The sequence below is a fragment of the Roseibium algae genome, assembly GCF_037783265.1.
GTDB classification, from domain to species: Bacteria; Pseudomonadota; Alphaproteobacteria; order Rhizobiales; family Stappiaceae; genus Roseibium; species Roseibium algae.
Genome location: NZ_JBAKIA010000015.1, coordinates 1 through 57405, shown reverse-complemented (window position 1 = coordinate 57405; position 57405 = coordinate 1). Strand labels below are relative to the sequence as shown.

Annotated in this window: 51 protein-coding genes and 3 pseudogenes (1 of these 54 only partly in view); 28 read left to right on the top strand and 26 right to left on the bottom strand. The window is 54.2% G+C overall.

The window, feature by feature from the left end; translation table 11 throughout:
• Together V6575_RS18485 and V6575_RS18480 are read right to left on the bottom strand one after the other, a co-directional pair.
• On the bottom strand, positions 1-356 hold the 5' portion of the coding sequence (locus V6575_RS18485) for a sensor domain-containing diguanylate cyclase (protein ID WP_340276436.1). The gene continues 1111 nt to the left of window position 1, outside the view; the window shows 356 of its 1467 coding nt (coding positions 1-356); its start codon is at positions 354-356; its stop codon lies off the left edge, out of view.
• 243 nt (positions 357-599) lie between these two features.
• Positions 600-1802 carry an aminotransferase class V-fold PLP-dependent enzyme gene (locus tag V6575_RS18480; RefSeq protein WP_340276435.1) on the bottom strand — a complete coding sequence of 401 codons (1203 nt, stop codon included), beginning with the start codon at positions 1800-1802 and terminating at the stop codon, positions 600-602.
• Between the two features lie 64 nt (positions 1803-1866).
• On the opposite strand from V6575_RS18480, the gene V6575_RS18475 reads away from it, so the two are divergent.
• A complete protein-coding gene (locus tag V6575_RS18475) occupies positions 1867-2460 on the top strand; it encodes a gamma-glutamylcyclotransferase family protein (protein WP_340276433.1) in 594 nt (197 codons plus the stop codon).
• A gap of 42 nt (positions 2461-2502) precedes the next feature.
• Here the strand turns inward: V6575_RS18475 and V6575_RS18470 are convergent, their stop codons facing one another.
• Positions 2503-3225, bottom strand: a complete 723-nt coding sequence (locus V6575_RS18470) for a VIT1/CCC1 transporter family protein (protein WP_340276431.1) — start codon at positions 3223-3225, stop codon at positions 2503-2505.
• Between the two features lie 195 nt (positions 3226-3420).
• On the opposite strand from V6575_RS18470, the gene V6575_RS18465 reads away from it, so the two are divergent.
• The 5 genes from V6575_RS18465 to gltX all read left to right on the top strand — a co-directional run bounded on the left by V6575_RS18465 (position 3421) and on the right by gltX (position 10066).
• The gene (locus V6575_RS18465) at positions 3421-4797 is read left to right on the top strand and encodes a class II 3-deoxy-7-phosphoheptulonate synthase (RefSeq protein WP_340276430.1); all 1377 of its coding nucleotides are present in this window, start codon (positions 3421-3423) and stop codon (positions 4795-4797) included.
• Positions 4798-4959: 162 nt separating this feature from the next.
• Entirely contained in the window at positions 4960-5511 is a 552-nt protein-coding gene (locus tag V6575_RS18460) for a response regulator (protein ID WP_340276429.1), read from the top strand.
• A 48-nt stretch (positions 5512-5559) separates the two neighbouring features.
• A complete protein-coding gene (locus V6575_RS18455; RefSeq protein ID WP_340276427.1) occupies positions 5560-7254 on the top strand; it encodes an NAD+ synthase in 1695 nt (564 codons plus the stop codon).
• Positions 7255-7359: 105 nt separating this feature from the next.
• A complete protein-coding gene (locus V6575_RS18450; RefSeq protein WP_340276426.1) occupies positions 7360-8616 on the top strand; it encodes an MFS transporter in 1257 nt (418 codons plus the stop codon).
• 85 nt (positions 8617-8701) lie between these two features.
• Positions 8702-10066 carry a glutamate--tRNA ligase gene (gene gltX / locus V6575_RS18445; protein ID WP_340276425.1) on the top strand — a complete coding sequence of 455 codons (1365 nt, stop codon included), beginning with the start codon at positions 8702-8704 and terminating at the stop codon, positions 10064-10066.
• Here gltX and V6575_RS18440 read toward each other — a convergent pair.
• Both V6575_RS18440 and V6575_RS18435 read right to left on the bottom strand, forming a co-directional pair.
• Positions 10026-11411, bottom strand: a complete 1386-nt coding sequence (locus V6575_RS18440; RefSeq protein WP_340276424.1) for a DUF2865 domain-containing protein — start codon at positions 11409-11411, stop codon at positions 10026-10028. The two genes, gltX and V6575_RS18440, sit on opposite strands and share 41 nt — an antisense overlap.
• A gap of 127 nt (positions 11412-11538) precedes the next feature.
• The gene (locus V6575_RS18435) at positions 11539-12156 is read right to left on the bottom strand and encodes a MarR family winged helix-turn-helix transcriptional regulator (RefSeq protein ID WP_340276423.1); all 618 of its coding nucleotides are present in this window, start codon (positions 12154-12156) and stop codon (positions 11539-11541) included.
• A 371-nt stretch (positions 12157-12527) separates the two neighbouring features.
• Between V6575_RS18435 and V6575_RS18430 the strand changes: the two are divergent.
• Positions 12528-13475: pseudogene (locus V6575_RS18430) on the top strand (MBL fold metallo-hydrolase); the annotation flags it as partial.
• Between the two features lie 302 nt (positions 13476-13777).
• Entirely contained in the window at positions 13778-14296 is a 519-nt protein-coding gene (locus tag V6575_RS18425) for a CreA family protein (protein WP_340276422.1), read from the top strand.
• A gap of 24 nt (positions 14297-14320) precedes the next feature.
• Here V6575_RS18425 and V6575_RS18420 read toward each other — a convergent pair whose 3' ends face one another.
• From V6575_RS18420 to V6575_RS18410, 3 genes are all read right to left on the bottom strand, one after another.
• Positions 14321-14677 (bottom strand): ArsR/SmtB family transcription factor, encoded by a 357-nt coding sequence (locus V6575_RS18420; RefSeq protein ID WP_340276420.1) that lies wholly within the window; start codon positions 14675-14677, stop codon positions 14321-14323.
• Between the two features lie 63 nt (positions 14678-14740).
• Entirely contained in the window at positions 14741-14929 is a 189-nt protein-coding gene (locus tag V6575_RS18415) for a sugar transporter (RefSeq protein ID WP_340276418.1), read from the bottom strand.
• A 124-nt stretch (positions 14930-15053) separates the two neighbouring features.
• On the bottom strand, positions 15054-16718 hold the full coding sequence (locus tag V6575_RS18410; protein ID WP_340276416.1) for a L,D-transpeptidase family protein: 1665 nt from the start codon (positions 16716-16718) through the stop codon (positions 15054-15056).
• Between the two features lie 345 nt (positions 16719-17063).
• On the opposite strand from V6575_RS18410, the gene cysS reads away from it, so the two are divergent.
• From cysS to rarD, 5 genes are all read left to right on the top strand, one after another.
• The gene (gene cysS, locus V6575_RS18405) at positions 17064-18503 is read left to right on the top strand and encodes a cysteine--tRNA ligase (RefSeq protein ID WP_340276415.1); all 1440 of its coding nucleotides are present in this window, start codon (positions 17064-17066) and stop codon (positions 18501-18503) included.
• 66 nt (positions 18504-18569) lie between these two features.
• Positions 18570-19049 (top strand): GFA family protein, encoded by a 480-nt coding sequence (locus V6575_RS18400; protein WP_340276414.1) that lies wholly within the window; start codon positions 18570-18572, stop codon positions 19047-19049.
• Positions 19046-20005, top strand: a complete 960-nt coding sequence (pip, locus tag V6575_RS18395; RefSeq protein ID WP_340276413.1) for a prolyl aminopeptidase — start codon at positions 19046-19048, stop codon at positions 20003-20005. The genes V6575_RS18400 and pip overlap by 4 nt, the downstream gene beginning before the upstream one ends.
• Positions 20006-20068: 63 nt before the next feature.
• On the top strand, positions 20069-21664 hold the full coding sequence (gene cimA, locus V6575_RS18390; RefSeq protein ID WP_340276411.1) for a citramalate synthase: 1596 nt from the start codon (positions 20069-20071) through the stop codon (positions 21662-21664).
• Positions 21665-21690: 26 nt separating this feature from the next.
• On the top strand, positions 21691-22674 hold the full coding sequence (gene rarD, locus V6575_RS18385; protein WP_340276410.1) for an EamA family transporter RarD: 984 nt from the start codon (positions 21691-21693) through the stop codon (positions 22672-22674).
• Between the two features lie 56 nt (positions 22675-22730).
• Here rarD and V6575_RS18380 read toward each other — a convergent pair whose 3' ends face one another.
• Positions 22731-23339, bottom strand: a complete 609-nt coding sequence (locus V6575_RS18380; protein WP_340276408.1) for an LOG family protein — start codon at positions 23337-23339, stop codon at positions 22731-22733.
• Between the two features lie 242 nt (positions 23340-23581).
• Between V6575_RS18380 and V6575_RS18375 the strand changes: the two genes are divergently transcribed.
• The 4 genes from V6575_RS18375 (at position 23582) to V6575_RS18360 (ending at position 29083) form a co-directional block, all read left to right on the top strand.
• Positions 23582-25159 carry a LysM peptidoglycan-binding domain-containing protein gene (locus V6575_RS18375; RefSeq protein WP_340276406.1) on the top strand — a complete coding sequence of 526 codons (1578 nt, stop codon included), beginning with the start codon at positions 23582-23584 and terminating at the stop codon, positions 25157-25159.
• Positions 25160-25387: 228 nt separating this feature from the next.
• Positions 25388-25894: an ArsR/SmtB family transcription factor gene (locus V6575_RS18370; protein WP_340276404.1), complete on the top strand. Its 507-nt coding sequence runs from the start codon at positions 25388-25390 to the stop codon at positions 25892-25894.
• 74 nt (positions 25895-25968) lie between these two features.
• Positions 25969-27834, top strand: a complete 1866-nt coding sequence (locus V6575_RS18365; RefSeq protein ID WP_422785605.1) for an ABCB family ABC transporter ATP-binding protein/permease — start codon at positions 25969-25971, stop codon at positions 27832-27834.
• Between the two features lie 319 nt (positions 27835-28153).
• Positions 28154-29083 (top strand): LysR family transcriptional regulator, encoded by a 930-nt coding sequence (locus tag V6575_RS18360; protein WP_340276402.1) that lies wholly within the window; start codon positions 28154-28156, stop codon positions 29081-29083.
• A gap of 122 nt (positions 29084-29205) precedes the next feature.
• Here V6575_RS18360 and V6575_RS18355 read toward each other — a convergent pair whose 3' ends face one another.
• Positions 29206-30084 carry an MFS transporter gene (locus V6575_RS18355; protein ID WP_340276400.1) on the bottom strand — a complete coding sequence of 293 codons (879 nt, stop codon included), beginning with the start codon at positions 30082-30084 and terminating at the stop codon, positions 29206-29208.
• Between the two features lie 239 nt (positions 30085-30323).
• Between V6575_RS18355 and V6575_RS18350 the strand changes: the two genes are divergently transcribed.
• Positions 30324-31028 (top strand): phosphatidylserine decarboxylase, encoded by a 705-nt coding sequence (locus V6575_RS18350; RefSeq protein WP_340276398.1) that lies wholly within the window; start codon positions 30324-30326, stop codon positions 31026-31028.
• Positions 31029-31164: 136 nt separating this feature from the next.
• Positions 31165-31977 (top strand): CDP-alcohol phosphatidyltransferase family protein, encoded by an 813-nt coding sequence (locus V6575_RS18345; protein WP_340276538.1) that lies wholly within the window; start codon positions 31165-31167, stop codon positions 31975-31977.
• Positions 31978-32038: 61 nt separating this feature from the next.
• Here V6575_RS18345 and V6575_RS18340 read toward each other — a convergent pair whose 3' ends face one another.
• Positions 32039-33016: a bifunctional helix-turn-helix transcriptional regulator/GNAT family N-acetyltransferase gene (locus tag V6575_RS18340; protein WP_340276397.1), complete on the bottom strand. Its 978-nt coding sequence runs from the start codon at positions 33014-33016 to the stop codon at positions 32039-32041.
• A 277-nt stretch (positions 33017-33293) separates the two neighbouring features.
• Between V6575_RS18340 and V6575_RS18335 the strand changes: the two genes are divergently transcribed.
• Positions 33294-34175 carry a DMT family transporter gene (locus tag V6575_RS18335; RefSeq protein ID WP_340276396.1) on the top strand — a complete coding sequence of 294 codons (882 nt, stop codon included), beginning with the start codon at positions 33294-33296 and terminating at the stop codon, positions 34173-34175.
• Between the two features lie 88 nt (positions 34176-34263).
• Here V6575_RS18335 and V6575_RS18330 read toward each other — a convergent pair whose 3' ends face one another.
• The 4 genes from V6575_RS18330 to V6575_RS18315 all read right to left on the bottom strand — a co-directional run bounded on the left by V6575_RS18330 (position 34264) and on the right by V6575_RS18315 (position 40097).
• Complete coding sequence (locus V6575_RS18330) at positions 34264-37827, bottom strand: efflux RND transporter permease subunit (protein WP_340276395.1); 3564 nt, start codon at positions 37825-37827, stop codon at positions 34264-34266.
• Positions 37824-38927 (bottom strand): efflux RND transporter periplasmic adaptor subunit, encoded by a 1104-nt coding sequence (locus tag V6575_RS18325; RefSeq protein ID WP_340276394.1) that lies wholly within the window; start codon positions 38925-38927, stop codon positions 37824-37826. Before V6575_RS18325 ends, V6575_RS18330 begins: the two co-directional genes overlap by 4 nt.
• Before the next feature lie 25 nt (positions 38928-38952).
• Positions 38953-39510: a PadR family transcriptional regulator gene (locus tag V6575_RS18320; protein ID WP_340276392.1), complete on the bottom strand. Its 558-nt coding sequence runs from the start codon at positions 39508-39510 to the stop codon at positions 38953-38955.
• A 461-nt stretch (positions 39511-39971) separates the two neighbouring features.
• Positions 39972-40097, bottom strand: coding sequence for a hypothetical protein (locus V6575_RS18315; protein ID WP_340276390.1), 126 nt, complete (start codon positions 40095-40097; stop codon positions 39972-39974).
• Positions 40098-40305: 208 nt separating this feature from the next.
• Between V6575_RS18315 and puuE the strand changes: the two are divergent.
• From puuE to V6575_RS18300, 3 genes and pseudogenes are all read left to right on the top strand, one after another.
• A pseudogene (gene puuE, locus V6575_RS18310) lies at positions 40306-41205 on the top strand (allantoinase PuuE); the annotation flags it as partial.
• A 90-nt stretch (positions 41206-41295) separates the two neighbouring features.
• On the top strand, positions 41296-42192 hold the full coding sequence (locus V6575_RS18305; protein ID WP_340276389.1) for a helix-turn-helix domain-containing protein: 897 nt from the start codon (positions 41296-41298) through the stop codon (positions 42190-42192).
• Between the two features lie 131 nt (positions 42193-42323).
• On the top strand, positions 42324-42620 hold the full coding sequence (locus V6575_RS18300) for a hypothetical protein (RefSeq protein WP_340276387.1): 297 nt from the start codon (positions 42324-42326) through the stop codon (positions 42618-42620).
• Positions 42621-42717: 97 nt separating this feature from the next.
• On the opposite strand, the gene pobA is transcribed toward V6575_RS18300, so the two are convergent.
• The 9 genes from pobA to pcaD all read right to left on the bottom strand — a co-directional run bounded on the left by pobA (position 42718) and on the right by pcaD (position 50955).
• Positions 42718-43890, bottom strand: coding sequence for a 4-hydroxybenzoate 3-monooxygenase (gene pobA / locus V6575_RS18295; RefSeq protein ID WP_340276386.1), 1173 nt, complete (start codon positions 43888-43890; stop codon positions 42718-42720).
• A 154-nt stretch (positions 43891-44044) separates the two neighbouring features.
• Positions 44045-45385, bottom strand: a complete 1341-nt coding sequence (gene pcaB / locus V6575_RS18290) for a 3-carboxy-cis,cis-muconate cycloisomerase (protein WP_340276385.1) — start codon at positions 45383-45385, stop codon at positions 44045-44047.
• A 3-nt stretch (positions 45386-45388) separates the two neighbouring features.
• Positions 45389-46594, bottom strand: coding sequence for a 3-oxoadipyl-CoA thiolase (pcaF, locus tag V6575_RS18285; protein WP_340276383.1), 1206 nt, complete (start codon positions 46592-46594; stop codon positions 45389-45391).
• Between the two features lie 8 nt (positions 46595-46602).
• The gene (locus tag V6575_RS18280; RefSeq protein WP_340276382.1) at positions 46603-47379 is read right to left on the bottom strand and encodes a CoA-transferase subunit beta; all 777 of its coding nucleotides are present in this window, start codon (positions 47377-47379) and stop codon (positions 46603-46605) included.
• Positions 47380-47390: 11 nt separating this feature from the next.
• A complete protein-coding gene (locus V6575_RS18275) occupies positions 47391-48248 on the bottom strand; it encodes a CoA transferase subunit A (RefSeq protein WP_340276381.1) in 858 nt (285 codons plus the stop codon).
• 76 nt (positions 48249-48324) lie between these two features.
• The gene (pcaG, locus tag V6575_RS18270; protein ID WP_340276380.1) at positions 48325-48951 is read right to left on the bottom strand and encodes a protocatechuate 3,4-dioxygenase subunit alpha; all 627 of its coding nucleotides are present in this window, start codon (positions 48949-48951) and stop codon (positions 48325-48327) included.
• Positions 48952-48954: 3 nt separating this feature from the next.
• A complete protein-coding gene (pcaH, locus tag V6575_RS18265; protein WP_340276378.1) occupies positions 48955-49713 on the bottom strand; it encodes a protocatechuate 3,4-dioxygenase subunit beta in 759 nt (252 codons plus the stop codon).
• Between the two features lie 65 nt (positions 49714-49778).
• The gene (gene pcaC, locus V6575_RS18260) at positions 49779-50168 is read right to left on the bottom strand and encodes a 4-carboxymuconolactone decarboxylase (protein ID WP_340276377.1); all 390 of its coding nucleotides are present in this window, start codon (positions 50166-50168) and stop codon (positions 49779-49781) included.
• Complete coding sequence (gene pcaD, locus V6575_RS18255) at positions 50161-50955, bottom strand: 3-oxoadipate enol-lactonase (RefSeq protein WP_340276375.1); 795 nt, start codon at positions 50953-50955, stop codon at positions 50161-50163. Before pcaD ends, pcaC begins: the two co-directional genes overlap by 8 nt.
• A 106-nt stretch (positions 50956-51061) precedes the next feature.
• Here pcaD and pcaQ point away from each other — a divergent pair, with 106 nt between their 5' ends.
• From pcaQ to V6575_RS18230, 5 genes are all read left to right on the top strand, one after another.
• Positions 51062-51988: a pca operon transcription factor PcaQ gene (gene pcaQ, locus V6575_RS18250; protein WP_340276374.1), complete on the top strand. Its 927-nt coding sequence runs from the start codon at positions 51062-51064 to the stop codon at positions 51986-51988.
• Positions 51989-52185: 197 nt separating this feature from the next.
• On the top strand, positions 52186-53214 hold the full coding sequence (locus V6575_RS18245; protein ID WP_340276372.1) for a TRAP transporter substrate-binding protein: 1029 nt from the start codon (positions 52186-52188) through the stop codon (positions 53212-53214).
• A gap of 85 nt (positions 53215-53299) precedes the next feature.
• Positions 53300-53797, top strand: coding sequence for a TRAP transporter small permease (locus tag V6575_RS18240; protein WP_340276370.1), 498 nt, complete (start codon positions 53300-53302; stop codon positions 53795-53797).
• Positions 53790-55178 carry a TRAP transporter large permease gene (locus V6575_RS18235; RefSeq protein ID WP_340276368.1) on the top strand — a complete coding sequence of 463 codons (1389 nt, stop codon included), beginning with the start codon at positions 53790-53792 and terminating at the stop codon, positions 55176-55178. The genes V6575_RS18240 and V6575_RS18235 overlap by 8 nt, the downstream gene beginning before the upstream one ends.
• Before the next feature lie 192 nt (positions 55179-55370).
• Positions 55371-56531 carry an MFS transporter gene (locus V6575_RS18230; protein ID WP_340276367.1) on the top strand — a complete coding sequence of 387 codons (1161 nt, stop codon included), beginning with the start codon at positions 55371-55373 and terminating at the stop codon, positions 56529-56531.
• 29 nt (positions 56532-56560) lie between these two features.
• Here V6575_RS18230 and V6575_RS18225 read toward each other — a convergent pair whose 3' ends face one another.
• Positions 56561-56683, bottom strand: coding sequence for a hypothetical protein (locus V6575_RS18225; protein ID WP_340276366.1), 123 nt, complete (start codon positions 56681-56683; stop codon positions 56561-56563).
• Between the two features lie 21 nt (positions 56684-56704).
• Positions 56705-57405: pseudogene (locus V6575_RS18220) on the bottom strand (IS3 family transposase); the annotation flags it as partial.

The following is a 57405-nucleotide window of genomic DNA, read 5'->3' as shown; positions in this document are numbered from 1 at the left end:
TCCTTCGCTGTGGCCAAAATAGTGTCGTTTGGAGAGACGATATAAGCCCTGTCGATGCCAAAGTCGTGCCAATGGGGCCCGAAAAACTCTTTGCGGATGAAGTCCTGATCGACATTATGTGTAATGTTGGAAACCGCTTTGTCCCAACGCGCAAGGCTGAGTTGATCGCGTGCGATCAGTAGTTTCCGATCTCGAATAGCATTTTTGAAAATCTGTGTTTCGTTTTTAGCGGCTTGTTGATCTGCAAAGCTAGAGGCGACATATCCGACAAACAGCAATGAGGAGCAAGAAAGTATGATCAATAGAGCTGCCAGCCAGTAAACGCGCACGGCAATACGCCCTCTGGATTGACTCACTAAATCGTTCTCATGGGACAAGGTTTATATGACCTGCTGTTTTTAAGGCTTGCCCCTGGAGCACTTTGTATCTTGCCCAAATGCCGAATGACCAAAAGGCCAAGAAATTCGAGTAAGGCCGCAAGGCTGCTAATGCACGGGCTCAGGTTCAAGGTTCTGAGTTATAATCAGTGTTAAAATAACTGATAATCGTTAAAGCCAAGTGGTGAATTTGTAAAAATCATTCTCCAGTTAGCCGTTCGGTCATGGCGTTACATTATTCCGGACGCAAGCCAGGAATAATTCGATTTCGTCTTCTGTATTGAAAGCATGAACCGAGGCTCTGACAACAGAGGATAGCCCGCGAGCTGGAAGATCAATCTGCGCGGAAGTCGCCTTGGAAAAGGATACGTTGATCTGGGCCTCTGCAAGACGCGCCTTGGTCACCTGCGGATCCTCGCCATCCTTGATGAATGTTACGATCCCTCCCTTCCTTGCGCCTTTGTCGTGAACGGAAAAGCCGGGTAGGGATGCAAGACCGTCTCGCAACTGGTGGCCGAGGCCAATGATCCTGTCTGAGATCTTGTCCATGCCGAAGCCGATGGCGTAATTTGCGGCGATACTCAGACCAATTTGCCCGGCGAAATACCGCTCCCAATTCTCGAAGCGTTTTGCATTCGGTTTCAAGACATAACTGTCTGGCCCAGTCCATGTGGTGGCTTCAAGGTCAACGAAGGGCGGCTCCAGCTGGTCGAGCACTTCATCACTGACATAAAGGAACCCGGTGCCCCGTGGGCCGCGCAGGTATTTCCGGCCAGTGCCCGACAGCATGTGACAGCCGATGGCCTTGACGTCGAGCGGGATATGTCCTGCAGACTGGCAGGCATCGAGCAAATAGAGCAGCTTGTGCCGGGCAGCGATGGCGCCAACCTCCTCGGCTGGATTGATCAAGCCGCCGAATGTCGGGATATGGGTCAGCGCGATCAGCCGGGTTTTAGGCGTAATCGCAGCTTCCAGAGCTTTCAGGTCTATCTGTCCGGTTTCATCATCCTCAATAAGGTCGATTTCAATTCCGGCGCGCTTCTTCATCTGCAGCAGAGCAACGAAGTTCGAGACATATTCAGACCGTCCTGTGAGCACTCGGTCACCTTCGCGGAAATCAATGGCATAAAAAGCCATGTCCCAGGCGCGTGTCGCGTTCTCGATAAAGGCAATTTCCGAGCTATCGGCATTCAGCAGTGAAGCGATATTGCTATAAAATGCAAGGTGTTCAGCAAGGTGAGCGTCATGAGCTTCGTAGCCGCCAATTTCAGCTTCAAGATCCAGATGTTGCATGACTGCAGACAGCACGGGCGCGGGCGCTAGTCCTGTTCCAGCATTGTTGAAATGGATGCGATTGGCGCAGCCCGGCGTGTCAGCTCGCATTTGGGCAATGTCATCTTTTTTCAGCGGAGATACGATTGACATAGACATCATTCCTTATCGTGCGGCAGCGCTTTACGTCCGGCAGTTCATGATTTAAGTGAAACCTATGACAATTACCTATTTTGGCTACGGCTCTCTCGTCAATATCGAAACTTTGAGCAAGGACACAAGCGTGTCGCCGGGCACCCTGACTGGATGGGTTCGCGAATGGCGGATTCAAGGGGGCAACTCTTTCGGCCGCAGCGTTTGCGCGCTTGGCGTCGTACCGGATAAAGACACCTCCATTCGCGGCGTCGCTGCACGCGAACCTAAGGAAGGCTTGGCAAAGCTTGACCTGAGAGAGGACAATTATTACCGGGTCGCGGACATCGGTGCAGATTTTCACTGCGATGAGCTGGGTCAGCCTGGAGCGGATGATATGTTCCTTTATCGCTCCAAACCAGAGAATTATGGATGGGGCAGTGATGAACATCCGATCTTGCAAAGCTATTTGGATTGCGTACTGGCAGGGTTCCATGCGTTTTGGGGCGAGGATGGCATCACGCATTTCATTGAGACAACAAGAGGTTGGCATGTGCCGATTCTTGCCGAGCGAGATGCCCCGATTTATCCCAGATCCATTCAGCTGACGGCAGAGCTAAAGGATATGATAGATAGCCATCTGCTGGATCAAAAAGTGCGATACATTTCTCTGAAATAATGGCTCCTGGCTCCTGGCTCCTGGCTCAAGACGACAGGGTCATTAGGCCAGCAGGTCATGTAGTAGATATCCAACCAGCCATGCGATGCCGGCAGCTGACATGCCAATGGCGATGGTCTCTGCGCCTGAGGAAAACCAGCTTTGCGTCGACCAGCGAGCCTTGATCGAGCCGATTAGGAAGAAGGCGCAAGCGGTCAAGGCTGTTGTGATGGTGCCAGATGCGTTCATGCCAAAGACAAACGGCAACAGGGGCAGGCTGCCGCAGATGACAAAGGCTGCGAAGGTGGCTCCCGCTGCTTTTAACGGAGATCTGCGGATGGCGGCGAGGCCATATTCTTCCTGCATCATCGTTTCAATCCAGGTTTGACGATGTGACGTGATGATGGTCACCAGAGTTTCCAGCTCCTCACCGCCATATCCCTTTGCCATGTAGATTTGCCGGATCTCTTCCCGTTCGCCGTCTGGTTCCAGCCGGATGTGTTTTTCCTCAACGCCTCTCAGCCGGCGATAGTCCTCTTCCTCGGTTTTTGTTCCAGAGAAATTCGCTGCTGCCATGGAAAATCCATCTGCTAGTAGATTGGCAAGTCCCAGGATGAGGACGATCTGCGTTGACAGATTTGCACCGAGCGAGCCTGCCACGATGGCAAATGTGGTGACTGCACCATCGATTCCGCCATAGACCCAGTCCCGCAAATAGCTGATGTGCGGCCCTTCGCTCAGGCGTTTTTGAATGTCTTTCGGCGTGTGGCTGTGTTCAAGGGGCATCGCTGGGCACCTCCGCTGCTGTTGGCAAGCAATTACTGGTATTTTTAACCTGACAGCCGGTGGTCTTGAAGGAAAGAGCCGTGTATAAGGCCGCACGTTTGCACCGGTTGTGGAGGATCGTGCGAACGATTGTGATCCGGGTATGGTGAGAAACGAAGTTTTGGGAAGCCCGGTCCCGTTTCAGGAGTGGAAGTAATGGCGGAGAAGTGGACACCGGACAGCTGGAGATCAAAGCCGATCCTGCAGGTTCCGGAATATCCCGATGAAAAGGCACTGGCCGACGTTGAGCAGCGTCTGTCGACCTATCCGCCGCTGGTTTTTGCAGGCGAGGCACGTGATTTGAAGAGCCAGCTTGCTGATGTCGCGGCTGGAAAAGGGTTCCTCCTTCAAGGTGGTGATTGTGCGGAGAGCTTTGCTGAGCATCATCCCGATCACATCCGCGACTTTTTCCGCGTTTTCCTGCAGATGGCTGTCGTACTCACCTATGCGGCCAGCCAGCCAGTTGTAAAGGTCGGACGCATCGCGGGACAGTTCGCAAAGCCGCGCTCTTCCAATATTGAAAAAAAGGGCGATGTGGAGCTGCCAAGTTATCGCGGTGACATCATCAACGACATCGCGTTTACTTCGGAAAGCCGTATTCCGGACCCAAACCGCCTGAGCATGGCCTACCGTCAGTCGGCGGCAACGCTGAACCTTTTGCGCGCCTTCGCGCAGGGCGGGTTTGCCAATCTCGATCAGGTCCATCAGTGGATGGTTGGTTTCATTGCCGACAGCCCTCAAGGTCATCGCTACAAGGAGCTTGCAGACCGGATCACCGAGTCTCTGGCGTTCATGCGTGCATGTGGCATTGACGGCAAATCAGTGCCTCAGCTGCGCTCGACTGATTTTTTCACCAGTCATGAAGCACTTCTGCTTGGCTATGAAGAAGCGCTCACACGCGTCGACAGCACTTCGGGCGACTGGTACGCGACCTCCGGCCACATGCTGTGGATTGGGGATCGGACCCGCCAGCCAGATCATGCTCATGCCGAGTTTTTCCGTGGCATCAAAAACCCGATTGGTTTGAAGTGCGGTCCAAGCATGACACCGGAAGGGTTGCTCGAATTGATCGAGAGCCTGAACCCGGAAAATGAGCCTGGACGCCTGACGCTGATTTGTCGTTTTGGAGCTGACAAGGTCTTTGATCATCTGCCGCAGCTCGTGCGCGCCGTTGAGCGTGAAGGCAAGTCGGTGATCTGGTCTTGCGATCCAATGCATGGCAACACAGTGTCTGCCGGTGGCTACAAGACACGTCCGTTCGACCGGATTTTGAAGGAGGTTGAATCCTTCTTCGCGGTTCATCGGGCCGAAGGCACCCATGCAGGTGGCATTCATGTGGAAATGACAGGTCGTGATGTGACCGAATGCACAGGTGGCGCTCATGCGCTGACTGCCGATCAGCTTGGTGATCGTTATCATACGCATTGTGATCCGCGTTTGAATGCGAACCAGGCGCTGGAGTTGGCATTCTTAGTTGCTGAGAACCTGAAAACGGAACGTGATGAACGCGACAAGGTTGCTTTAAAAGCCTGATCGTTAAGCTGCAGTTTAGAGTATATGATTAGTATATTTGACGGGGTGGTTGCGGCCATCCCGTTTTTTATTTGGATATCTCTACGATAGGCTGGCTTGGTAAATGCACGTTAAGCTTGTGTGTTTAAGGTTGGCGCATATTTAACGCGCGAGAGTGTAAAAATGGACCGGCGTTGGGATCTGTCTCAGGCTTCTTTTCTTGTGATTGATGACAATATTCACATGCGCAGTATTTTGCGCTCGATTGTCAGCGGCTTCGGCGTGCGTCAGATTTTTGAGGCAAATGACGGGGCCGACGGGCTGGAAATCGTGCTGGACCGAGCTCCGAATTTTATTCTCCTTGATTGGGTCATGGCACCGGTCAGTGGGGCAGATTTCATCAAGATTCTTCGGGCTGAGAAAAATGAAGTGATTAACACAATACCTGTGATCGTGGTTAGCGCGCACTCGCGTAAGAATACAATTGTTGAAGCGGTTAAACTTGGCGCGCACGGGTTTATCGCCAAACCTGTATCGCCCATGGTTCTGTATGATCGCATTGCCGATGTTCTTCACAAACAGTCTCTTCATGGTCCCAGCAAGGGAATATTCCATCGCCCTTTGAAGAAGCCCAGACAGGTGCTTGACGTTGCGAACCAATCCGGCACGAAAACCGGATCTCGGTTAGAACAAAGTGCCGAAGATTGGAACTCGTTGTCGATGACGCTGCTTTAGCTGCCAACTGCGATTGCCACGGAAGAAACGCCGGGTTAAATCAACTTTATGACCAGTTCGATCAAGCCCCCCCCCATTGAAGGCCGTTTGCGCCTTGCCGTTGCACAGCTCAATCCGAGTGTCGGAGATATCTCGGGCAATGCAACTCTGATCCGCAATGCTCGCGCAGAAGCTGCCGCAGCAGGTGTGGACCTTGTCCTGTATTCAGAGCTTGTGATCGCGGGGTATCAGACGGAGGATCTGGTCCTGAAACGTGCGTTTGTTCGCCGCTGTATCGAGGCCATTGATCAATTGGCTCTGGAAACGGCAGACGGTGGACCGGCGATGCTTGTGGGCACACCGTGGCTGGATGAGGACGAAAAACTCTATAACGCGGTTGTGTTGCTGGATGGCGGGGAGGTTCAGGCCGTTCGCTACAAGACTGATCTTCCCAATTATGGTGTGTTTGACGAAAAGCGTGTTTTTGACGCCGGACCCTTGCCAGGTCCCATGGATTTTCGCGGCATGCGGATCGGCGTACCGATTTGCGAGGACATCTGGAACGATGAGGTCTGTGAGTGCCTTGCGGAGACTGGAGCGGAAATCCTGCTGGTTCCGAACGGATCGCCTTATTGGGCGCATCGTTCCGAAAACCGGCTTCAGATCGTTGTTGCAAGGGTGGTGGAAAGTGGTTTGCCGCTCGTATACGGCAACCAGCTTGGCGGTCAGGACGAGCTGGTTTTTGATGGCGGGTCATTCGCGCTGCAGGCTGACAGGTCTCTGGCCTTCCAGATGCCGCAATTTGAAGCCGGGCTTGGTATCTCAGACTGGGTTAAGCAGGACGATGAAACCTGGGTCTGCGAAAATGGGCAAGTGAGCCCGCTACCGGGTCTGGATGAAGCCAACTGGCGCGCCTGTGTTCTCGGGCTTCGCGATTATGTTCTGAAGAATGGCTTTCCAGGTGTTGTGCTGGGTCTGTCTGGCGGCATTGATTCAGCCATTTGTGCAGCAATGGCAGTCGATGCGTTGGGCCCCGACAAGGTCCATGCGATCATGCTGCCGTATCGTTACACCTCCAGGGAAAGCATCAAGGACGCAGATGACTGCGCTCGTTTGCTTGGAATTCGCCACGATACGGTTCCCATTGCCGAGCCTGTTGAGGGGTTCGGGCGAGTGCTGGCCACCATGTTCTCCGGCTGCGAGCAGGACACGACGGAGGAAAACCTTCAATCACGCGCCCGCGGCGTTATTCTGATGGCGATCTCGAACAAGTTCGGTTCCATGGTTGTGACCACGGGCAACAAGTCCGAGATGGCGGTCGGCTATGCGACGCTTTATGGCGACATGAACGGCGGCTTTAATCCGATCAAGGACATCTACAAGACGCAGGTTTTCCATCTGTCGCGCTGGCGCAACGAGAATTTCCCCAAGGGCCTTCTCGGTCCTGAAGGACATGCGATTCCAGACAACATCATCACCAAGGTCCCAACGGCTGAGCTGCGCGAAGATCAGACCGATCAGGACAACCTGCCGCCTTATGACGTCCTTGATGATATCCTGTCCTGCCTTGTCGAACACGAGATGGCAATCAGTGATATTGAGAAGCGGGGCCATGACAAGGCGTTGATTCAAAAGATTGAACATCTGCTTTACATCGCTGAATACAAACGACGTCAGGCACCTCCTGGAGTGAAATTGACGGAACAGAATTTTGGCAAGGACCGACGTTACCCGATTACCAACCGGTTCCGCGATAGGTCTTGAACCTACAATTCTGTTCGAATTTCCAGGCAAGCTCGCTTGTCGTTTAAGTAAGAAACTCTTTGGGCATTCGTTGAGCCAGCTCATCGCGATCTGACTTAAGCCCTTATGCCTGATAACAATTTGTCGATTGGACGCTTCTACTTGTCGTATCTAACGTTTCTGAGCGTCAACAAACGCTGGCTTGTCGGTGGCCTTTTGCTGACGATGTTCTCTGGTTTTGGTCAAACGTTTTTCATTTCACTGTCGTCAGCAGATCTGAGGGAGGAGTTCGATCTCAGTCACGGCGATTTTGGTTTGATCTACATGTTGGCGACGCTTGGTTCTGCCCTGGTTCTGCCTTGGGTCGGGCGCAGCGTTGATTCTTTTCCAATTCAGCGCGTCGCTGCTGCTGTGATGATCGTGCTGGCAACTTTTTGCATTGCGATGGCAAATGTCAGTTCAATCTGGATGTTGGTATTCGTTATCTTCGGCTTGCGCCTTAGCGGCCAGGGCATGATGACACACACATCACAAACCGCCATGGGACGATGGTTTTCGGCGCAGCGCGGGCGGGCCGTCTCCGTTGCCAACCTCGGCTTGCCAGCAGCGGAAAGTATATTTCCCGTCCTGTTCGTCATGATTGCCGGACTTGTCGGATGGCGCCTCAGCTGGGCAATTGCAGCAGGTGTATTGCTGATCTTCGTACTTCCAACGATTTCATGGCTTTTGAGGCAGAATCGGCAACCGCAAAATCCTGACCTGGGAGGCCGAAACGCGGAAGGTCGGCAATGGACGCGCGGTGAAGTGCTTCGTGATCCGGTGTTTTGGGCCATATCGTGCGGAACGCTTGCGCCGCCCTTTATTCTGACGGCCATCCTGTTCAATCAGGTTTATCTGGTTACCCTGCGCGGCTGGACCCTTGAGCTCTTTGCCGGAGCCTTCGTGGTCATGGCAATGACGTCCGTCATATCCTCCCTGACCTGCGGTGCCCTTGTGGATCGGTTTTCCGCACGCCAGCTGCTGCCATTCCTGCTGCTGCCCTTGGCGTTGGCCTGTCTTGTTTTGGCGCAAATACATGCGTTCCCGGCAGTGTTTGCCTTCATGGCGCTGCTCGGGATCAGCAATGGTTTGAATTCCACCATGTCGGGAGCTCTGTGGGCTGAAATCTATGGCGTCCGCCATATTGGCGCGATTCGCTCAATCGCAGTGGCAATGATGGTATTTGCATCTGCCGCCGGGCCAGGCCTGATTGGCGTGTTAATCGATTATCGTGTGCCTTATGACAGCCAATTGGTCGGGATGAGCGTGTATTGCCTCTTGGCGACTGCCGTTCTTGCCTATGCAACGTGGGCTGTGAAAAATAGAGTGTTATTTGTAACTTGACAATTATAGAGAGTATTTTCGTGCCAGGCGGCCAAAACGCCGATCTGGGCTTGCAGCAAAGCGTGAGGGCAGGTACCTGAAGTCCATGACTGTTATTGTTCGTTTCGCGCCGTCTCCGACTGGCCATATTCACATCGGCAACAGCCGGACTGCGCTCTTCAACTGGCTTTTCGCACAGAAAGCTGGCGGACGCTTTATTCTCCGTTTTGATGATACGGACAAGGAGCGCTCTAAGGCTGAATTTGCAGATGCCATCGAGACAGACCTTGCATGGTTCGGTATCGAGCCGGATCAGGTCGAGCGTCAGTCCGACAGGGTTGCCTCCTATGATGCTGCCGCTGCAAAATTGAAAGCCGATGGGCTTCTTTATCCTTGTTATGAGACATCCGAAGAGCTTGATCGCCGCAGATCCCGCGCTCGTGCGCTTGGGCGCGCGCCTGTCTATGATCGGGGTGGGTTAAAGCTCACCGATGAGGAACGCGCCAGTCTTGAAGCTGAAGGACGCAAGCCGCATTGGCGGTTCCTGTTGCCAAATCATGACGGCGATCCATTCCAGACGCGCCGCACGGAAGTGACCTGGACGGATCTGTGCCGTGGGGAACAAACCGTTGATCTGGCGTCTCTGTCTGATCCGGTTCTGATCCGTGAAGATGGAAGCTATCTGTATACTTTGCCGTCCATTGTCGATGACATCGACATGGCTGTAAGCCATGTGATCCGCGGTGAGGATCATGTAGCCAACACCGGTGTTCAATACGCTATTTTCAAAGCGCTTGGCGCGGATATGCCGACATTTGGTCACCATAATCTTTTGACGACAAGTGACGGCGAGGGGCTGTCCAAGCGCAAGGGCGCCTTGTCAGTTGGTTCTTTACGGGAATCAGGGCTGGAGCCAATGGCGGTGGCCTCTCTTGCTGTGCTGACAGGAACCAGCCAGTCGGTTGAAGCTGTATCCGACCTGAGCCTTTTGGCAGACAAGTTTGATCTGTCGACAGTCTCCAGATCAGCGGCCAAGTTCGATCCGGCAGATTTGGACAATTTGAATGCCAAGCTGGTTCATGCCATGCCTTTTGACGTGGTATACGAACGGCTTCAAAAGTTGGGAATTGTAGCCGGAGAAGACTTCTGGCTTATCATTCGCGAGAATTGCCAAAAAGTAATTGATGCGCAGCATTATTGGCAGATCGTTCATGGGGTGATTAAAACAAAGATCGCAGATGAAGATCTTGAATTCGTCACGCAGGCGCGCAAATTTTTGCCAGAGGGCGATGTGACGGCTGAGACCTGGGGCAGCTGGACATCAGCGCTTAAGGCTGAAACCGGCCGTAAGGGTAGGGGACTCTTCATGCCGCTGCGCCGTGTGTTGACTGGCCTTGACCACGGACCTGACATGAAAGCGTTTCTGCCGCTTATTGGGAGACAAAATATTCTGGACCGACTACCCGAATAGGTCCATCCGGCGGTTGCCTTGTGCCGTCCTGTCGCCCCAACTCCGGGAAGACAGGATCTGGCTGCTCAATCGCCGGTTTGATGTTCGACCTGAGCAATGGCAAGTTCCCAGGAACGTCCGTCGAGGCGAGCGAAACGGCAAGACCCACGTCTGAGGTTTTGCTTGTCTCGACTGCTGAATTAAAGCCACCTTCCATGTCCATGCGTGTTGCCGGGTCGGCGCCAATTGGCACTTGATCAGACGAAAGCGGAGCGCGTCTCCAGGCGCTTTGCTGGTCGTCAGTGTTCGTAAAAGGTGAGGGCATATCAAGTCGCAAAGACACGTGAACGCGGCCGTCTTCCGTCACAATGCTGTCGCCGCTGCGTACCATCGGCATCAGGGAAGACTTTCGCTGCGTCTGCCGGGCGCCTCTACAGCTACAGTTCTCGACATACTCGGTACGGTAACGATAGGCGTTTTCCGTCTCGACATAAGGTATGCCTGCCAGCGAAATCATCTCGTCCTGTAGACCACCCGGATTGCGGTAAACATAAAGCTCAGTGGGCGCAGCAGGACAAATCTCACCACATCGTGCGGCATCATCAGCAAACTGTTTCTTGTCAGTGGAAAAACTGACGGGAAAGAAATAGCCATCACAAGTCCGTACACAGAGCGTCCTGAATGTTCCGCCGCTTGGAAGCCGGACCCGGTAGTGCTTTTTTTCTCCTGACAGGCTAACGCGGGATTTGAGTTGCTTCATGTCACCTGATTTTGCGTGAGCCACAACAAGATCTTTGTGGGGCCTTCGCACCACAAGCCCATTTGGCAGAGTATGATAGTTACCGTTTTTCTTTTGGGCTGACTTGGGTGCAGTTTTGTCAAAAATCTTGGACAGGATGTTGGATGTTCTGGGTGCAGTTTGAGATGCTCTGGCATCCTGAGCCGGGCGATCACAATTTTGCGCGAACATTTGGGCTTTTATAGACCGCTTGCGCCCATCATTCCTGCTTGCCTTGGGTTGTGTTTTGGCAATCTTGCGGTCAATGGCGCGAAGGTTGGCCTCCATCTTGGAAATTTTGCCCAAGAGACCTTTGCATTTGGCGGTGTTGGGAGCGCTGTCACAGCGAAAATACCTTGCGTCGCGTTTCGCCCCGGAAATCGCCTTGCCTTGTTGCTGGCGGGCTGTTTTCCATTTTTGATTGTCGGGACTGACTGTGCCCTTTGATGACCCCAATCGGGCCAATTCAGAACGTAGATCCGAACAGGTTGCAGCATCTGCTGTTCCGGCAAGATACAAACTTGCTAGCAACGCAAAAGCGGCCTGTTGCGCGGTCAAAAGCCACCGGACCGGCATCTGAATTCTCATAGTCTACCCTGTCCCACAGGCGAACATCGCCCTTACCCTTGGTCATATTGGCAAGTTATGCAAGCTTAGCAAGCAAAGCGCTGACTTGGAGTTAATGCCAGCGACATTAGAGCACGTTAGAATTGCTTCATGCCTTGAAACTTGACGCAGAGGCCACAAGCTGTTCGAGGATGTTTTCCAGCAGTGCATGTTGTTCGGCGGGCAGAGAATTCATCAGGTGGCTGGAAAAGGCCAGAGCCTGGGGCACAAGTGCGTCATAGGCGGCTTGGCCTGCCGGTGTCAGCTCAAGGAAAATTTCGCGCATATCCTCAGAATTGGGCGTGCGAATAAGGAAACCGAGCTTTTCCAGGGCTGAGACGGCTCTGCTCACTTTCGTCTTGTGCATGGTGCTGCGTTCACCGACCGTCTTTGCTGTTACACGGCCAAACTGACCAATGATCGCGATGACACGCCAATCCGGGCGGCTCATGCCGTATTGCTCGGAGTAGATCCGTGCGAAAGATCGGCTTACGATTTCCGAAACGCGGTTGAGGCGGTACGGGAGGAATGCCTCCAGCGCCAACACATCTTGGGTTTGCTCATCGCCTACTTGCTGACTAATGGCCCGCTGTTCTTCTGTTTGCGTAGTGAGTAAGGCGGGAGACTTGCTTGAACCGCTTGTTCCTGAAAGGGCTGAATCTGAGCCGGACGCCATTTCCCTTTCAGGCGTTGCGTTGTCTGGTCCTGCATCATCGTCTTCGCGCATGGTCTCGGTTCTTTGTTCTGCCTAGATGCAACAAAGTAAGGTTATCTTGCCGCTTCCATTGCCCAAAATATCATAGGCTGGACTTACGAGTACATCTTTGGCGTGATCATTGCCTTATTGGCAGAAATATCTTGTATTTTATTTGTCTGCGCCATCAATCTGTTGAAAAGAATGATTTACTTGCATGCATTACCTATAAAAATTTGCGAATCGACTGCCCGACCTGAGACCGTATTGAGAATAAATGGGCGAGGAAGTGATTTTAGTCACTTTCTCCACGAGAATTCCAGAGGCTGGAAGAAACTGGCCCGGACCATTAGCTCAATGACGGAAGAGAATTTCCGCAGAGCCGGGTAAGGATAAGTTGAGCCATGAGCAATAAATTTGCATCCGTTGGCGATACCGAAGACAAAAAGGTGAGCTTCACCGAGATTGGCGCAGGCTGCTATGCCTTCACTGCTGAAGGCGACCCGAACACCGGTGTGGTTATCGGTGAGCGGAGCGTTCTCGTCGTTGATGCTCAGGCGACGCCGGTCATGGCCGAGAAAGTGATCGAGAAAATTCGGTCCGTCACTGACAAGCCAATCAAGCACCTCGTCTTGACCCACTATCACGCTGTTCGTGTTCTGGGGGCCAGTGCTTATGGTGCTAGCGAAATCATTGCCTCGGATCTGACCCGTCGCCTGATCGAGGAACGCGGCGAGGCGGACTGGAAATCTCAATACGCCCGTTTCCCGCGTTTGTTTCAGGATGCCGAAAGCATACCGGGGCTGACCTGGCCGACCATGAGCTTTGCATCGTCCATGTCCGTCAATCTGGGACAACGTGATGTACGGATCATGCATCTGGGACGTGGACACACCATGGGCGATGTTGTCGTATGGGTGCCCGATGCTGGAGTGATGTATGCGGGTGATCTCGTTGAAAACCGCTCAGCATGTTACTGTGGTGATGCTCATTTGGGGGATTGGCCACGCGCCTTGAACCGGATTGGGGCTTTTCGGCCCAAGGCCTTGATGCCGGGTCGTGGCGATGCCTTGCTCGGTGAGCAGAGTGTCGCCGAAGCGATTGAGCAGACCGGCCAGTTTCTTGACCTACTGCGTGAGACGGCTGCTGATTGCGTTGCTGAGGGCATGGGCATCAAGGAGACTTTCCAGACTGTGAAAGAGGTCATGGATCCGTTGTTCTCTGATTTCTCTATTCATGAGCACTGTCTGCCGTTCAACGTTGCCCGGGCCTATGACGAGGCGCATGGCCTTGAAATCCCGCAAATCTGGACTAGTGAGCGTGATCGCGACCTCTGGGATGCATTACGCGGCCTTGCGGTGTCTCCGGAAAAAGAGCCTGAGGTGGAGGCGTTAGTTGAGATCTCAGACGATGTGCAAGCCGATGACTTGGCTGACGACTTGCCGCTGGGTCCCGTAAGCGACATGGAATTGAGCGAAGACAAAATTGTCCTAAGTGACGATGAAAATCCAGACGATCTCGATGATGCTGGACAGGCCAGCGAAACAAAGGCTGTTCGTGAGTCGGAAACGGCCTGATTTGGCATGAGCGTCTGGACATCACCATGATCAGGTCCCACATGATGAGGACTTGATCAACAAACGGTGGTGTCCAAATGCGCTTTTCAGTTCTTGCTCTTTATGCCTTGATGTTGGCGCTGGCTCTTGCGCCTGTTGGGGCATCAGCGGCAGATGAGCCGGATTTGATTTTCAAGAAATCAACCGTTTGGAAATTGCTGTCCCCGGACCATAAATTGGCGACCTATGCCATTGACGATCCGGTTGTCGATGGAGTTGCCTGTCACTTCACTGTACCGGAAAAGGGCGGGATTTCGGGCTGGATCGGTGTTGCTGAAGAAGTTTCTGATATATCGCTTGCTTGCCGTCAGGTGGGGCCTGTGACGATCAAGGAAAAAATCGAGCAAGGCGAGGAAATGTTCCGCCAGCGCCGTTCGTTCATGTTCAAGAAGATGCGGATCGTGAGAGGTTGCGATGCCAAGCGTAACGTCCTTGTCTATCTTGTTTATTCAGACAAATTGGTTGAAGGCAGCCCGAAGAATTCGACATCAACAGTTCCGTTGATGCCTTGGGGTGATCAACTCCCGCCGCGTTGTGGCGATTTTCTGGAGGACTGATCTGCCGACCAAAGCCCAAATGGTTCAGTCGGGAATGGCTGAGCTGTTGCATGGAGCAGGAACATCAGCTGCAACCTTATCGGATGTCTGGGCGCAGAAGTGTTTGTAGAGAACGCCCATGATCTCCTGAGCAGCAGTGCTGACCATACGGTAATAGATGGTCGTGCCTTCACGGCGTGTCTCAACGAGACCTTGTGATCTGAGCAACGACAGTTGCTGGGAAACCGTTGGCATGCGTATGCCGGTTTTCTCGGCCAGCTCTCCGACGCTGCATTCGCGGTCGAACATCTGGCACAAGAGGAATAGTCTTGGAGCAGAGGACAGCATCTTCAAGAAATTCGCTGCGTCTTCTGCCTTGTGTTCAAGAGCTTGATGATCCATTCAAAAAATATGACAAGAAAAATAACCAGCTGCAAGCTATTCCGGGACAGATTTACAGATTGATTACATCCGGCCCATGGCTGGGATCATGACGTGACCAGAGGCGCACCCAACGCCGGATATCAGGCACATGCTCTTCTGCTGGTTGGCGGAGGAGAACGGCGAGGCCGCATCAACCATGCCAATCAGACCGGCGAATGGAGCACCAACGACGGCGGCGATAAAAGCGACTGCAAACAAACGATTTAACATGACCTGCTCCTGATGTTCCCAAGGGATGATGCAGGAACCATAGAGGCGCAGCCTTGAACCGCTTCTGAGCGGTCCGTTCAGGTCGCGTTCAGGGTCTTTAATGGATCGAAGGCAGTTGATTTATCTATAGATTTTCAGTCATCGCCTGCGCCAGTGCCTTCAAAAGGACCTTGTCGCGGTCATAAATATCGCTTCGGAAGTTGGTTGAGCCGTCCTTGTTCATCCACGCTGTGAGATAAGTCAGGTGGACGGGGATCGGCGTGGCCAGTTTGACCACCTTGCGCGCGCCCGCATCGCGAAGCGCTTCCAGTTTGGCCCGGTCATAGCCCTGATCCGTCAGTAGGACATCGCCCAGGGCAAATGGATCTGCAACCCGGATACAGCCATGGCTAAAATCACGCTGCGCTTGCGTGAAGAGAGTCTTGGAGGGCGTATCGTGAATGTAGATGTTGAATGAGTTGGGGAACATGAACTTGATTCGCCCCAAGGCATTCTTGGGCCCCGGATCCTGCCTCAGCTTGAAGGGGAACTTGCCGCCCGAGTAGGAGTTCCAGGCAACTTGCGTCGGTGTCACTTCCTGTTCTCCGCTGAAGACGCGAATGCCTTTGCCGGAAAGGGCGTTGGGGTTCTTGCGCAGCTTAGGAAGATATTCTTTCGTGGCGATAGAGTAGGGCACGTTCCAATACGGATTGATCTCGATGTAGGTCATCTCGTCTGAAAAGACCGGCGTTGCGTGGTATGGCTTGCCGACAACGACCTTTGCTGTGTGCCAGGTCTTGCCATTGCGCACCACTTTCAGGTTCTGATCTGCCAGATTGACGAAGACATAAGTGTCGCCCAGGAAATCCGGCATCCAGCGACGACGCTCCATGTTGAGCTCCATCTGGATCAGCCTCTGTTGGATCGGCACATTAATCGCTTCAAGGGTGTGCTGGCCGATTACCCCGTCAACGCCGAGCCCATGGTTCTCCTGAAATGTCTTCACCGCCTCAACAAGTGTGCCGTCATAAAGATCGCCGCTATGGTCTGTGGCCAGCATGTAGTCCTCTTCAGCCAAGCGTTGGCGCAGCAGGGCTATACGCGTATCTTCCATGCCGGGTTTGAGGACTTCACCGTCCGGGATCACCGTGAACTCACCCAAAGCTGCCTTGTCCCGGTATTGTGCGAGGCGCAGCTTCAGCCGGGCGTAATTCTCGGTGTTTGGGGAAAGGGTTTCAAGGAATACGCTGAAATCTGATGCAGCTGCAACCTGTTCCAAAAGCATTCCAGGATCCGGAACATGAGGAAAGATGTTCAGAGCCTTGTTGACGTCGTTCGGCTGGACCCGGCCAGACGACAAGTGTGTGGCATAGCGGACGAACTGATCTGCCAGGTCCAGCTCAAGAGAGACCCAGTCTTCTTCGGTTTGCGCGGCTTCTGCGCGTTCGGCGAATTGCAGCGGCGCGTAATTCTCAGGGTTCAGTGCGTGGGCATTTGAATCCGCAAAGGCTGCAAGGGTAAGACGACCGTGCTCTGATAGACCATTTTCGTCAAGCCAGACAGGCGTGTACCCGTGTTCCCTGTAGAAATTGATGATACGTTCATCTGTTTGGCGCTTGGTCAGGTCTGCTTCTATTGCCCGCGCAATGGGCGTTGCCGCTTCTGCTGACAGTGTCGTTGATGGCTGTGCCTGAGCTGCCGATGCATCTGTGCTTTGTGCTGAAGCAATTCCGATCGCGGCAAGGCTTGCAAAAGCGAAGGCGCAAACAAGCTGGTTCAATTTGCGCGTCGGCGAGAAAGTCCAGATCATAATAATGTCCCCCCAATTGGACATTTTCGACGAATTCAAAAGGTTTGCCTATCAGGCCGAATCTTGTGCCGTAAGGGTACCTAATGCGCTCCGGCTGTCCAGAGAGTATGGGGTGTTAGTGTGATAAATCAGCTCCTGATGGCCGCGTTTGTATGATTGTAATCAAGGCAGGCTTGACCCCTTGGTCTAAAGCCGTCAGAAAGACATCATGATGACGGCCAAGTTGAACATCATTTCGAACACCATTATTTGCAGCTAGCGAAACCGCTGGCTGTGGCCGTTCCCTCTATGCAAAACGCACTTTGAGACGGATCGCCCGGCCTACCGGTCAGGAGATTTTTTGTCATGAGCGCCCCAAAGACAAGTGAAACCGTTGAGCAGAACGGCACTTTCAAAGGCTTGAAGCTCACCAACACGTTGACACGTCAGAAGGAGGACTTTGTTCCGATTTCCGATGAGAACGTGCGCTTGTATGTCTGCGGGCCGACGGTTTACGACTTCGCCCATATCGGCAATGCCCGTCCGGTTATCGTCTTTGACGTTCTATATCGTCTTCTACAGCATCTTTATGGCGCTGATTACGTCACCTATGTGCGGAACATCACGGATGTTGATGACAAGATCAACGCACGGGCCCTGCGCGATTATCCTGATTTGCCGTTGAACGACGCCATTGCCAAGGTGACGACAAAGACGGCCAATCAGTTCCATGCCGATGTGGAGACACTTGGCTGCATGGAACCGACCCACGAACCGCGCGCGACTCAGCACATTGATGGCATGGTTTCGATGATTCAAACTCTCATCGAAAAGGGCCATGCCTATGTGGCCGCGACGGAAACAGGCGGTGAAGTTCTCTTTGATACAGCTTCCATGCCAGCCTATGGAGGACTGGCCAAGCGCAATCTTGATGAGCAGCGTGCCGGTGCTCGCGTCGCGGTCGAGGACCATAAGAAAAGCCCCGGTGACTTTGTGCTTTGGAAGCTGTCTTCGCAGGACGAACCGGGCTGGGACAGTCCATGGGGCCGTGGGCGTCCAGGTTGGCATATTGAATGTTCGGTGATGAGTGAGCATCATCTTGGCAAGGTGTTTGATATTCACGGCGGAGGGCTGGACTTGATCTTTCCGCACCATGAAAACGAGATTGCCCAATCCTGCTGTGCACACGGTACGGACAAGATGGCCAACGTCTGGCTTCACAATGGCTTCGTCCAGGTCGAAGGGCGGAAGATGTCCAAGTCCGAGGGTAATTTCGTCACCATCCATGATTTGCTGGCAACTGTGAATTTCGGCGGACGCAAATGGCCGGGTGAAGTTCTGCGTTTGGCCATGCTGATGACCCACTATCGTGAACCGATTGATTTCTCAGTCAAGCGGCTGGAAGAGGCCGAGCGATTGCTGGCAAAATGGCCTGATGTCACGCCGAGCGATGCGGAGCCATCATCTGAAGTTCTGGATGCTCTCAAGGATGATCTGAACACGGCTGCTGCCATTCAGGCTTTGCATGCGCTTGCAGGCGAGGCGGCTCGTGACCCTGCCAAGATTCCAGTCTATTCAGCGACGGCTGCTTTGCTTGGCGTTGCTCCTGCCGTTGTCGATACAGGTGACCGTGATTTGGCGTCGATCCAGTCCCGCATCGATGAACGTCTTGCGTTTTTTGAGGCTAAAAATTGGGCCGAAGCTGACCGCATTCGTGATGAACTTGTATCTGAAGGAATTCAGCTAATGGATTCAAAAGACTCAGAGACTGGTAAGCGGGTCACCAGTTGGGAAGTGAGGCGATGAGGGCGCGCGGCCTATCTGGCGCTAGCCTCATCTACGTTCAAACTGTGTTCGTGATTGGAATCTTCAATGACAGATAATGAGCCAGACGCCCAGACTAAACACACTGGGGGGTGCCAATGTGGAGCAGTGCGCTACCGGATATCAAGCTTCGGCCGATCATCAATCTGCCATTGCCGGATGTGTCAGAAGGCGCTTGGTGGGCCGTTTGCAGCTTTGGTGGCTGTTTATGAACTGGAATACACCCGCGGTGAGCCGGCCTATTATCAAAGCTCCAATAAAGTCCGGCGGGGCTTCTGCAACCAGTGTGGCTCGCCGCTGACCTTTGAATTTGAAGGCGTAAATCCGGACGTGACCGTGACAACGCTGGATGACCCTGGCTTGGCCCCGCCGGTTGTTCAGCTTGGGTTAGAAAGCATGTTGCCCTGGTGTGAAGGGCTGGCGGATATGCCAAAGGAAGGTGCTGGGGCAGTCGAAACAGGCATTCAAAGCTACCAACATCCAGATCACGACACGGCTATTTGGCCTCAAAAGGACATGTCCGAATGACCTTACTGCGTGGCTTTTATCCCGAGATCGAACCCTATGCATCCGGTATGCTGGATGTGGGGGAGGGGCATTCCATTTATTGGGAGCGTTCGGGAACGCCAGGTAAGAAGCCTGCTGTGTTTTTGCATGGCGGGCCGGGCGGCGGATTTAGCGATGTGCACCGTCGCTTGTTCCACCCGGATCATTATGACGTGCTCTTGTTCGACCAGCGTGGCTGCGGCCGCTCTTTGCCCCACGCTGGGCTTGAAGCGAACACCACCTGGCATCTGGTGGCTGATATTGAACGCTTGCGCGAAATGGCTAGCGTTGACAAATGGCTGGTCTTTGGCGGCTCATGGGGATCCACCTTGGCGCTGGCTTATGCCGAAACCCATCCTGAGCAGGTTAGCGAACTTGTGCTGCGCGGCGTTTATACCCTGACCAAGTCAGAACTCGACTGGTACTATCAGTTCGGGGTCTCCGAGATGTTCCCGGAGAAATGGGAGCGTTTTCAAGCGCCGATCCCGGAAGCCGAAAGACATGACATGATGGGGGCTTACAGGAAGCTTTTGACTCATGCTAACAAGTCTGTCCGTGTGGATGCTGCACGTAGTTGGAGCCTCTGGGAAGGGGAAACCATCACCCTATTGCCGAGCGCAGAAAACACCCAGCACTTCGGCGAAGATGAATTTGCACATGCCTTTGCCCGGATCGAAAACCACTTTTTTGTTCACGCCGGTTGGCTGGAAGAGGGGCAGCTGCTGCGAGATGCGCATAAGCTTGCCGACATTCCAGGCACGATCATTCATGGCCGTTACGATATGCCATGCCCGTTGCGCATCGCCTATGAGCTGCACAAGGCTTGGCCAATGGCGGCGTATCATGTGATCGAAGGCGCCGGTCATGTGTTCAGTGAGCCTGGTATATTGGACCAGCTCATCCGGGCCACCGATCAATATGCTGGCATCAGCGGCTGATCTATTTCTTTGAACAGACCACGACTTAAGAAAGCCTTCGGGCGGTAATCAGGCAAAAGACCTATGACCAAGGAACGTCTCTATCTCTTCGATACCACCCTGCGAGATGGCGCACAGACGAGCGGTATTGATTTCTCGGTCAATGAAAAGATCGTCATTGCAGAGCTTCTGGATCGGCTTGGCGTTGATTACGCAGAAGGCGGCTATCCGGGCGCTAATCCGACGGACACTGAGTTCTTCTCCAAAAAGCGTACCCAAAAGGCGAAATTTACGGCCTTTGGCATGACCAAACGGGCGGGGCGCTCTGTCTCGAATGATCCGGGTCTACAGCAGATCCTGGCCGCAGAGGTCGATGCTTACTGCTTTGTCGCCAAGTCCTGGGACTATCATGTCAAGGTCGCGCTTGGCTGCACCAATGAAGAGAATCTGGAAGGCATTTCCGAAACTGTGAAGGCCGCAGTCGCCACCGGCCGTGAAGCCATGATCGACTGCGAGCATTTCTTCGATGGCTTCAAGGCCAACCCGGAGTATGCCCTTGCTTGCGCCAAGACGGCTTATGATGCTGGTGCGCGCTGGGTCGTCTTGTGTGACACCAACGGCGGCACGCTGCCTGATGAGATCAAAGGCATCGTTGGCAAGGTCCAGGCGGTCGTTCCCGGTGATCATCTGGGCATCCACACTCATGATGACACGGGCCACGCCATCGCTAATTCGCTGGCGGCGGTTGATGCAGGGGTGCGTCAGATCCAGGGCACGCTCAACGGCATTGGCGAGCGCTGCGGCAATGCAAACCTCATCACCCTGATCCCCACGTTGCTGTTGAAATCCTCTTATGCAGACCGTTTTGCCTTGGCTGTCACCAGGGAACACTTGACCGAGATCACGTCTATCGCCCATGCCTTCGATGAGATCTTGAACCGGTCACCGGATCGCCATGCGCCTTATGTCGGCGAGACGGCCTTTGCCACCAAGGCTGGTATTCATGCATCGGCGATCCTGAAGGATCCTCAAACCTATGAGCATGTTGCTCCCGAAACTGTTGGAAACCGGCGGCGCGTTCTGGTGTCGGATCAGGCAGGAAAAAGCAACCTTCTGGGAGAGCTGGCTCGGTTAGGCGTTGAAGTTGAGAAGACTGATCCGCGTCTTGATCGCTTGCTGGCAGACGTCAAGCAGAGGGAAGCTGAGGGCTATGCATATGAAGCAGCCGATGCTTCATTCGAACTGTTGGCGCGGCGGGCTCTGGGTGAAGTGCCCAGGTTTTTTGAGGTCAATTCGTTCCGGGTGATGGTCGAGCGCCGGTTCAATGCGGTGGGCGATCTGGTCAGTATGTCTGAAGCTGTGGTCAAGCTCGACATCGACGGTGAGCAGCGCATGTCGGTTGCCGAGGGCAACGGCCCGGTCAACGCTCTTGATAGGGCCCTGCGCAAGGATCTGGGAAAATATCAGACGGCCATCGACGGGCTGGAGTTGATCGACTACAAGGTGCGTATTCTAAATGGCGGCACTGGGGCGGTGACGCGGGTTCTGATCGAGAGCCACGACACGACGACCCATCGGCGCTGGTTCACAATCGGTGTGTCCAGCAACATCGTCGATGCCTCGTTTCAAGCCTTGGTCGATTCCATCAATTATGCGTTGTTGAAGGCAGGAGCTGTCTGACACGCTTGCCGTGAAAGACAATGAACATGAGCCAGGGTCCAGGTCCGGCAACACCGCCGCCGGTGGGGGCTTCCCCACTGAGTGCTGCGTCCGCAGCCAATTCGCCAGAGAATGACGCAAATGACGTGAAAACAGGGCTGCTGTTTGCGTTGGGGGCCTATGGTCTCTGGGGCTTCATGCCTGCCTACTATAAATTGACAGATACAGTGGCACCCGATCTCGTCGTGTCTCACCGGATTGTCTGGTCAGTGCTGCTGGTCGGCCTGTTTTTGTTGGTTATGCGCCGCTTTGGCGAGGTGATCGAGATTTTGCGCCAGCCCAAGCTTGTCGGCTTTCTGGGGATGTCAGCCTCTCTGATCGCATTGAACTGGCTGGTGTTCGTCTGGGCAATCGGCCAGGGTCATGTGCTTGATGTTTCTCTCGGCTATTTTATAAACCCGTTGGTCAGCATTCTGGTTGGCCTTGTTGTCTTTCGGGAGAAATTGAGCCCACTGCAATGGGCTGCAATCGGTCTGGCCTTTGCCGGCGTGGTTCTTCAGGCTGTTTTGGCTGGCGGCTTGCCCTGGGTCTCGCTGTTTCTTGCCTTTTCTTTTGCCGGTTACGGCTACATGCGCAAGGTCATTCCCGTGCGCGCAACGCCGGGGCTGTTCATTGAAACGGTTTTATTGTTCCCGGTAGCTCTAGGGTATTTGTTCCTTGGTTTGCACTGGGGGACAGACGCGTTTGTTCTTAAGCAGCCGCTTGTTCTGGCGGCGCTGATTGGAACCGGCGCCGTAACGGCAGTGCCCTTGATCATGTTTTCAGCCAGTGCGCGCCGGTTGCCGATGGTCCTGATCGGGATCATGCAGTACATAGCGCCTTCTCTGCATTTCATCATGGCCGTTTTCATCTGGAACGAACCATTGAAACCAACAACGCTGATGACTTTTGTCATTATCTGGATCGCGCTGGCTATCTTCAGCTTCGATTCCTGGCGCAGATGGAAAAGCGCGCGAGCCGTTGCTGTTTGAAGCGAGGGCGCGCGCCGCGATTGTTCCTGTTAAAGGCCGAGGCCCGCCCGGATAAATTATAGGTTTTCAGTCGCCGTACGGTCACCGTCCAGGCTCAGGGCGTTTGTGTTGCCGTTGATGGCATCTGCCAGCATTGGCAGTGCATCGTCGATTCGTTTGGCGACCAGATAAGGCACTTCCGTGTCCGGGCGAATGAAGCCTTGAGATCGCATGTGATTGAGCAATTCCAGCAGCGGTGACCAGAAGCCGTTGACGTCTGCGAGAAGCACAGGTTTGCGGTGCTGGCCCAATTGAGCCCAGGTCATCATCTCAACCGCTTCTTCCAATGTGCCGATACCGCCTGGAAGAGCGATGAAGGCATTTGATTTTTGAAACATCAATTGTTTGCGTTCGTGCATGTCCTGGGTGACGATCAAATCGTTCACGCTTGACAGCATTTCTTCGCGTTTTTCAAGGAAATGCGGTATAATTCCAGTGACTTGGCCGCCTTCCTCCAGGGCCGCCTTGGCGACAGTTCCCATCAAGCCGACAGAGCCGCCGCCATAAACGAGCCGCAGACCTGCCCCAGCAATTAGTTGGCCGAGTCGGACAGCCGTGGCCTCATAGATCGGATCAGTGCCGAAGCTGGAACCGCAATAAACACAGACGCTTTGAAAATTTGACATTCAAAATGTTTTGCACTGGTGGCCAACGACGTCAAGCGTGACGTTGCCTCGTTATGAACAGAAATGCATCAAGTCCTGCAACGCATCAGCGGATTTCTTGCCGCAATACAAAAAGCCGTCTATTCATGGCGTTAGTAGAAGTTTACCTAAGTCTGAAGCTGTCCTGATGCTTCGGTCATGTGGGAAAAGATCTTGACGGTACGGGAGGGACAGGGTTTCTCGCGCCGCGGATGGGAAGATAGATGACGCAACTTGCTTTGATCCGGGCCCTTATTCTGGCTGCTATTGTGGGATCCGTCGCCGTGGTGACTGGGATTTTTTACATCGGCGCCGACCGCGACCAGCTGGCTACTGCGCCAAATACAGATCAGGAGACTGTACCGACTGCTGCTTCTGACAATGCTCCTGCAAGTGATGCTTCAAGTGTGGCTGACCTTGGCAAGAAACCCGATGTTGCCCAGAAATCTGATGCAGCCCAGACAGTTGCCAGTGATGTGCCTGAAGCAACGACAGCGTCTGCATCTGACGAGAGCATTTCTGACCAGGTCGCTGATAATACTCCGGCCAGCGGCGAGACCTTGAGTTTTGATGTGGTCGGCGTCGAACCTACTGGCGATGCGGTCGTTGCAGGCCGTGCGGAACCAGGTTCAATCGTGGCTCTGGTCGCAAATGGCTCAGTTGTCGGTAAGACGGTCGCCAACACCAAGGGGGAGTGGACCATGATTCTGGATCGCCCATTGGATGCGGGTGACTATGATGTCGGTCTTCAGGTGCAAGATGACAATGGGAATGCAACCCATGAATCCAGTCAACGCCTGACGGTTTCTATTCCCGAAGATGGCAAGGATCAGCCTCTCGTTGTGTTGAGCAGCCCTGATGCCCCCTCAACGGTGCTTCAGAAAGCTGCGGTTGCTGAGCCCATGATTGCTCCTGTGCCTGATGCTGCTGACGAGCAAGAAGTTGTTGTGGCCGCTGCCGATCCAATAGCCGAGGCTGCTGCACCCAAGACGCCTGCGACCACAACGTTGGCGACTTCATTGGATGCAAAAGCCGCAGCTGAAGCCTCATCACCACAGAGCATTACAACATTAGATGAAACCGCCGCTGATCCTGTTTCTGCCGATTTGGAAGAGGATCCATCTTCAGAAAAAGGGCTGTCTGCGCCACAGACCTCAGAGTCAGACACTGCCGTCACAGAAGAACAGGCCGTTGCAGCCGCAGAGCCAGCACAGGCTGTAGCGACAGCACAACAAGAGACTGCTCCTGCCGCCAAACCCGAGCCGCTTGCGCTTGTTGTCACTGTCGATGCCGTTGAGGCAGAGCTTGGCAAAGTGTATGTCGCCGGGACAGGCAATGCAGATCTGCGCGTTCAGGTTTATTTGGGAGATATTGCTCTGGGCACGGTGACGGTCGGTGACAATGATCGCTGGTTGGTTGAGGGCGCAATGGCACTTGCTCCTGGAGCTGTCGAGGTTCGGGCTGATATGATCGGTCAAGATGGTCAGGTCGTCGGGCGGGCTGCAGTCACCTTTGAAAAAGAAGCAGAGGCCATCGTTTTGACTCGGGCTATTGCTGCTGGTGAGACAAACGAAGATGGGGCGGTCACGGTGGCGAAAGTTGCCAAGCCCTTGCCGAATGTCATTATCCGAAAGGGCGATAACCTCTGGCGGATTTCGCGTCGACTTTATGGTGATGGCGTTCGTTACACGACCATCTATCAGGCCAACAAAGGCCAGATCCGCAATCCGGATCTGATCTATCCAGGCCAGGTGTTCCTGACGCCCGAAGGTGATCTGAATTGGGATGAGAAGACGCAGTAAATCTGTGTTGCTCTCTTGAATTTAACCAGCACAAGCAGATTTGCCGCGGCTTTATTGCGCGTGGCGGATTTGCTATAAACGCCGGTTCATTTTTGTTTTCCCTTATCTTTCAGTCATGAACGTGATTTTTCCCGACACTGGACTTGTTAAAACCCGCTTTCATCGCATATCTACGATGAGAACTGCTGACGCAACGGTTGTGCATCGGCAATGCGGAGAGGGGTCTAAATGGAAGACGAGGGCTGCGGCGACAGTTCCGGTGGGGCAGTGCTGGCTTGCGATGATGTTTCCCTTACGGCATTGGTGGCCGGTGAAAGGGAAGGTCTGGCGAGGATCTTCCGGGCACTTGGTCACCCGGCTCGCCTTGCCATCATCGAAGCGCTCGCGCAGCGCCCAGGTGCCTGTTGCGGTGACATCGTCAACACGCTGCCTCTCGCACAATCGACCGTATCTCAACATTTGCAGGTCTTGAAAGAGACTGGTTTGCTGACATGCAGCACCCGTGGCCGCTGTTGTCATTACGATCTCAACCTAGACATGCTGCAAAAGGCTGGCGTTGCCTCGGGTGAGTTTTTTGCGCGGATCGAAGATCAATGCTCCAAGTGCGCCGTGGATATTGCACCCGGTAAACCAGACGCCAGTTCAGGCGCTCGGCCTGACCTTCAAATCGAAATTCAAAATAATGGCGCCCATCACGCCAACGAGGGCGGAAAGCCCCATGGAGACCTCGTTTGACCGACCCCACATCAGGCCCCTCAGAAGTCGATCCGAAAGACATACCCGGGGAAACGGTCTCACCGGATAAGCCTGTGAGTGCAGACGAAGGGTCAACCTTCAGCACATTGATTAATCTGTGGCCCTATATTTGGCCAGACGACAGGCCAGACCTGAAAAAGCGGGTGATGTGGGCGGTCGTCGCTCTTGTGATTGCCAAGATTGTCACTGTGTTCTCGCCGTATTTCTTCGCTTGGTCGACGGATGCGCTGACTGGTGAGACGAACAATCTTCCTGCGTTCCTGATTGCGCCAGTCATGCTTGTACTAGCTTACAATGCGACGCGTGTTTTGGCCGTCGGTTTCAACCAGCTGCGCGATGCCCTTTTTGCGCGTGTTGGTCAGCATGCTGTACGTCAACTGTCCAACATCACCTTCCGGCATTTGCACAGACTGTCTCTTCGCTTTCATCTGGCGCGACGTACGGGCGGTTTGTCCCGTGTCATTGAGCGTGGGGTCAAGGGTATTGAAGCCATCGTCCGCTTCACAATCCTGAACGGCATCCCGACAGTGCTGGAATTTGCCATTATGGCGGTGGTGATCTGGTGGCAGTTCGGGCTGGATTATCTGCTGATTGTTGCTGGTATGATCGTTGCCTATGTGTGGTTCACCATCAAGGCTTCCAATTGGCGCATCGCTATTCGCCGTCAGATGAATGACAGCGACACAGAGGCCAATTCCAAGGCCATTGACAGCCTGTTGAATTTCGAGACGGTCAAATATTTCGGCAATGAGGACATGGAGGCGGCCCGCTTTGATGTGTCGATGGAGAAATACGAGACAGCGGCGACCAAAACCTGGACATCGCTGGCCTGGTTGAATTTTGGCCAGACAGTCATTCTCAGCATAGGCATGGGCGCATGTATGGTGCTGTCCGCCTGGGCTGTGATGGACGGAACCCAGACGATCGGCGATTTCGTTCTGATCAACGCACTTTTGATGCAGATCTCCATTCCATTGAATTTCATCGGCTTTATTTATCGCGAAATTCGCCAGGGCCTTGCCGATATCGAGAGCATGTTTGATCTGCTGGGCGTACCTGCCGAGATTAAGGACAAGCCTGATGCGCCTAATCTTAAGGCCGTGGAAGGGCGTATCGTTTTTGACGACGTGCATTTCCACTACGATGCCAATCGTCCGATCCTGAAAGGCATTGATTTTGAAGTGCCGGCTGGCAAGTCGGTCGCCATCGTTGGTCCATCCGGTGCGGGTAAATCGACCATCTCACGCCTGCTGTTCCGCTTTTATGATGTGACGGGCGGTGCCGTTTTGATTGATGGGCAGGATGTGCGCGATGTTGCGCAAAAGAGCGTCCGCGATGCCATCGGCATGGTGCCGCAGGACACAGTCCTGTTCAATGACACCATTGCCTATAATATTCGCTATGGCCGTCCGGATGCAACCGACGAAGAGGTTCGGGAAGCGGCGCGCATGGCGCAGATCCATGACTTCATCGAGAGGCTGCCAGATGGCTATCAGGCAGAAGTCGGCGAGAGAGGTCTCAAACTGTCCGGCGGTGAAAAACAGCGCGTTGCCATTGCCCGCACGATCCTGAAATCACCTCCGATCCTGATCCTGGATGAAGCGACGTCCGCTCTGGATACGCACACAGAGCGAGAGATTCAGGCCGCTCTTGATCAGGTGTCAAAGAACCGCACAACCCTGGTGATTGCCCACCGTCTGTCGACCGTGGTCAATGTCGATCAGATCATTGTGCTGGCCGCCGGTGAGATCGCCGAGCGCGGAACCCATACCGAGTTGCTGGCCAAGGACGGTCTCTACACCTCTATGTGGGCCCGTCAGCGCGAGGCTGATGAGGCCGAAGCGCGTCTGCGAGCGGCAAAGGAAGCTGACGAGCTGGGCGTTATTCAGCGTGGTCCTCGTGCAGGAGAGCCTGTCTAGGTGGCGCACTCATGAGCCTGCAGCCGGTTTTAGCTCCGGTTCAGATGGGCCTACCTTTCTGGCGCTTTGATTGGGGCAGGAACTTGGGTCGTTGTCAGATTGTTTTGGATTGTTCTTCGCTGGCAGCAGGCCGAGAAGATGTAAAACAGTTATGATAAATGTCCTGATTGCTTGATGGCGCAGGTGTCTCCCGATGCGTACGTATTTGTCACCTGTGTGCAACATGGTCGTCTCCTTCTGTGGTGAAGGGACTTTCTCATATTTCGAATGATGATATAATCAGGCTTGTTTCTCGAAGACCTTTCGGAGTTTTGGGATAATGCGGCTTGAGGATCTTCGTTTTTTCACACGTGTTGCAGCGCTCGGAAACCTGTCTGCGGCAGGACGGGAGTTTGGGCTGTCGCCGTCCGCGGCAAGTTCACGGTTGACCAGTCTTGAGCGCGAGTTGGCAGTGCAGCTTTTTGCACGAACCACACGCAGCCTTGTCTTGACCGAGGCGGGGCAGGTGCTGTTGGATCATGCCGGGATTGCTCTGGCGCAAATGGATGCCGCATTTGAGCAGCTGGAAGCCGTCAATGCAGCGCCTAGTGGTGTTTTACGGATTTCATCCAACATGTTCTTTGGCCGAAAACATGTGCTGCCGCATCTTGGGGAATTCAGGGAATTCTACCCTGATCTTCGAATTGCGATTGATTGTACGGACCGCATCGTCGACATTATTGGCGAGGGATACGATATGGCGATCCGAGGCGCTCCGATGCCGGATTCTTCTCTCATGGCGCGGCGGCTTGGTAGCGATCAGCGGGTGCTGTGCGCTTCTCCTGCTTACATTGAGAGAAAAGGCCAGCCCAGATCGCCTTCGGATCTGATCAATCATGACTGTATTGGCGTTGAAGCCATGCCGATTTGGTATTTCGATGGGCCGGATGGAGAGATTGTCCATCGCGTGGCTTATTCGATCCATGGCGATAGCGGCGATTTTTCCTATGACGCGACTCTCCATGGTCTGGGCCTGAGCGTCAAATCTATCTCTCATGTGTGGGAGGAATTGAGAGATGGGCGGCTGGTGTCTGTGATGAACGATTATCCGATCGCACGCACTGGCGATATTTGTGCCGTCTATCCCCCTGGAAAATATACATCTCCCAAAGTGTCTGCCTTTATTGATTTCTTGCAGTCCAAATACGGTCGACCTCCTTATTGGGATACTGACTATCGTATCAGCGTGCCAGTGAGCGATTTGGACTGAGGTGTTGTCAGGCCAAGTGCTGCCGGTTTCGCTGTAGGCTGAGCAGGAATCCAGGCACCCCAAGCCTACAATTGTTGATACAAAGGCGGCGATTCCAACATGAACAATGATCCAGCCCCCAATCAGCGGAAAGCCGAACACTCCGACAAATACCACAGCACGAACCATGTCAGGGCGGCGTTTTGATGGGTTTTGCCCGGCGCGTCATTCACGGCTTGGGCCTGGATCAACGGATAGACCAGGCCATATCCGATGCCGAGCAGGACGGCAGAAACAATCTGCGCGGCCACACCATAGGCAAGCGCAGAGAGTACAGCCGCGCCGGCGGTCATGATCACCAGCAAAAGCGGAACGGCTACCCTTGACGAATAATCAGTCACCAGGCGGGCAGGAAACCAGCTGGCAATCACAACTGTGATTGCATATGCTACGAAGAATGTGCCTTCCGTGAGAGGCGTATTCTCGATCAGGGTAGACTGAAATGTCATTGCTCCGCTGAAGACGCCAGCCCCCAGTGCCACCATGATAATGGGAAACCGCGATGTGCTGGCTGAAATCTGTCCAATGGACCGGCCCCACGGTGAAATGGTTCCAGATGTCCTTGCAACTGGGCTGCGGTTTTCAAATAGGAACAGCAAACCGGCAGTAAGCAGACAGGCAGTCGCAACGCCGCCAAAGAAAAGCGATGTTGAAACGTCCAACTGGTCCAGCATGAATTCCGCAATGAACGTGCTCAGACCAACTCCGGCCATCATATTCGTGAAGCCCAGACTGAGGAAAAGGGCCCCAATCCCGTCCAAGGTCGCCGCGCCAATTCTGGCGGAGCTCCATACAATAGAAGAAACGCTGATCAAGGGGCCAATCATCGCGGCAATGAGAATGGCCCCTGTGTCGATTTCATCTCCGCCAAAGGATTTGAAGTGCCGATTAAAGACGAAGGTCGCACCGTATCCTTTGGCGACCAGAAGTGTCCCGTAAACCAGATTTCTTGGGGCAGGCATTTCAGCCCGTCAAAAGATATCCGGGAATACGGGGCAAGCGAACGTGGATTGGTCCTGAGTGCAATCAGTAATCTTGCGGTATTATTGCCCTGGAGAGGCTGAAAACGGTTCTCTTGCAGGCTAAAACCGACTAGAAGCGAAGCTACGAGCGAAGGTGCTGACTGTAGCATTTCGCCAAAGTATATGAATCATCCCGCCGGAATTGCAGCGGTGAGGATCTGAGATGTTGGAAGAAGACCATGTCGCTTGTTGATTCCGTTACCAAGGCCTTTGTCCCCATTCACCGCGAAGGCTGGCCTTTTATCGCTATCGCTCTGGCCGCAACAGTGGTCGTCGGTTGGTTCGTTGACCCGTTGTTCTGGATTGGTCTGATCCTGACAGGTTGGGTCTGTTATTTCTTCCGCGATCCGGCACGCGTAACGCCTGTTGATGATGATCTTGTCGTCTCACCAGCTGATGGTGTTGTCAGCCAGGTTGGTCCGGTTCGCCCGCCAGAAGAGCTGGAGCTGGGCAGCGAGCCAATGATGCGGATTTCGATCTTCATGAATGTGTTCAATTGCCATGTTAACCGCGCGCCAATCGGTGGCAAGATCACGCGGGTGGCTTATCGTGCAGGCAAATTTCTCAACGCGGAGTTGGACAAGGCGAGCGATGACAACGAACGCAATGGTCTTGTGATCGAGCGCGGCGATACACGCATTGGCGTAGTCCAGATCGCAGGTCTGGTTGCCCGCCGTATTGTATGCTTTGTGCGCGAAGGTGAGAATATCTCTGGCGGAGAGCGCTTCGGTCTAATCCGTTTTGGGTCGCGTCTTGATGTCTATTTTCCAGACGGAACGGTTCCTCGTGTTGCCATCGGACAGACCATGGTGGCCGGAGAAACAGTGCTGGCAAATCTTGCCGATGCTGGTGGCAAGGGTCAGCCTCTGACCCGCGTCAGCTGAGGGCAGGGCTTTGGACGATTTCCCGCAAGATGCAGTGCCAAAAAGCTCGACACCTGACGGCGTGGCCTATGCCAAGGCCAAGACGAATGACAGTTCGTACGCTCAAAAAACCAAACGCCCGCCACGGTTTCGCCGGGTGCCTCTGCGGTTGATCCTGCCCAACATGGTCACATTGATGGCTCTGTGCTCCGGGTTGACGGCCATCCGCATGGCCTTCGAGGGCCGCTGGGAGTTTGCCATTGGGGCTGTCTTGGTCGCAGCTGTACTGGATGCGCTTGACGGGCGTTTGGCTCGGATGCTCAAGGGCACGTCGCGCTTTGGCGCAGAGCTGGATTCGCTTGCTGATTTCGTCAACTTTGGTGTCACTCCGGCCTTGATGCTCTACGTCTGGATCCTGAATGAAGCCGGGTCCCTGGGCTGGATCGCGTCGCTTGTCTTTGCCATTTCTGCATCTTTGCGCCTTGCAAGGTTCAATGTGGCTCTGGATGATCCGGACAAGCCCGCTTGGGCCGCCAACTTCTTTACCGGTGTGCCAGCTCCCGCCGGTGCGCTGATCGTTTTGATGCCGATCTACTGGGAATTTCTGGGCGTTTTGCCGCATTGGCCAGAGTTTGCGCCCGGCGTTGCACTCTATGTGATCGCCGTCGCATTCCTGATGATCAGCCGCCTGCCGACCTTTTCAGGCAAACGGGTTGGAACCCGAGTGCGGCGCGATTATGTGCTGCCGCTGTTCGTCGGTGCTGTGCTTCTTGTCGCGCTCACTGTCAGTTATCCGTTCCGCATGCTGTCGCTTGGGTCGGCGCTTTATCTCGTGTCTATTCCCTTCGCCTGGCGCTCCCATCAAAAGTATCTTCAAGGCGACAAGACACTTGCTGCCGGGGATGATGATGACTGTGAAGACACCGACCTGGACCACCTTGGCGACCGGGACAAGCATGACGCGGGGTAGGTGCGTTCGAGGATGCCTTTCAAATCGGAATTCCAGCCCACTTAAATGCTGAATTTTGAGATTAAGAGAGCCGATGCCGGATGAACTTTTGTTCGGTGATGGACTTGCCCCACTGATCTCCATCGTATTCATCGACGAGAGCAAAGCCGTTTTGCTCATAGAGCTTTCTGGCGGCATCGAGGCCTTTCACGGTCCACAGATGGATCTCGTTGAAGCCATGCGCATCGCAGTGGCTGAGGGCCTTGTCCAGAAGTCTGCGACCCAAGCCTTTGCCGCGGAGGCGTTCTGACAGGATGAACCAACGCAAATGGGCAATGTTACCGCTGAGGTCTTCGCCATCAATGGTTACCGAGCCAATGATCTGGCCTTCCACAACAACGCTCCAGCTGTTGTTGAGAGGGCTTGCGAGCCTTTGAACAAACTCCGCCATAGCTTTTGAAACGAGGCTTTCGAAAGTCGGACCATTGCCGATGACAGACCCGTGGGTTCGGGCGTGGAGCGCTGCGATGTCGCCGATCATTCCTGTTTGATAGCCTTCTACGATCTTAAAACTATCTGCGCCACCGATCGTCTTTTCCTGTGTCTTTGCCGTCTGGCCTGTCCGAACCTCTTTCAAGGCATTGGCATAGGCGCTGAGAAGGCGCTCTAGATCTGCTGCCGTTGCACCTGCCAAATGCGGCAGTGCGGATTTGACCATGGTCTCTCCATAAGCCGTTACGGCCTTGAAGGTGTCCCGTCCTTTAGGTGTCAGGCTGAGATTATGAGAGCGGGCATCGGTTTCCTGACGGGTCTTTGTGATTTCACCGCGCTGTTCCAGTGCCAACAGCATCCGGCTTACTGTGGATTTTTCCAGATTCAGTCTTCGTGATAGGTCTTTAGCGGTCAGGTATCCTTCCTGCCCGATCTCCAGAATTGTGTGAACGGCTGAAGGAGACAGCTCCGTTCCTGCCAGCGTTGGCTTCAAAAAACCGTGCTCGCGAACCAACTCGCGGGAGGCTTTTCGGATAGAGGCAATGAGATCAGGGGAATAAACAGTCATGATTGATCCATTTAGTTGTAATGTGCAACTATATGGCTGAAAAAGTGACCTAGCAAGGTAAAAATTTGAAGCCGGACTGCGCAGCTTTACTGCGGCGAAATGTTTGGAGATTGTTGATCAGCGATTCATGGTAGGAGCGCGTTGGGCTTTTGATCCGGCCCTTTTCATAATCAGATGCTGTGCGAACCAAAAATCACCCAACCGGGCTTGTTGCCTCTGACGGATGCTGATCAGCTGACTGGAGTTTTCAAGCATTTGGACTTTAGGGGCAATGGTGATGGCTGAGGTTAAGGGGCGCGCCAGGTCACAAGCGAGCGTTGGTATTTTGTTGATGTGCGCGGGAGTTCTATGCCTTTGCATCAATGATGCCATCGCCAAGACATTGACGGCAGGTTATGCGCCCCTTCAGATCCTATTCCTGCGCAGCATCATTGCATTACCATTCGCAGCTCTAATTGCGCTTAAGATGGGCGGCGTTCAGGCGTTTCGAACTTACCGGCCGACCGCACATCTCCTAAGGGGCATTCTCTGGCTTGGAGCCGCGACCCTGTTCTTCTCGGGTCTGAGCTATCTTGGTCTGGCCGAAGCAACGGCGCTTGTGTTTATTGCTCCGGTTTTTGTTACGGCTTTGTCAGCGCTTATATTGAGGGAGCACGTTGGCTGGCGGCGCTGGCTGGCAGTGCTTGTCGGATTTTTGGGAGTGCTCGTTGTGGTTCGACCCGGAACGGCAACCTTTCAGATGGTATCGCTGTTTCCTCTTGCGACGGCATTTTTATACGCCATGCTTATGATCAGTGCACGGTGGGTAGATCAACGGGAAAGCGTGTGGACACTTATGTTCTATCTCGTGGCGACAGGGGCCTTGCTGAGTGCTTTCCTGGCGCCATTGTTCTGGACGGACATTCGGACTGACGACATTTGGCTGTTTTTTGCCATTGCGCTGTTTGGTACAGCGGGCATTACCTTGATGACTCAGGCTTTCCGGTTCGCACCGGCCTCAGTGGTCGCGCCATTTGATTATAGCGCCTTGATTTGGGCAACCATCCTGGGCTGGATGCTCTGGGATGAGATCCCGGATCTTGCCACCTACATCGGGGCGGGGATTATTATCATGTCGGGTGTTTTTATTGTTTTGCGTGAGCGACAGCTGGAAAGCTGAACGTCAAATATATTCGCATGAACGATGTGGTTTTCGTGTCTTCAAATATGCCTCAAGCGCCGGGTTATGCCGGCGCTTGAGGGGGATGCTATTCAGCTGCGTGGGGCAGCTCGTCCTGCCTGGTTGGCTCAGTGGGGCGTTTTTCGATTTGAACCACCTTGGCAGCAGGCCGGTCTTCTTGCATAGGCTTAGATGGCTTGCCGTCCGGAACAATGTCGTCATTGTTCTGACCTCCGCTACCACTTACTTGAGATGTGGCAAGGGGTTGTTTCGATTTCCGGTTCCAAATGCGCAGCCATGTTCTGACCCAGACGCTTGGTAGGGCAATCATCACCGGTATCATCACCAAGGTCAGGATCGTCGAGAAGGCGAGGCCTGAGATGACCGCCGTCGACAGCTGAACCCACCAGACTGATGTAATGCCGCCGTAGGCAGTGACCTGATTGAAGAAGTCAAAGTTGATCTGCGTTGCCATCGGAATAAGACCGGCAATGGTCGTGATTGTGGTCAGCAGGATCGGCCGAATTCTCTGAGCCGAGGTTTTCAGGATGGCATCCAGTGGTTCCAGGCCGTCCTCGCGGAACCGGTTGTATGTGTCTATCAGGACGATGGCGTTGTTCACCACGATACCAGCCAAGGCCACGACACCTGTCCCGGTCATGATGATCGAGAACTTCTGTCCGGTGATTATCAATCCCAGAAGAACGCCCATTGCCGACAGTACAACGGTCGAGAGCGTGAGGACCGTTTGGTAGAATGAATTGAACTGGGTCAAGAGGATCAGGAACATCAAGAACAGGGATCCGATCATTGCCTTCACAAGAAAGGCACCGGATTCTTGCTGATCTTCATCTGCACCGCGAAATTTGATGTAGATATTGTCAGGAAAGGTCTGCGCCTTGATCCATGCGTCGAGTTCCTTGACCTTGTCATCAGGCAGGGCACCGGAGGACGGATCAACAGAGGCTTTCAGCATCATGGAATAAAGGCCATCACGACGGGTGATTGATGACACTTTGCGAGCAGGAGTCCTATCAACGAAATTGGCCAGTGGAACCAGCCCGAGTGGAGTTTGAAGCCGCATCTGGTCAAACCGGTCAAGCGTACGCTCGGCATCTGGCAGGCGAACCCGAATGTCGACTTCGTCTTCACTGTCTGTTGGACGATATTTGCCGATCAGGACACCATTGGTGACCAACTGGACCATTGATCCAACCGCTGCAATATCAGCCTTGTAGCGACCTGCCTGTTCACGGTCTATGTCAATCTGCCACTCGATGCCCGGTAGAGGACGGCTGTCTTCCTGATCCAGAAGGCCGGTCATGTTGTTAAGGTGGGCACGAACGCGTGCAACCTGTTCCACCAATGTATCGTAGTCGGTGGACCTCATTTCTAGCTGAATGTCCTTGCCAGTTGGCGGACCGCCTTCAATCTTGCGAGTTTCCACTTTGATGCCCGGCAGAGATGCTGTGCGTTCGCGGATTTCGGCAAAGATTACCTTGGCTTCAGGACGGCAACAGAAGTTTGCCAATTCCAGCTGCAACTGGCCTATGACGTCAGCCGGCTTGTCCTGGACGCCATCGATGCTGCTGCCACCGCCGCCGCCAGGAGCGGAGGCCGATGTGACGACATTTTCAACGCCTGGAATCTGGAGCACCTGGTGTTCAACTTGCAGTACCAGATCGCGGGATTCCGCAGCGGACAGATTACCGCGCGCAGATACCAGTACGATGGCCTGATCCGGTTCTTCATCCACGAAGAATTCCACGCCGGTCGGGTTGGATGCGAAAGTCGTGAAGATCATGAAGCAGCCGCCGATCATCACGACAATGGTGACGACGTTGCCGATTGGATTGCCAGCGAGCAGTTTCAGGAACCGGACATAGAGACCGGTGACACCCTTGATCTTCTTGACATCAAAGGTGTTATCTCCCGATAGGGCCTGTGCTTCTGTGCGCTCAGCTTCAAATCGCTTTTGCGCTCGGGCTTGTGACCAACGAACAAAGGGTCTGAGTACGTAAAAGGATGCTATCCCGACCACCGCGAAGGCAACGAAAGCTGCCAGGTAGAGAACTAGGCCGGTGAACATCACAGGCAGGTCAGGCGCATTTAGAACGATAATGGCTGCGACTAAGCCGAACACCAACGATAGAAGTATCGTTGCATGGCGACCCATGAAATGAGACACCTGTGCAAAGATGCCCCCCGAGACGGGCAGGAACACCATGGCTGTCAGCAGCGAGGCGGACAGGACTATGATGACCATGATTGGCAGGTAGCTCATGAACTCGCCCGCCACCCCTGGCCACAACAGCATGGGGAGGAAGGCGACAAGGGTTGTCGCAGTCGAGGAAACGATTGGCCAGAACATCAGACGGGCCGCTCGGATATACGCTTCCCGGTCTTCCATTCCTTCTGAGATCTTGCGGTCGGCATATTCTGTCATGACGATCGCACCATCGACCAGAAGTCCGACGGTCAGCACAAGGCCAAACATGACCATCGTGTTGACCGTGTATCCAAGTCCGCCAAGGATGACAAAGCCGACCATGAATGAGGTTGGAATTGCCAGGCCGACCAGAAGGGCAGACCTGAGGCCCAGCGTCGCGACCACCAGGATCATGACAAGGAAAATGGCAGTCAGGATGGAGGATTGCAGCGACCCTAGGATCTCGAAAATATTCGCCGACTGATCAAGCAGAATGTCGACTTTAACCGCAGACGGCCAGTCTTTTGCTGCTTCCTCAACAACATTGCGAACGGCAACGTTGTTATCGATTACGTTGGTGCCGATACGTTTGGTGATCTGCAGGGAAATCGCCGGACGACCGTTTACGCGGGTATAGCTACTGGCGTCCTTGAAGGTCCGCCGAATGTCGGCAACATCGCCAAGGGTGACAAGGGCTTCCCCGTTCTGCTTGACCGGCAATGAATAGATATCATCGGCGGTTTCGACCAACCCTGGAACCTTGACGTTGAAACGACCCTTGCCGCCATCAATGTATCCAGCAGGTACAAGCTGGTTGTTAAGCGACAGTGTGTTGAACAGGTCCTGCTGACTGACCGAATAGGCCTCCAGCTTGTCCGTATCAATCAGGATTTCAAGCAGTTCTTCCCTATGTCCGGAGAGGTCTGCCGTACGAACGGTGTCAATGGCTTCGATCTGATCTTTGAGACGGCGGGCAAGTCGATAAAGTGTGCGTTCGGGAATATTTCCAGACAAGGCGACGGTGATGATGGGCACAAGAGCGAGGTTCGTTTCCGAAACCGTCGGCTCTTCTGCATCTGCAGGCAACTCGCTCTTGGCGCGGTCGACCTTGTCGCGAACATCAATAAGGGCTTCGTCCTTGTCGAATGAAATGTCGAACTCAAGAACAATACCAGCGTGGCCCTCAGAGGCGATTGCTGTCAGTTCCTTGAGACCATCAAGCCCTCGCAACTGGGTTTCCATGGGACGCACCAGCAGCCGTTCGGCATCTTCAGGTGAAATGCCTTGCTGGGAAATCGAGACATAGAAAACCGGTACATCGATGTCCGGAGTGTCTTCCTTGGGAATGGCGATATAGGTGGCGACACCGGCAACAATCAGGGCCAGCATCAGCACAAAGACTGTTTTCGGTCGGCGCAGGACGCCTTCGAGCATATCAATCATTGAGTTGCCTCCGCAGTTTTGAGCACCGGATCCACGAGCTCGCCATCAATGACATAATCCTGGCCAACCGTGATGACAGTGACCTCGTTTGGCAGGCCGCTGACCCAAACACCGTCTTCTTCGCCGCCCAGTACGGTTGCTGGGTAGAATACGGTTTTGTTGTTCGTATCGACGCCGCGCACGCCGACCAATCCGGCATCATTCAGCGTTAGAATGGCAGGGCTGATCTTGTGGGCTTTTTCGCTCGCGAGAGACAATGTTGTCAAAGCTGTCACACCATCGCGTGCCAGACCGTCAGGATTTGGAATTTCAACTTCAATGCGGAATGTGCGTGTGTCCGTATCAGCTGCTGGCGCAATATAGCGCACTGTGCCCTCAAAGGTCTGTCCGGTGACCAGTTCAACTTTGGCTGGCATCCCGATGGTCATCTTCGCGATGTCAATTTCCGAGACCTGACCGATGGCTGTCATGGGATCCGTATCGACAACGCTTGCGCAAACATCCCCGATATTCAGCCGGGAACCGATGTTGGCCATAGGGCTTTCGGTGATCCCGTCAATCGGGGAGCGAATGACAGTCCGTTGCAGTTCCAACTCGGCTTCCTGAAGGCGGGCATCTGCTGCATCGAGCTGTGCCTGGACCTGTGCGACCCGGGTTTGGGCTGTGAAGCCTTTGGTTTGCAGCTGGGTTGCAGCTGAGTGATCCAGCTTGGCTTGTGCAACCATTGCCTTGGCTTCAAGGACGCTTGCTTCGCGCGTTCCCTTGTCCAGTTTACAAAGGATGTCGCCAGCAGAAACGCGAGAACCTTCACGCGCAGGGCGGTCAATTACTTTTGCAGCGGTTTCAGAGCGTACCTGGACCTTGGCGTTGGCCTCGGTCCGGCCTCTGATATCAAGTACGGCTGTTCTTTCGCTGGCGGTAAGATGCATAACCTCAACGCGGAACGGTGCGTCAGCGGCCGGATCTTGTCGCTCAGCTGGCGGCAAAACCGCATCTGGGCTGTCGGCGCGTCCACCAATCACAACCGTACCGGAATACATCCAGGCACCGATGCCGGCGGCAAGGCCCAAGGCCAGAACATATGAAAAATTCAAACGCATAGATAACTCCAGAAAGTCGTCTTGTTTACTCGGCGGCTGCAACTGCAGGGGAGGTGCTGTGCGCGCCTCGAGCAATGTTGAGAAGGGCCTCGGCATGGGATTCGAGGTAATTCAAATTGAATGTCATACAGGCAATGCCGTACTCTCGGGTCCAATTGGATCCGGCATGTGAGCTCTGGGTGTTGTGAATTGTCAGCGAATCCAGTGAATTTTGAATTTGGATGCGACGGTTTTCAATTGCCTTTGAGATCGCCTCCGGACCAACTTGTTCAGCGTAAAGTGCCACCAGTAGAAATGGAGACTTAAAGCTGTCTGGAGCTTGCGGTTCTATAAGGTCCTCGAGGAATTTCTCGCGGCCTGCGTCGGTGATTGCATAGACTTTCCGAGTGGGCTTGCCGTCCTTATGTTCTTCGCGAACGGTGACAAGCCCATCCGTTTCCAGACGGGCAAGCGCAGGGTAGATCGATCCGAAGCTGGCGTCCTCGAAATAACTGAACCGGCCCGTGGTGGATTCCTTGCGGATTTCATACCCGGTCGCTTCGCCAAAACTGAGGATCGCCAAGCAGAGGCTACGAACGCTCATGCAATATTCCTCAGGTGGATGATCATCGGCAGTGTTCTTTCGATTGCCCTGTCCAGCGCAATCCCAAACCGACAATTTCAACGCAGTCAGTGCAGCGGGTTCTCAGGAGTTCTGCAGGCCACCAGCCCAATAGACGCATTTCAGATCGTTCGCATTCAGAATATTGCCGGTTGGAGCCTCTATAGTTCCAGCATGATATCTATTCTATATATATCGTTTGTATATATGCGCAATCGATATAACAGTTTTGTGATGAAAGAGCGCCTGGCCGGAGGGCAATCGCAAAAAAAGCGATTACTGGCGGCTTGCGCCGAGGGGCGCTCGTTTCTCAGCCATGATTTTCGGGTGGAGCAGGTATCCCTTATTTGTGAAGGGACTTTTGCGGGGACTTGAACAAAGGGGCGGTGGTTGCGCTTTTGCAGGCTTTTCCGCTGATCCAAATCCAATTCGCGATAAATTGGTTACTTGGAAAGTTGCGCGCTTATGATGTTGTCAGCCGTATGTGCATTCACGCGTTCGAAATCGACGAAGAGTGTCATTGCGGCAGCCGTGAGCAGGAACAGCAGTCCGGCTGATGTCAGTTTCATGAGATGTTTCCTTGTTTGTTTGTTGAGACAGCTTTTAAGCCGCCTCTTTCTAAAGTTGAGGAAACCTATCCATTAAAATTTGAAGCATTTGTTATTTCTAACTAGGGATTCATGATCCTTGGTTTGACCTGCGTCCATTGTGCGCTTGCAACATTGCGCGGGTTGGGGTTTTCTCAGGTCAACTCAGTTTGATCAGGATTTCCGTGATATGACATCATCTTACCCGCGCGATATGGTTGGCTACGGTCGCAATGCGCCAAACCCGGCTTGGCCTGGTGGTGCCAATATTGCTGTCCAATTCGTGATTAATTACGAGGAAGGTGGAGAAAACAATATTCTTCATGGTGATGCTGGCTCTGAGGCTTTTCTATCTGAAATCATGGGTGCGCAGTCTTGGCCGGGCAAACGTCACTGGAATATGGAATCAATCTACGAATACGGATCTCGCGCTGGTTTCTGGCGTTTGTGGAGAATGTTTACGGAGCGCTCTATCCCTGTCACCGTCTATGGTGTGGCAAGTGCGATGGCTCGCAATCCTGATGTTGTCGCAGCCATGAAGGAAGCCGACTGGGAAATTGCTTCCCATGGCCTGAAATGGATCGAATATGCCGATATGCCGGAAGAGCTTGAGCGCGAGCAAATGCGCGAAGCCATCCGCATACACGAGGAAATAACCGGCGCCCGCCCGCTGGGCTGGTACACTGGTCGCTGTTCCATGCAGACCCAAAAGTTGGTGATGGAAGAGGGAGGCTTTCTTTATGATAGCGACAGCTATGCAGATGACCTGCCTTATTGGGTTGATGGCCCGGAAGGTGATCATCTTGTCATTCCCTATACGCTCGACACAAACGACATGCGATTTGCCGCCGTGCAGGGCTTCAACTCCGGCGATCAGTTTTTCACCTATCTGAAGGATTCCTTTGACACCCTTTATGCCGAAGGTGAGGCAGGGGCTCCGAAAATGCTGAACATTGGCCTGCATTGCCGATTAGCTGGCAGACCTGGCCGGGCAGCGGCTTTGGCGCGTTTCATGGACTATGTAGCCTCACATGAAAAAGCCTGGCTGACCCGCCGGATAGACATCGCCTGGCATTGGCATGCCCATCACGCACGCGGTTAATTCCAGGGCCTTCTCAGGCTTTGCGGCTCGCTAGATTTTCCAGCTTGTTCAATCTCGCGTTGGAGGTGACACTCCACTATGGACCTATCATCGACAATTCCGCGATATCACCTTTATGGCGAGGGGGATTCCGCAAATGATTTCGATTTCTTTCATATCGAGGCCATTCGCGCACGCTCCCAGCCATTGGGATGGTCGCTAGAGCCGCATAGCCACGCATATTTGTTCCAGATTCTGATGATCACAGAAGGCGTTGGGCGTCTTGTGGATGATGCGGGAGAGCATGAGGTCTTGCCGGGCGCTGTTGTGTTTAATCCTGCTGGGGCAGTGCATGGTTGGACATTCACGCCAGACACATGCGGACATGTGGTCACATTCAGTTCTGATTATCTGGGGGGGCGGGAAGAGAACCGCAGCGAAGCTGAGCGAACAGCTTTAAGGTCTGCGCGAAACTTGGTTTTCCAAACAGAGCCGCCAGACTTTCAGCGCCTTATGTTTTATCTAGGTGAAATGGCCGCTGAATTCGACAGTGGTCAACGGCGCAGGGATGTCTATCGTCCTTTGCTGGCGCTGGTGCTGGTTCATCTGTTCTCACGAAAGGTTGAGCCTGCGGATCTGGACAGAACGCCCGAATTCTCGCTGTTTCGGTATCGGGCCTTGGTTGAGGATAATTTCCGGGCTGAACGGGGTGCTGATTTTTACGCTGACCAAATGGGGCTGACCACCCAAAGGTTGAACCGCTATTGCCGCTTGTTCATGGATCGTACCGCCACCCAAAGCATTCGGGATCGACTGGTTTTGGAGGCAAAACGACTTTTGGCGTTCTCCAAACTCAGTGTCTCTCAGGTCGGTTATGAACTTGGTTATGAAGATCCTGCATATTTTTCAAGAGTTTTTCGCAAGGAAACCGGTGTATCTCCCCAAGAATTCCGTACACGCCAAGTGCATGTGCAGCCTGTCGAGCCTGGCACCTAGCACTGTCTCGTTTACCTTTAATGTTAATAATAACCTAATAAAAGGCCTGCACCACACAGTTGTAGAGTTGTGCGGTTCTGTAAAATTTTATACGACTCATTATTATTAACGATTTGTTAATTTGGTGGGGCTTGAAAACAATGAAATTATCCGGTCGTTACTTTTACATTTATGCATTCACAGCCTTTATATTTGGCTTTGCATTTATGGTCGGGCTTAACACGTCAGCTGCGACACGTGGCATGAAAGCCTTGTCCGAAGATGCATCAGAACTGGTTGAGATGACCAATAGAGCAGCTAGAGCGGCTGATTTCGGGGATGTATCCGAAGTTATTTTAACTTTGCATGCAGCCAGTCTGTTTATGCCGTCGGCCTTGTTCGCGTCTGTTAGAAAGGAATTGCGCAAGGTTTCCAGAGGGATGCGCTGAGTCTCTTTGCGATTCAAGGCCTTAGAATCAGAAACGCCCCGGAGCGATACATCGCTGCCGGGGCGTTTCCTTCGGGGTGTTCTTTTTGTTCGATGACTCAGTAAGGCAGACCCACGTAGTTCTCGGCCAAGCCAATTTGGGCAGCGCGTGAACTGGCGAGATATTCCATTTCGGCGCGTTGCATTCTCGCATTGAACGGACCAAGTTCCGGGAACTGATGCAATAGGGATGTCATCCACCAGGAGAAGCGTTCTGCCTTCCAGATCCGGGCAAGGGCCTTGTTTGAATAATCGTCGATCCCGGCAGATGATTTTTCACCGTAATATTCGATCAAGGCATTCGACAGATAGTGAATGTCTGAGGCTGCCAGATTGAGCCCCTTCGCGCCGGTCGGTGGCACGATATGCCCGGCATCGCCAGCTAGCATCATCCGGCCAAACCGCAAAGGCTCGGCAACGAAACTGCGCAAGGGGGCAACAGACTTCTCAATCGACGGGCCGGTCTCCATCTTGTCAGCGGCCTCCTCGCCCAGCCGGATTTTCAGTTCATCCCAGATGGCATCATCGGACCAGCTCTTCGGATCCGTTCCTGTTGGAACCTGAATATAATACCGGCTCAAGCTGTTTGAGCGCATGGAGGCAAGGGCAAAGCCATTTGCGTGGTTCGCGTAGATCAACTCGTGATCGACAGGCTTGACGTAAGACAGAATACCGAGCCAGCCGAACGGATAGATTTTCTCATATTCGGTAATGGCATCATCGGGAACGGCAGCACGGGATGCGCCATGATAACCGTCGCAGCCGCAAATAAAGTCGCAGGAGATTTCCCGGGTCAGACCGTCTTTTTCATAGGTGACCTTGGGGTGGTCAGTGTCAAAATCCAGCGGTGTGACCTTGCCTGTTTCATAAATCACTTTGGCGCCGCGTGCCGTATGGGCATCCATCAGGTCGCGTGTGACTTCGGTCTGGCCATAGACCATGACATGCTTGCCACCGGTCAGATTTTTCAGATCAATCCGCAGGCGTGTTTCGCCAACATGAAGAGCAACGCCGTCGTGGGGCAGGCCGTCCTTGTGCAGGCGCTCGCTGACACCAGCGCGTTCCAGCATCTTGACCATGCCCTGTTCCAGCACACCGGCGCGAATGCGTGACAGCACATAGTCCGGTGACCTTCGTTCAAGAACAACACATTCAACACCGGCCAAATGCAGCAGCTGCGACAAAAGAAGACCCGAAGGCCCTGCGCCGATAATGACGACCTGTGTGCGCACGAATGATCCTCCCAGATTGTATTCAGTATTTGGGAGGAATTTTAGGCCTGGTGTCGAAAAACGGAATGGATCATCCGATGGAAGACTTGGACATTTTGAACAGAATGAAATTATCGCAACTTGAATCACTCTATGAAAGTTAGGATTCAATTTCTCAAGACTTCGCCTTAAGCGATTCAAATGTCTCAAGAACCCGGTCAATCATCTGATCGCTTGCGCCCATATGTTGACCTGGATCCTTCAAGGCTTGCCAATCAACAGGGGCATCGCCAGCCTCAGCCAGAACGTCAAACAAGTGCAATCCGGAGATTGTGACGATCTTGCACGCTTCTTTCACCATGGCCTGAGCCTCCGGGCGCGGCATGTGCTTGGCCAGGGCGAAGGTCGCAGCTTCTGCCAGCATCAAGCCTTTCGAGTCTACAATGGTTTCGCGCATGACTTCCGTGTTGACCTCGAGCGAGCCGAGCAGGCGGTTGGCATGGGCAAGGGACGCTCCGGTGGCAACAACCATCTGCGGTAGCGTGAGCCATTCCAAGGTCCAGTTGGCACCAGACCTTTCATGTTCTTGCAATGCAGCTTGATGCAGGGTTCCAAGTAGTCCTGCGTTCTGGCGGGCCAATGCAATCAGAGCCTCCGCACCGACCGGGTTGACTTTGTTCGGCATTGTCGAAGATCCACCACCGCCGCCGAGCCGCACTTCTGCGACTTCATTCTGCGACAGCAAAATCAAATCCGTGCCAATCTTGCCGAGGGTGGCGGTGACGAGAGACAGCCATCCTGCATAATCGTCGAGGCCGTCGCGCATGGTGTGCCAAGGCGCTGGCGAGACACTCAGGCCAAGCCGCTCGGCCAGGCATGATTCCACATCCAGCGCATGTGCACCAAGGGCAGCAAGATTGCCCGACGCGCCGCCGAATGACAGCAGCAATACTCGGGACCGGATACCTTCAAGGCGCTCAAGATGTCGAAGTAATGCAGACAGCCAGACAGCTGCTTTCAAGCCAAAACTGGTCGGGGTTGCCTGCTGCATACGCGTACGCGCTGCAATGGGCGTTTCACGATGCAGATCAGCGAGATCAGCGATTTGCTCTGCAAGTTCAAACAGAGCTGTTTCATGAAGCTTGATGGCTTGTTTGAGGCGCAAGACCAGACCGGTGTCATAAATGTCCTGACTGGTCGCCCCCCAATGCACGAAACGGGCATGGTCCGGATCGATGGCTTTGCGAAGCTCTGCAACCAGTGCAGGGACGGGCACACCGTCCCGCGCTGTACCGCTCGCCAGCGTTGCTGGATCAATGACAAGGCTGTTGCAGGCCTCGGAAATACCGTGAGCAGCTTCAGCGGGCAGGAGACTGCAATCGGCCTCCGCCAGTGCGAGAGCGCCTTCGACTTCCAGCATCGCCCGTATGATCGCATCATCCCCAAAGAGGCCAGCAGTGTCGGGGTCGGTCAGGAGTGATCCTGTGATCAGGCTGTCGAAGGCGGTCAAGCTCATGATTTATGCAGTCTCCAGCGCAATCGAAATGCCTTGGCCAACGCCAATGCACATGGTTGCGAGCGCCAATTTGCCACCGCGTTTTTTCAACTCAAGCGCGGCCGTGCCGGTGATCCGGGCTCCAGAGGCTCCCAGAGGATGACCGAGCGCGATGGCACCACCATTCGGGTTGATGTACTCAGCTGTCTCATCAAGGCCGAGATCGCGCAAGACTGCAATCCCTTGTGAGGCAAAAGCTTCGTTCAGCTCGATGACATCGAAGTCTTTGGGGGAAATGCCAAGCTTTTCGCACAGCTTGCGTGTCGCCGGTGCCGGACCAATGCCCATGATGCGTGGTGGTACGCCTGCCGATGCACCGCCAACAACACGTGCAATTGGCGTCAGCCCGTATTTGCGAACAGCTTCTTCAGACGCGATGATCAATGCGGCTGCACCATCATTCACCCCAGAGGCATTGCCTGCAGTCACAGAGCCACCTTCGCGGAAAGGTGCTCGCAATTTGGCCAGCGCTTCCAGAGTGGTTTGAGGGCGCAGGTGTTCGTCCTTGTCGATGATGATCGGGTCACCCTTGCGCTGTGGAATGGTGACCGCAACGATTTCCTCGTCCAAACGACCGCTTTCCTGTGCTTTGGCAGCTTTCTGCTGGGAGCGGAAGGCAAAGGCGTCCTGATCTTCACGGGAGATCTTGAAGTCTTCGGCGACATTTTCGCCGGTTTCCGGCATGGAATCGACGCCATATTGTTTCTTCATCAAGGGATTGATGAAGCGCCAGCCGATGGTCGTGTCTTCGATCGAGTTGGCACGGGAGAACGCCGTTTCAGCTTTGGGCATGACAAAAGGTGCGCGGGACATGTTTTCAACGCCACCAGCAATCATCAGATCGCATTGCCCGGAGATGATCGCCCGCGATGCTGTGATGATAGCGTCCATGCCGGAGCCACAAAGCCGGTTCATGGTGGTGCCTGGAACCGTTTCCGGCAGACCTGCCAGAAGCGCCGACATGCGGGCCACGTTGCGGTTGTCTTCGCCCGCCTGATTGGCACAGCCGTAGATGACTTCATCAACAGCCCCCCAATCTACATTGGTATTACGTTCCATTAAGGCTTCGATTGGGATCGCACCAAGATCGTCTGCCCGGACTGAGGAGAGAGAGCCGGCGAAGCGGCCAAAGGGTGTGCGGATGTAGTCGCAGATAAAAGCGGGTTTCATGGGTTTTATTATCCTAGCTGGCCTTCGTGGGCTGCCTTGGTGCGGGCGTGCAGTTCGCGCAGAACCTGAAGTTCCTCGGCATTCGGAACCGGGGTCTCGGTTATTGTCTCAGCGAACTTTGCTTTCCAGCCAACGGTTTCCTGAATTTGGTCACGGGTCACGCCCGGATGCAGGGAGGTCACCGTGAATTCCTTGCTGACCGGGTCGGGCTCCCAAATTGCCAGATCAGTGATCAGGCGAGTTGGTCCCTTGGTTGTCACGCCATGGTCTGCGCGGTCTGTGCCGCCGGTTCCATGACCAAGGGATGTGATGAAATCGAGCTTTTCAACAAAGCCACGAAGGGATTGCTTCATGGTGATGAAGATCTCGCCGCAGGAAATGGCGATTTCCGGTGCGCCGCCGCCGCCAGGCAGGCGAACCTTTGGCTTGTAATAGTCTCCGACGATTGTCGTGTTGATATTGCCGAATTTATCCAGTTGGGCACCGCCCAGGAACCCGACGGTGATTCGCCCGCCCTGGAGCCAGTAACGGAACATTTCCGGTACGGAGACTGTGTTGAGGGCCGTGTCACACAATTCGCCATCACCAATGGACAGCGGCAGGACAGTTGGCGCTGTTCCAATGGTGCCACTTTCATAAATCAGCGTAATGTCAGGCGCGTGGGTCAGGCGGGCAAGATTGCAGGCGGCCGATGGCGCGCCAATGCCAACGAAACAGACATCGTCATTTGTCAGCGCGCGCGCAGCGGCAACGGTCATCATTTCAGTCGGGGTGAAATCACTCATGTCCGCTCTCCTCAGCCTTGCGTTTTCAAGTGGGCGACGCGGGACGCAAAGACGTCCGGTGTCTGGTTGAGCACATGTTCGCTCATCCAGGCGGTGAATGTATCGCGTTCGGTTGCGACCTTGTCCCACTCGATATAGGCGCCATTGTCGCGGCCGTAATAGCCTTGCGTATAGGACGGATGCGCGCCGCCGGGCACGACAGCGATCGATGTCACTGTCCAGGATGGCAGAACCGTTGCGTTGGGCGAAATGCCGTCAAAGTCATCGACGATCTCTTCAACCGTCACAATGGAGCGTTTGGAGGCCAAAACAGCCTCTTTTTGAACCCCTGTGATGCCTTCCAGAAAGACATCGCCCTTGCGGTTGGCTTTCAGGGCATGGATCACGGCAACATCCGGGCGAAGGGCAGGGACCGCCGCCAGCTCTTCACCGGTGAAGGGGCAGTTGATGTACTTGATGTTCGGATTGACCCGCGTCAGCTCTGCGCCGCGATAGCCTCGGAAAATGGCGCAGGGCAGGCCCGCAGCACCCGCTTCATAAGCGTTCGCCATGGCAGCGTGGCTGTGTTCTTCGATCTCAAGCTGATGCGGCCAGCCGTTTTCCAATGCATCGCGGAACCGGCGCAGGAGGCCAACGCCTGGGTTTCCTGCAAAAGAGAAGATCATCTTCTTCACGCAGCCCATCCCGATCAGCTGATCGTAGATCATGTCCGGGGTCATCCGCATCACGGTCAGGTCCTTGCGGCCCTGCCTGATTGTTTCATGAGCGGCTGCGTGGGGGATCAGATGGGTGAAACCTTCAAAGGCAACGCTGTCGCCGTCTTTCAGGTTGTCGGCGACCGCATCGGCCAAGGACTGAAATTTCGCCATGGTTCCTATCTCGTTGGTCTCAATAAACGACCCGCGTTGAAGGCGCGGGTCGAGGGGAATTTAAAGATGGGCTGCATCAGACGTCCAGGAAGACAGTCTCATGCTCGCCCTGAAGGTGAATGTCGAACAGGTAGACGATTTTGCCGTCCCGCTCCGTTCGCTTGGCAATCAGCGTTTCGCGGCGGCCGTCCTGCTCGATCAGGTTCAGTACCGGGTCACTTGCATTGGCATTGGTCTCATCTGAGAAATAGACCCGCGTTTGCAGGCCGATGTTGATACCGCGCGAAACGATCCAAAGGCTGATATGCGGTGCCTGAACTTTGCCGTTTCGCCCCGGAACTGCGCCCGGTTTGATGGTCTCAAGGACATAAACCCCAGTGTCAAAATCGGAGCAAATGCGACCCCATCCGCGAAAGTCTTCTTCGAGGGGCTTTTGCTGGGTGTCTTCAGGATGATTGTATTTGCCATCGGAATTGGCCTGCCAGCTTTCCAGCATAACATCGCGCAAGGGCGTGCCTGTGCCGTCAATCACACGTCCCTCGATTTTGATGCGTTCACCCTTGGTGTTCGGGCCAGCAACCACATTCGAAAAATTGTTCTCAAAAATGTTGAAGCCGGCATAGGCCGGTGCCAATCCGATGTGGACATAAGGGCCTGCCGTCTGGCTGGCGGTTTCCCTCATATAATTCAGCGGCTGGACCATGGATCAGTTTCCTTCCAGACGGTTTTCAAAAAGAGTCGATCGACGCCCGCGCAACACGATATCAAACTTGTAAGCCCGTGAATCCAGAGGAATGCTGGAATTCAGGTCCATTGGAGCGATCAGGCTCTTGATGGCTTCTTCATCCGGGATCGTCTTGATGATCGGGCAGATATCGATCAGCGGATCCCCTTCAAAATACATCTGGGTGATTAAACGTTGGCTGAAAGATGGACCGAAGATCGATAGGTGAATGTGAGCAGGCCGCCAGCTGTTGACGTAATTGCGCCAAGGGTAGGGGCCTGGCTTGATTGTGCGGAAGAAATAATAGCCATCCTCATCGCTCAAACATCGACCGCACCCGCCAAAATTTGGGTCGACCGGAGCCAGATAGGCGTCTTTCTTGTGGCGATAGCGACCACCTGCATTGGCTTGCCAGGCTTCCACAAGAGTATGGGGAACGCCTTTGCCGCTTTCATCCATAATCCGGCCATGAACGATGATGCGTTGGCCGATAGCTTCACCGCCCTGCTCGTAGTTGCGGATCATATCGTGATCAAGTGGGCCCAGTTCATTGTGATTGAACTTCGGTCCGGTGATCTCGGACAGGGATTGCTCAATGGACAGCAACGCCTTTTGGGGCGAACGCCCCACGGACGTTTTGTAAATCGGCGTGTAAGCGGGCGGATGCATGTCCCGGTTCCGCTGGAAATACTCTCCTGGCGTCCGGCTGATATGATCCACATTTGCACGTTCGGTGGTCATGGGTTTCTCCCGATAGCTAGATGCGGCCTGCGCATCCCCTCGCACCTCTCCTCAGAAGTGGAAGCTCATTCCGTCATTCCTGATAGAGTGTCCTTGGCGATTTTTATGGCGGTGTTGGCAGCAGGCACGCCGCCGTAAATCGCCACATGCATCAAGACTTCGCGGATATCTTCTGCACTTGCACCAGTATTTGCCGTGGCGCGGATATGCATGGCGAGTTCTTCGCTGTGTCCAAGGGCTGCCAGCAGGGCAATGGTGATCATGGAGCGCTCGCGCTTGGTCAGTGTCTCGTCAGACCAGACCGTGCTCCAGGCACTCTCTGTGATCAGCGTTTGAAAGTCCTTGTCGAAGTCGGTCATGTTGGCGCTGGCACGGTCGACATGGGCATCGCCCAGCACTTCACGCCGTGTTTTCATGCCTTTGTCATAGCGGGAACCCGAGGCGCGATCAGACAAGTTTGTTCTCCTGGATAAAATCGGTTAGGGCCGTGACCAACGCATCTGGACATTCGATGCAGGGCAGGTGGCCAGCCCCTTCGATCTGCACGTAGCGGGAACCTGTAATGAGGTTCGCCGTTGCCTGAACCAGTTCAGGTGTCGTCGCGCCGTCATTGGTGCCGCAAAGGCAAAGGGTCGGTAGCGACAATTGGGCGGTTTGCTCGGTGAAGTCAGTGTCGCGGATGGCAGCGCAAGTGCCCAGATAACCCTGTTTGGGTGTTCGGGTCAGCATGGCACGCCAGCCAACTAGTTCTTCTGGGCGGGAGCATCGGAAGGCGTCGGAGAACCAACGCTCGAGGATCGGATCGGCCAGAGCCTCAATGCCGCCCTTGTCTATGGCTTCCATGCGCCCTTGCCACATGTCGGCTGTTCCGATCTTGGCAGCTGTGTCACACAGCACCAGTGCCCGGACCAGATCCGGTCTGTGGATCGCGATGCCCTGAGCTATTTGTCCACCGACTGAAAGGCCAACAAGAATGACAGACTTTAACTTCAGGCCATCAAGCAGAGAAGACAGATCGTCGATATGATCGGACATGGCGTAGGGCGCATCGGGCGCGTCGCTCAGGCCATGGCCACGTGTGTCATAGCGAACCAATCGGAATTGGCCTGATAGCCGGGCAGCAACCCTGTCCCAGGAGCGAAAGTCGGTTCCAAGACTGTTGGAGAAGACAATGACGGGAAGATCCGCTTCACCGGTGTCCGCATAATGCAATGCCAGGCCATTTGCCCTGATCATGTCCATTTGCGCGTTTCCTCCATCGCCTTTTGTTGAATTGCATATTTAACTCTTTGAACGGTTATGTAAAATGAGAAATTGAGAGATAAAAATAACTTTTAGGAATGGCGCAATGATCGATGCACGGGTGAAATATCGGCATGTCCAATGCTTCATGGAGGTGTCGCGCCGCCGAAGTCTCGTGAAAGCTGCTGATGCTCTTTCCATCACGCAGCCGGCTGTTTCCAAAACGCTGAAGGAGCTGGAAGAAATTCTTGAGGTCCGGCTGTTTGAGCGCAGTCGTAAAGGTGTGACGCTGACTCAGTTTGGCGAGGTTTTTCATCATTACGCAGGGGCAAGCCTTGCGGCCTTGAAGCAGGGGCTGGACAGTGTGGCTCAAGCGCGAATGTCGGGAGAGTCCTATCTCAACGTCGGTGTTCTACCAAGTGTGGCAGCGCGGATCGTACCGGATGCAGTTCAGGCCTTTCAGGCCGAGAGCGTTGAGACGACGCTGACGTTGATCACCGGGCCGAATACTTTTTTGCTCAGTCGCCTGAGGGTGGGGGAGCTGGATCTTGTTGTTGGTCGGCTGGCCGAACCAGAACAGATGGCAGGGCTTTCATTTTCCTATCTCTATTCGGAAAGCGTCTCTTTCGCAGTTCGCAAAGGGCATCCGCTGTTGCAGGAAGACAGCTACGATTTAAGCCGTATTGCAGACTTTCCGGTGCTGTATCCCACAAAGGAGGCCATCATTCGTCCCTATATAGAAAGGCTTCTGATTGCCCATGGGGTCACGCGGCTGCCGAAGAGGGTGGAAACGATCTCCAATTCTTTTGGGCGGACATATACTCTGGATACGGATGCTGTCTGGATTATCTCCAGTGGCGTTGTTGCTCGGGACATTGCTGCGGGTGAGTTGTTTGAACTGCCTTTGGAAACAGCCGAGACAACAGGCCCGGTTGGCCTCACGACCCGAGCAGACGCCGCCCCAACACCTGCTTTGTTGATGTTCCAGAGCACGCTAAGGGCATCGGCTGAAAAGAAGTCCGCTCTCCTATAAGTCTGCCATAGGCCTGAATAAACGCTCCAGGATGTATAACCATTTCATATGTTTCCCTGATGAGTGCTTATTTTACATAACGAACCATATGCAATAGCGTCCATCCTACGTGTTCCAAAGGGATGGAGGGCGGGTCGCGAAGACGATCTTGCATCCTAGTTTTGCAGCACCGCGCATATCTATCGGGAGGTTTTGATATGAAACGTATTCTTTCTGTGGCAGCAGGCATAGCAGCTGCTTCATTGCTGGTGGCATCCGCCAGCGCTCAAGAAGTCACCTTGACACTGCATCATCTACTCGGGCCAAAAGCGCCAGCACAGACCAAGATGCTGGAGCCTTGGGCAAAGAGCATCGAGGAAGCCTCGGATGGACGTATCAAGGTGGATATTTTTCCATCCATGTCCCTGGGTGGTAAGCCGCCTGAATTGTACCGTCAGGTTCGTGATGGCGTTGTTGACGTCGTCTGGACCGTGCTTGGCTACACACCGGGCGTATTTCCGCGCACCGAAGTATTTGAATTGCCAGGCGTTCACCTGGGCTCGGCTCGTGAAACAACCATGGCCATCGCAGATTCCTACGACATGGTTGCGGAAGATTTCAAGGATGTGAAGCCTATCCTGATCCACACCCATGGCGGTCAGGCTATTCACATGGTCGAAAAGCCTGTGCGGTCACCTGACGATTTGGTTGGCCAGAAGTTGCGGACGCCATCGCGGACCGGAGGGTGGATCATTGAAGCGCTGGGCGCTGAGCCTGTCGGCATGCCGGTTCCGGCCCTGCCTCAGGCCTTGTCCAAGGGCGTCGTTGCAGGAACTCTGGTTCCCTTTGAGATTTTTAGGCCCTTGAAGCTTCATGAGCTGACAAAATACAGCACCGAAGGGCCTGGAGGGCGTCGTTTCGGGACCTCGACCTTCATGATCGCCATGAACCTTGATCGCTACAACTCTCTTCCTGATGACTTGAAGAAAGTGATCGACGATCATTCGATGGGCAACATTGCCGAGACCTACGGCCAAGTTTGGGATGATGCAGAAGCTGACGGAAAGGGACTTCGCCGCGAAACCGGCGAGTTGATCGAGTTGGACGACAGCGAAATGGCAGCGTTTGATGTCAAAATGGCGCCAGTCGTTGACCGTTGGATCGAAGAAGCCAACAGCAATGGCCTTGATGGCACCGCTATGGTTGAAGCTGCCAAGGCAGCGGTCGCCAAACAGCACGGCAATTAAAGCTCTCCGATAAGAAACACCAGGACGAACGGCGCGTATGTGCCGTTCGTCGTTTTGTGATTTGGCCGAACGCCGGGATAGAAAAATGTATTCACTGTTGCAGCGCGTGATCAATTTCTGGGCCCTTCTGGGAGGGGCTTTGGTGATTGCAATTGTCTTCGTGACAGCCGTGAATGTGGGGGCCTTCATTCTGGATGGCCTTCTCAAGCCCTATGGCATCTATGTCGCGGCTCTGCCTGGCTATGAGGATTTCGTTAGCCTGGCGATCAGTGTCGCCGCACTGAGTTTCTTTCCCTATTGCCAGATGAAGCGCGGGCATGTCTCTGTCGAGCTGTTTGTGCAGGCGTTTCCCACTTGGTTGCAGACGATCCTGGACCGTGCCTGGCTTCTGCTGACAGTCGTTTTGGCTGTTTTCCTGGGTTACTGGATGTGGGTTGGCATGCTGGAAACACGCGCTGATCATAATATGACTGCGGTTCTGGGGTGGGTCGAATGGCCATGGTATTTCCCGGGCATTGTCTCAATGGGGCTATGGGCGCTGGTGTGCATGGCTCAAGTCCTTGGAGGCAAATCTCATGGGTGAAATGGAATTCATCGGCATCGCCGGTCTCGCCATTCTGTTCTTTCTTCTGGCGCTTCGCATGCCCGTTGGCCTTGCCATGCTGCTTGTCGGTGTCGGCGGCACATATGCGCTATCGCTGGCCGTGCCTTATGTGCGTTTTCTGCCCTATTTGAAGCAATTCAAATCGCTGCTCTGGTCCAACATGGCGAATTACGATCTGTCCGTGGTGCCGTTGTTTGTCCTGATGGGGTATCTTGCCAGTCAGGCTAATTTGAGCCGTGATCTGTTCCGGGGCATGAACGCCCTGATGGGCCGGTTCCGCGGCGGCGTCGCCATGTCCGCTATTGGCGCTTGTGCCGGTTTTGGCGCGGTCTGCGGATCTTCGCTTGCCACCGCCTCGACCATGGGCCGGGTTGCCCTGCCTGAACTGCGCAGGTTGAACTATTCGCCAAGACTGGCCACCGGCGCACTGGCCGCAGGCGGCACGCTGGGCATTCTCATTCCGCCGTCGGTCGCTCTGGTGATCTATGCGGTGATTGTCGAAGCGTCCATTATCGAGATGTTTCGGGCGGCCATCATTCCGGGCCTGATTGCGGTTGTCTTCTTCATCGGCGTCATTGCACTGCTTGTGCGCTGGAAACCGGATCTGGCACCGGCGACCTCCAGTATGGACAAGCAGGAGCGGCGCACGGCCTTGCTGCGCCTGATCCCGGTTCTGTTGATTTTCGGTTCGATCATCTTTGGCCTGGGCATTGGATTGTTCACCCCGACGCCCGCTGCTGGCGTCGGCGTTTTTGCGATCCTGGCCTATGGCTTTGCCCAAAGGCTCTGGGGCGACGAGGGGTTGAATATCCTGGGCGTCAAGACTGCCCTGCTGGAGACGGCTGTCACCAGCGGGATGATCTATTTTATCCTGTTTGGCGCAGAAGTCCTGAAGGGGTTTTTCACCCGCGCCGGATTGCCCTCTGCGATGGCCGAATGGGCCGGCACAAGTGGGATGGACCCCTGGCTGATCCTGATTGCCATGCTGCTGATCCTGGTGTTGCTGGGTTGCTTTATGGAATCCCTGGCGATGATCCTTGTCGTAGTGCCGTTCTTCTGGCCGGTCCTGATCGACCTGAATGGTGGCGACTACGCAACAGCGGCGACGTCGACCTTCGGCATGGGCGTGGATGACCTGAAGATCTGGTTCGGCATATTGGCCTTGATTGTGGTCGAGCTCGGCCTGATCACGCCACCGGTTGGCCTGAATGTCTTTATCATCAACGCTCTGGCCAAGGATGTGCCGATGTCCGAGACGTTCCGCGGTGTTATTCCCTTCGTTCTGATTGAACTCGTCCGCATCGGTCTTATTCTGGCATTTCCCATCCTCGTCCTCTTCATGCCGACGTTATTGGGGTAACGAAAGGGGGATCTGAGGCTGTTTTTTAATGCTAGGGGGCATTGAGGAGCAGCCGGGGCGTTTCATGCTAAAGATGCGGATGGTTGGCGAATGAGGGGCGTTTCTTCTTTATGTGGTGAATTACGCCTTGAAGAAATTTTCATCAGGAAACATAACGCTTATTCTTGATTTCATTCAAAATATTGCGGGCAAATGCCACAGAGCCTTTCAACGAATAAACTGACGTTGCTTCTCACTTTGGGCATTATCGTGATGGGATCCAATTCTCTCCTGTTGAGCCCGATCCTGCGAGATGTTGCGGGGGATCTCAGAACATCTCCGGTTGTCGTTGCATGGGTGATTTCTGCTTTTGGAGCGGCAACTGCAGTATCATCTTTTTTCTTCGGCGGCGTGATCGATAAATTGGGGTATCGTCGGGTTCTCTTGGGCGGGGCCACGATCATGGCACTCTCCCTGATTGGCTGTTCTGTGAGTACGGCATGGTACTGGCTGGCGCTGTGTCAGGCTGTGATCGGCCTGTGCGTGGGAGTGATGCTGCCAGCTGTCTATGCCGCTGCAACCTCGAATGCCCCGCTCGGCGAGGGCGCGCGCGTTCTGGGGCGGGTCATCAGCGGGTGGGGGATTGCGCTTGTCTTGGGCGTGCCATCCTCAGCGTTCCTGAGTGACCTGTTCGGTTGGAGGGCGACTTTTGCCATACTGGCAGCGCTAACCGCCCTGTCATTGGTCGGGTTTTTCCAATTGCCCAGGCAGTCAGCCGTTCGTTCTCAGACAGCGCCGGTGTCGCCCTTCCGCGCGCTCAAAATTCCCGGTGTGCTCCCACTGCTTGTTATCTGCTTGAGCTATATGACAGCGTTCTACGGCCTTTATGCGTTTCTTGGAGACCATCTGCGCTCGGTACTTGATCTGACCGCAGGGCAGGCCGGGATTGTGGTTCTGGGGTATGGCGCAGGATTTGTCTTGGCCAGCTTTGCGGATGCCGCGATTGATCGGATTGGAACGCGCAAGACGTTCCCCACCACACTCGCGCTGCTCGCCGGTGTTTATCTTCTTCTGGTCCCAGCAACCCAGAATTATCTTTCAGCTATCTTGATCGCGGCTGTCTGGGGTTTTGTGAACCACATCGCGATCAATTTGATCGTTCTTCTTCTGTCGCAGCGGGATAAAACCGCCCGGGGAGCCTTGATGGGTCTCCAGACCGCAGCAACCTATACGTCTGTCTTTTTGGGACCTCTTTTAATGGGCGCGTTTTATCCGCTCGGGTTTCATCTTGTAGCTGGTGCGGCCGCGGTTCTGCTTGCCTTTTCGGCCATTGTCGCCTGGAAGTTTTGCGCGGCTGTGGATGGTGTTCGCTAGCAGCGCAAACAGCCAGCATTTGCATGCGCTCAGGAAAAGCGCTTGGCTCCGGCAACGCAGGCTACAACAACCAATGTACTGGCGATCATTGTCCAGACGATGGGTTCTTGCAGCACAAGCGCTGCCAACATGAAGCCGCTGATCGGCCCCATCAGATTGGTCCACTTTGAAAGTTAGTGCATGCTTGGCCTTTGGTCCATCAGAACGATGGTTTCAGGAGTCGGCGGGCGGTAACCCAATGCCCAGTTTCCGGGGCACTATGAGGTCGTTTTGTGTTGTCGTGTTTTCTCCAGCTTTCGATGATGACTTGAGCCTCCCGCAGAGATGTGAATATCTCTCCGTTCAACAGTTCATCGCGCAAGCGCGCATTGAAGCTTTCACAGTATCCGTTCTCCCAGGGCGAGCCTGGTTCGATGTAGGCGGTTCGGGCTCCAACGGCCTTGATCCAGTCCCTGACTGCCTGAGCAACGAACTCATCCGTTGTCTGACCTAATGTAAGCAGGTACGCCCCGGAGAATGAACAGGTCCGTCAGAGCATCAATCACCTCGGTCGAGTTCAGCTTTCGCTTCACACGGATCGCGAGACATTCCCGGCTGTATTCGTCCAGGATGTTCAAGGCCCTGAATGCTTTTCCGTCCTCGGTGCGGTGATGAACGAAGTCGTAAGACCAGACCTGATTGCGATGCAGTGTGCGCAAACGCACACATGATCCCTCGTTCAGCCATAACCGCCGCCTCTTGGTCTGCTTCATTGGAACCTTCAGCCCCTCGTGTCGCCACAAGCGCTCGACACGCTTGTCGTTCACCTGCCAGCCTGCCTCTCTCAGCAAAGCTGCAACCCGGCGATAACCGTACCGGCCATACTGGCGGGTCA

What these genes read in the sequence shown, in the direction of transcription:
- V6575_RS18350 (WP_340276398.1), top strand. Translation starts at nt 30,324, where the DNA reads ATGTCGCTTGTTGATTCCGTTACCAAGGCCTTTGTCCCCATTCACCGC.
- V6575_RS18245 (WP_340276372.1), top strand. Translation starts at nt 52,186, where the DNA reads ATGAAACGTATTCTTTCTGTGGCAGCAGGCATAGCAGCTGCTTCATTG.
- V6575_RS18420 (WP_340276420.1), bottom strand. Translation starts at nt 14,677, where the DNA reads ATGGATCATCAAGCTCTTGAACACAAGGCAGAAGACGCAGCGAATTTC.
- V6575_RS18440 (WP_340276424.1), bottom strand. Translation starts at nt 11,411, where the DNA reads ATGAGAATTCAGATGCCGGTCCGGTGGCTTTTGACCGCGCAACAGGCC.
- V6575_RS18410 (WP_340276416.1), bottom strand. Translation starts at nt 16,718, where the DNA reads ATGATCTGGACTTTCTCGCCGACGCGCAAATTGAACCAGCTTGTTTGC.
- V6575_RS18435 (WP_340276423.1), bottom strand. Translation starts at nt 12,156, where the DNA reads ATGCGCGAAGACGATGATGCAGGACCAGACAACGCAACGCCTGAAAGG.
- V6575_RS18455 (WP_340276427.1), top strand. Translation starts at nt 5,560, where the DNA reads ATGACCAGTTCGATCAAGCCCCCCCCCATTGAAGGCCGTTTGCGCCTT.
- pcaG (WP_340276380.1), bottom strand. Translation starts at nt 48,951, where the DNA reads ATGGTCCAGCCGCTGAATTATATGAGGGAAACCGCCAGCCAGACGGCA.
- V6575_RS18315 (WP_340276390.1), bottom strand. Translation starts at nt 40,097, where the DNA reads ATGAAACTGACATCAGCCGGACTGCTGTTCCTGCTCACGGCTGCCGCA.
- V6575_RS18370 (WP_340276404.1), top strand. Translation starts at nt 25,388, where the DNA reads ATGGAAGACGAGGGCTGCGGCGACAGTTCCGGTGGGGCAGTGCTGGCT.
- V6575_RS18340 (WP_340276397.1), bottom strand. Translation starts at nt 33,016, where the DNA reads ATGACTGTTTATTCCCCTGATCTCATTGCCTCTATCCGAAAAGCCTCC.
- pip (WP_340276413.1), top strand. Translation starts at nt 19,046, where the DNA reads ATGACCTTACTGCGTGGCTTTTATCCCGAGATCGAACCCTATGCATCC.
- V6575_RS18335 (WP_340276396.1), top strand. Translation starts at nt 33,294, where the DNA reads ATGGCTGAGGTTAAGGGGCGCGCCAGGTCACAAGCGAGCGTTGGTATT.
- pcaB (WP_340276385.1), bottom strand. Translation starts at nt 45,385, where the DNA reads ATGAGCTTGACCGCCTTCGACAGCCTGATCACAGGATCACTCCTGACC.
- V6575_RS18415 (WP_340276418.1), bottom strand. Translation starts at nt 14,929, where the DNA reads ATGTTAAATCGTTTGTTTGCAGTCGCTTTTATCGCCGCCGTCGTTGGT.
- V6575_RS18465 (WP_340276430.1), top strand. Translation starts at nt 3,421, where the DNA reads ATGGCGGAGAAGTGGACACCGGACAGCTGGAGATCAAAGCCGATCCTG.
- pcaD (WP_340276375.1), bottom strand. Translation starts at nt 50,955, where the DNA reads ATGGACATGATCAGGGCAAATGGCCTGGCATTGCATTATGCGGACACC.
- cysS (WP_340276415.1), top strand. Translation starts at nt 17,064, where the DNA reads ATGAGCGCCCCAAAGACAAGTGAAACCGTTGAGCAGAACGGCACTTTC.
- V6575_RS18475 (WP_340276433.1), top strand. Translation starts at nt 1,867, where the DNA reads ATGACAATTACCTATTTTGGCTACGGCTCTCTCGTCAATATCGAAACT.
- V6575_RS18375 (WP_340276406.1), top strand. Translation starts at nt 23,582, where the DNA reads ATGACGCAACTTGCTTTGATCCGGGCCCTTATTCTGGCTGCTATTGTG.
- pcaF (WP_340276383.1), bottom strand. Translation starts at nt 46,594, where the DNA reads ATGAAACCCGCTTTTATCTGCGACTACATCCGCACACCCTTTGGCCGC.
- V6575_RS18360 (WP_340276402.1), top strand. Translation starts at nt 28,154, where the DNA reads ATGCGGCTTGAGGATCTTCGTTTTTTCACACGTGTTGCAGCGCTCGGA.
- V6575_RS18230 (WP_340276367.1), top strand. Translation starts at nt 55,371, where the DNA reads ATGCCACAGAGCCTTTCAACGAATAAACTGACGTTGCTTCTCACTTTG.
- V6575_RS18470 (WP_340276431.1), bottom strand. Translation starts at nt 3,225, where the DNA reads ATGCCCCTTGAACACAGCCACACGCCGAAAGACATTCAAAAACGCCTG.
- V6575_RS18280 (WP_340276382.1), bottom strand. Translation starts at nt 47,379, where the DNA reads ATGAGTGATTTCACCCCGACTGAAATGATGACCGTTGCCGCTGCGCGC.
- V6575_RS18355 (WP_340276400.1), bottom strand. Translation starts at nt 30,084, where the DNA reads ATGCCTGCCCCAAGAAATCTGGTTTACGGGACACTTCTGGTCGCCAAA.
- V6575_RS18240 (WP_340276370.1), top strand. Translation starts at nt 53,300, where the DNA reads ATGTATTCACTGTTGCAGCGCGTGATCAATTTCTGGGCCCTTCTGGGA.
- cimA (WP_340276411.1), top strand. Translation starts at nt 20,069, where the DNA reads ATGACCAAGGAACGTCTCTATCTCTTCGATACCACCCTGCGAGATGGC.
- V6575_RS18480 (WP_340276435.1), bottom strand. Translation starts at nt 1,802, where the DNA reads ATGTCAATCGTATCTCCGCTGAAAAAAGATGACATTGCCCAAATGCGA.
- V6575_RS18275 (WP_340276381.1), bottom strand. Translation starts at nt 48,248, where the DNA reads ATGGCGAAATTTCAGTCCTTGGCCGATGCGGTCGCCGACAACCTGAAA.
- V6575_RS18305 (WP_340276389.1), top strand. Translation starts at nt 41,296, where the DNA reads ATGGACCTATCATCGACAATTCCGCGATATCACCTTTATGGCGAGGGG.
- V6575_RS18325 (WP_340276394.1), bottom strand. Translation starts at nt 38,927, where the DNA reads ATGCGTTTGAATTTTTCATATGTTCTGGCCTTGGGCCTTGCCGCCGGC.
- V6575_RS18380 (WP_340276408.1), bottom strand. Translation starts at nt 23,339, where the DNA reads ATGTCAAATTTTCAAAGCGTCTGTGTTTATTGCGGTTCCAGCTTCGGC.
- V6575_RS18425 (WP_340276422.1), top strand. Translation starts at nt 13,778, where the DNA reads ATGCGCTTTTCAGTTCTTGCTCTTTATGCCTTGATGTTGGCGCTGGCT.
- V6575_RS18320 (WP_340276392.1), bottom strand. Translation starts at nt 39,510, where the DNA reads ATGAGCGTTCGTAGCCTCTGCTTGGCGATCCTCAGTTTTGGCGAAGCG.
- pcaH (WP_340276378.1), bottom strand. Translation starts at nt 49,713, where the DNA reads ATGACCACCGAACGTGCAAATGTGGATCATATCAGCCGGACGCCAGGA.
- V6575_RS18330 (WP_340276395.1), bottom strand. Translation starts at nt 37,827, where the DNA reads ATGATTGATATGCTCGAAGGCGTCCTGCGCCGACCGAAAACAGTCTTT.
- V6575_RS18225 (WP_340276366.1), bottom strand. Translation starts at nt 56,683, where the DNA reads ATGGGGCCGATCAGCGGCTTCATGTTGGCAGCGCTTGTGCTGCAAGAA.
- V6575_RS18235 (WP_340276368.1), top strand. Translation starts at nt 53,790, where the DNA reads ATGGGTGAAATGGAATTCATCGGCATCGCCGGTCTCGCCATTCTGTTC.
- V6575_RS18450 (WP_340276426.1), top strand. Translation starts at nt 7,360, where the DNA reads ATGCCTGATAACAATTTGTCGATTGGACGCTTCTACTTGTCGTATCTA.
- pcaQ (WP_340276374.1), top strand. Translation starts at nt 51,062, where the DNA reads ATGATCGATGCACGGGTGAAATATCGGCATGTCCAATGCTTCATGGAG.
- rarD (WP_340276410.1), top strand. Translation starts at nt 21,691, where the DNA reads ATGAGCCAGGGTCCAGGTCCGGCAACACCGCCGCCGGTGGGGGCTTCC.
- V6575_RS18460 (WP_340276429.1), top strand. Translation starts at nt 4,960, where the DNA reads ATGGACCGGCGTTGGGATCTGTCTCAGGCTTCTTTTCTTGTGATTGAT.
- V6575_RS18400 (WP_340276414.1), top strand. Translation starts at nt 18,570, where the DNA reads ATGACAGATAATGAGCCAGACGCCCAGACTAAACACACTGGGGGGTGC.
- gltX (WP_340276425.1), top strand. Translation starts at nt 8,702, where the DNA reads ATGACTGTTATTGTTCGTTTCGCGCCGTCTCCGACTGGCCATATTCAC.